Source organism: Citrobacter cronae, from assembly GCF_016893685.1.
Lineage (GTDB): Bacteria > Pseudomonadota > Gammaproteobacteria > Enterobacterales > Enterobacteriaceae > Citrobacter > Citrobacter werkmanii.
On sequence record NZ_CP069763.1, the window covers coordinates 139,541 to 190,325 of the forward strand.

Consider the following 50,785-nt stretch of genomic DNA (forward strand, 5'->3'; position numbering starts at 1 on the left):
TCCCCTCCCCAGAATACATTGTCATCGTCTGAGTCGCCCCGGAGCGGAATCTGGATCGAGAAGTCATCCTTCCCCGCTTTCCCTGAAAAGCATATCTCCGTTATCATGTGCCTCTTATGTGATAACAACGAAAACAAGAATATCGCAATCCATTGAAAATCAGGGAACTGGACACAACTCCATGAGTACAATCGATAATCTCGACGCCCACACCCCAATGATGCAGCAGTATCTCAAGCTGAAAGCTCAGCACCCGGAAATACTGCTGTTTTACCGCATGGGCGACTTTTATGAACTGTTTTATGACGATGCGAAACGCGCGTCTCAGCTGCTTGATATCTCCCTGACTAAGCGCGGCGCATCCGCAGGCGAGCCCATCCCAATGGCGGGTATTCCCCACCATGCGGTAGAAAACTACCTTGCCAAGCTGGTCAATCAAGGGGAATCCGTCGCTATTTGCGAACAGATTGGCGATCCGGCCACCAGCAAAGGACCGGTGGAGCGTAAAGTTGTGCGCATCGTTACGCCCGGCACCATCAGTGATGAAGCGCTGTTACAGGAGCGCCAGGACAACCTGCTGGCCGCCGTCTGGCAGGACAGCAAAGGCTACGGCTATGCCACGCTGGACATCAGCTCCGGGCGTTTTCGCGTTAGCGAGCCTGCCGACCGCGAGACCATGGCCGCCGAACTGCAGCGAACTAACCCGGCTGAACTGCTGTATGCCGAAGATTTTGCAGAAACCTCACTGATTGAAGGACGTCGCGGCCTGCGCCGTCGTCCGCTGTGGGAATTTGAAATTGATACTGCCCGTCAGCAGTTAAATCTGCAGTTTGGCACACGAGACCTGATTGGCTTTGGCGTTGAGAACGCCCCGCGCGGATTATGCGCTGCGGGCTGTCTGCTGCAATATGTGAAAGATACCCAGCGTACCTCACTGCCGCATATTCGTTCCATCACCATGGAGCGTCAGCAGGACAGCATCATTATGGATGCCGCCACCCGCCGCAATCTGGAGATCACCCAGAACCTGGCTGGCGGCGTTGAAAACACATTGGCTTCGGTACTCGACTGCACCGTAACACCGATGGGCAGCCGTATGCTCAAGCGCTGGCTGCATATGCCGGTCCGCGACACCAAAATCCTCACTGAACGCCAACAAACCATCGGCGCGCTACAGGATATCACCAGCGAATTGCAACCCGTGCTGCGTCAGGTGGGCGATCTGGAACGCATTCTGGCGCGTCTCGCTCTGCGTACCGCGCGCCCGCGCGATCTGGCCCGCATGCGCCACGCTTTCCAGCAACTCCCAGAACTACGCGCGCAACTGGAAAACGTAGACAGCGCCCCGGTGCAGATGCTGCGTGAGAAAATGGGGGAGTTTGCGGAGCTGCGTGAACTGCTGGAACGCGCCGTCGTGGAAGCTCCACCGGTGCTGGTACGCGACGGCGGCGTCATCGCGTCTGGCTATAACGAAGAGCTGGACGAGTGGCGAGCGCTGGCCGATGGCGCAACCGACTACCTCGACAGACTGGAGATCCGCGAGCGCGAACGCACGGGTCTTGATACGCTGAAAGTTGGATTCAACGCCGTTCACGGATACTACATTCAGATCAGTCGTGGACAGAGCCATCTGGCGCCAATTAATTACGTGCGTCGCCAGACGTTGAAAAACGCTGAACGCTACATTATTCCAGAACTGAAAGAGTATGAAGACAAAGTTCTGACCTCCAAAGGTAAGGCGCTGGCACTGGAAAAACAGCTATACGACGAGCTGTTCGATATGCTGCTGCCGCATCTGGCTGATTTACAACAGAGCGCCAGCGCGCTGGCGGAGCTGGACGTCCTGGTCAACCTCGCAGAACGTGCTTATACGTTGAATTACACCTGTCCGATCTTCACCGATAAACCCGGCATTCGCATTACCGAGGGCCGTCACCCGGTGGTGGAGCAGGTGCTGACAGAGCCGTTTATCGCCAACCCGCTCAACCTTTCCCCACAGCGCCGGATGCTGATCATCACCGGGCCGAACATGGGGGGGAAAAGTACCTATATGCGCCAGACCGCATTGATTGCGCTGCTGGCGTATATCGGCAGCTATGTCCCGGCACAAAAAGTCGAGATAGGGCCTATCGACCGTATATTTACCCGCGTTGGCGCGGCGGATGATCTGGCATCAGGTCGTTCCACCTTCATGGTTGAGATGACCGAAACCGCCAACATTCTGCATAACGCTACCGAAAACAGCCTGGTGCTGATGGATGAGATTGGACGCGGCACTTCAACCTACGACGGCCTGTCGCTGGCATGGGCGTGCGCAGAAAACCTGGCGAATAAAATCAAAGCATTAACATTGTTCGCCACCCACTACTTCGAACTGACTCAGTTACCGGAGAAGATGGAAGGCGTCGCGAATGTACATCTGGATGCGTTAGAGCATGGCGATACCATCGCCTTTATGCACAGCGTACAGGATGGCGCGGCGAGCAAGAGCTATGGCCTGGCGGTAGCAGCCCTGGCAGGTGTGCCGAAAGAGGTCATAAAACGTGCGCGGCAAAAACTGCGCGAACTGGAAAGCATCGCGCCAAATGTTGCCGCAACCCAGGTCGATGGTACACAGATGTCGCTGCTTTCGGTTGCGGAAGAAACATCTCCCGCCGTTGAAGCGCTGGAAAATCTCGACCCGGATTCACTCACGCCTCGCCAGGCGCTGGAATGGATCTATCGGTTAAAAAGTCTGGTGTAACGCCGTTGTGCCGGGTATGGCTTCGCCGCACCCGGCATTTTTTGATTAACGCTTATCTTCCGCCAGCAGCGGCGGGATACTTGGCACCATTGGCGCATCGTCGATATCTTTCTGCGTCATGCGAAACGCTTGCGGATAATGCTCGCGGCTGGTACGGCGTAGCGGCTCGGTATTACGCCAGGTGTACAGACAATGCTGGCACTGATATACGGTCCAGACACCTTTTACCGGCGAGTTCGCCATCACTTCAATATGTTCATCGGCACAACGTGGACAAATCATCTGCTACTCCTTATTTACGGTTGGCCAGCATGGCGGTCAGCTTTTCAGCCCAGGCTTTTGTTTCCGGTAAATCACATACCGGTTGGCTGTAATGACCTCGGTTATCCGGTGCAACCGGTGTCGTGGCATCGATGATGAGCTTGTCGGTAATCCCCGCCGGACTGGAACCGGGATCAAGTTCCAGCACCGACATATTCGGCAGTTGCACCAGATCGCCCGCCGGATTGACCTTCGAGGAGAGCGCCCACATCACCTGCGGCAGGTTGAACGGGTCAACGTCTTCATCAACCATAATCACCATCTTCACGTAACCCAGGCCGTGCGGCGTGGTCATAGCACGCAGCCCCACCGCGCGGGCAAAGCCGCCGTAGCGTTTTTTGGTGGAAATAATCGCCAGCAGTCCGTGGGTGTACATGGCGTTCACCGCCTGCACTTCCGGGAATTCGGCTTTCAATTGTTGATAAAGCGGTACGCAGGTCGCCGGGCCCATCAGGTAGTCGATTTCGGTCCACGGCATACCGAGATAGAGTGATTCAAAAATCGGTTTGCTGCGATAAGAGACTTTATCGATACGCACCACGGTCATATTGCGTCCACCGGAATAGTGGCCGGTAAACTCGCCAAACGGACCTTCGATTTCGCGTTTACGGCTTTCAATGACCCCTTCGAGGATCACTTCAGAGCCCCACGGCACGTCAAAACCGGTGAGCGGCGCGGTAGCGATAGGATACGGGCTTTCACGCAGCGCTCCCGCCATCTCGTATTCAGACTGATCGTATTTCAGCGGCGTGGCGCCCATCAAAGTGATGATGGGATCATTACCCAGCGTGATGGCAATCGGCAAATCTTCACCGCGCTCTTCCGCTTTATGCAGGTGCAGCGCGATATCATGCATTGGCACCGGTTGCAGACCGAGCTTACGTTTGCCCTTCACTTCCATGCGGTAGATGCCGACGTTCTGTTTGCCGAAGTTGTCCCGATCCAGCGGATCGCGCGACACCACGCAGGCTTTATCCAGGTAGAAACCGCCGTCGCCATCGTTCAGGCGAAACAGCGGCAGAATGTCGAAAAGATTAATGTCTTCGCCGTCGACGGTATTTTCAGCCCATGCCGGGTTCGCACGACGTTCCGGGGCAACCGGAAATTTATCCCAGCGACGGATAAACTCATCAATCTGTTTTTTCACCGGGGTATTTGGTGGAAGACCTAAAGAGATGGCGTGATTCTGCCATGAACCGATGGTGTTCATCGCCACGCGGGCATCGGTAAAACCGCGAATATTGTCAAACCACAGCGCAGGCGCGCCATCACCAATACGCCCGGTCGCATTAGCCGCCGCAGCCAGATCCGGCTCGGCGTTAACTTCCTCACTGATTTTCAGCAGTTGTCCCTGGTCGTCCAGCGCCTGCAAAAAGCTGCGCAAATCATCAAATGCCATTATTCGTTCTCCTGTGCAAAATTCTGCGCCTGTCGTAATCCCTGCCAACGACGGGCGTTAGGGTGTTCAAGCCCAAACTGGTCGAGCACGCGCGCGACAATGTGCTGGGTAATGTCATCGACCGTTTGCGGATGGTTGTAAAACGCGGGCATTGGCGGGACCATCGCCACGCCCATGCGGGAAAGCGCGAGCATGTTTTCCAGATGGATGGTGCTGAGCGGCATTTCACGCGGCACCAGCACCAGTTTGCGCCCTTCTTTCAGCGCCACGTCTGCGGCGCGCCCCACCAGCCCTTCCGCGTAACCTGCGCGAATACCGGCCAGCGTTTTCATGCTGCAGGGGATAATGATCATGCCGTCAGTACGAAACGATCCGGAGGAGATGGTCGCGGCCTGGTCCGCGGGGTTGTGGCAATAGTCTGCCAGTGCGGATACATCGCGGACGCTGTACGGCGTTTCCAGCTCAATGGTCGTTTTTGCCCATTTCGACAGCACCAGATGGGTTTCCACCCCCGGCATTTCCCGCAGCGCCTGTAGTAGCGACACGCCGAGCGGTGCGCCGGTAGCCCCCGTCATTCCTACGATCAGTCTCATTCAACCCCTCAATTTGTTCGTGTACGAACATTTTGATTAAAATACTCCCACAATTCATTGTGGGCAAGGCCACCGCGCACGGATAGCTAAAACAGCGATGGTTAAAAAAGGAGGCGTAACCCGCTATGATAGAGACTGACCGATATCCCGGAGCTCTCATGCCGTTACGCAATAAAGCATTTCATCTTTTACGTCAGCTTTTTCAGCAGCATACGGCTCGCTGGCAACATGAGTTACCAGAGCTAACCAAACCGCAGTACGCGGTGATGCGCGCCATTGCCGAACAGCCCGGCATTGAACAGGTCGCCCTGATGGAGGCAGCGGTCTGCACCAAAGCCACACTTGCGGAAATGCTGAGCCGGATGGAAAAGCGTGGGCTGGTCAGGCGGGATCACGACCCGGCGGATAAGCGTCGGCGGTTTGTTTATTTGACTGCGCAAGGAGAAGCACTATTGGCCAGCGCAACCCCGGTAGGAGATCGCGTGGATGATGAGTTTCTGGGCAGACTGAGCGAGGAAGAGCGCAAACAGTTTACTCAACTGGTGCGTAAGATGATGGGATAATCGTTCGGATGGCGGTTTTGGGTGATGTCTTTGTAGGCCCGATAAGCAAAGCGCCATCGGACAATATGTGCCGACCAATAAGCGGTAGCGCTAAAGAAAAAGGCCAGTCTCGATGAGACTGGCCTTTCTTGATGGAACTTGTGCTTACTCGCGGAACAGCGCTTCGATATTCAGCCCCTGAGTCTGCAGAATTTCGCGCAGACGACGCAGGCCTTCAACCTGAATCTGACGAACACGTTCACGCGTAAGACCGATTTCGCGGCCCACATCTTCCAGTGTCGCAGCTTCATACCCCAGCAGACCGAAACGACGTGCCAGCACTTCACGCTGTTTGGCGTTCAGTTCGAACAGCCATTTGACGATGCTCTGTTTCATATCATCGTCTTGCGTGGTGTCTTCCGGGCCGTTTTCTTTTTCATCGGCCAGGATGTCCAGCAACGCTTTTTCGGAATCGCCACCCAGCGGGGTGTCTACCGAGGTAATGCGCTCGTTGAGTCGGAGCATACGGCTGACGTCATCAACCGGTTTATCCAGTTGTTCAGCAATCTCTTCTGCGCTCGGTTCATGGTCCAGTTTATGCGACAACTCACGCGCGGTACGCAGATAGACGTTCAGCTCTTTTACAATATGAATCGGCAGTCGGATCGTACGGGTTTGGTTCATAATAGCCCGTTCGATCGTCTGACGGATCCACCACGTTGCGTATGTTGAGAAGCGGAACCCGCGTTCCGGGTCAAACTTCTCGACGGCACGGATAAGCCCCAGATTGCCCTCTTCAATCAGGTCCAGCAATGCCAGACCGCGATTGCCATAACGGCGAGCAATTTTCACCACCAGACGCAGGTTACTTTCAATCATGCGGCGGCGAGAGGCGACATCTCCACGCAGTGCGCGACGCGCAAAATAAACTTCTTCTTCGGCTGTTAACAGTGGTGAATAACCAATCTCACCAAGGTAAAGCTGAGTCGCGTCCAACACACGCTGTGTGGCCCCCTGCGATAACAGCTCTTCTTCAGCCAGGTCGTTATCACTGGGTTCCTCTTCACTCAAGGCTTTCTCATCAAAAGCCTCTACTCCGTTCTCATCAAATTCCGCATCTTCATTTAAATCATGAACTTTCAGCGTATTCTGACTCATAAAGGTGGCTCCTACCCGTGATCCCTAACGGAACTAGCAAGTGAAAGCCTGGTTCCGCCGAATTATCGCTGCGGCAAGTAACGCAGCGGGTTTACGGATTTCCCCTTGTAACGAATTTCAAAATGCAAGCGTGTTGAACTGGTTCCGGTACTACCCATGGTAGCTATTTTCTGCCCCGCCTTGATTTCTTGTTGTTCCCGGACCAGCATTGTATCGTTATGGGCGTAGGCGCTCAGGTAATCATCGTTATGTTTGATGATAATAAGATTACCGTAACCACGCAGCGCGTTACCGGCATAAACGACGCGTCCATCTGCGGTCGCGACAATAGCCTGTCCTTTGCTGCCTGCAATGTCGATCCCTTTATTGCCACCTTCGGTAGCCGCAAAGTTTTCGATCACTTTGCCGTCAGTTGGCCAGCGCCAGGTAGAGATTGGCGCGCTGGTCGACGTTGAGCTTGCAGTTGTTTCGGTTGTGCTAACTGCTGGAGCCGTTACTGGCGCTGTGACAACTGTCCCAGCAGGCTTGTTGTTCGGCAACATTTTGTTAGCACTTTGTTCACCTGAATCCTCAGAATACGTAATTGTTGGTTTCGAAGCAACAGCAACGGTGGAATTTTGTGCAGGGTTGGTCACAACTCCTTGCTGTGCTGCATCCGCCTGGGTGATGGCATTCCCACCGGTAATCGGTGTACCCGAGGCGTTGCCCACTTGCAGAGTTTGGCCGACATTCAGGCTATACGGGGCCGGAACGTTATTGCGCTGTGCGAGGTCACGGAAATCGTTCCCGGTAATCCAGGCAATATAGAAAAGTGTGTCGCCTTTCTTGACAGTATAGGTGCTGCCGCCCGTGTAGCTACCTTTCGGAATATTCCCATACTTACGGTTGTACACGATACGACCGTTTTCCATCTGTACAGGCTGTTCTGCAACAGGTTGAATTTGCGTTGGTTGCGTAGTCGGAGTCTGCACCGGTTGGATCTGTGGCGTCTGTTGTACTGTCGACGTCGAGCCCATTTTTGGCGGAGGCGTAATCAGCATGCCGGAACTGGTGTTCGAGGATGCACCGCCGTCAACCGAGCTGACCGGCGCTGGTGGATTCGAGGTGTTTGAACAACCTGCCAGCCATAATGAAACCAGTGACAATGCCGCAATACGGCGAATGGTAAATTTGTGGCTTCCCGCGCTCATTTATCCCCCAGGAAAATTTGGTTAAAACCCGTAACGTAATCACCGTGCAAAAGCATCGACACGATACGCTGACTAATTCCAGAATATCCAGGAAAACTCCAGGTATTCAGAGCCAGTGTCTACGCAAGCTCCCCTTTTACTAAGGGAACAAAACGTACGGCCTCCACGGTATCAATAATAAATTCGCCTCCCCGACGACGCACCCGCTTCAGGAACTGGTGCTCATCGCCCACGGGTAAGACGAGAATACCGCCTTCATCCAGCTGCATCATCAGCGCAGTTGGGATCTCCGGCGGGGCTGCCGTTACAATGATAGCGTCAAACGGGGCTCGCGCTTGCCAGCCCTGCCATCCATCACCGTGACGGGTAGAAACATTGTGTAAATCCAGCTGTTTCAGGCGACGACGCGCCTGCCATTGCAGGCCTTTAATACGCTCAACGGAGCATACATGCTGCACCAGATGCGCCAGAATCGCCGTCTGGTAGCCGGAGCCAGTGCCAATTTCCAGCACCCGCGATTGCGGCGTTAGCTCAAGCAGCTCAGTCATGCGTGCAACCATATAAGGCTGCGAAATCGTCTGCCCCTGACCAATCGGCAAGGCAATATTGTCCCAGGCCTTATGTTCAAACGCCTCATCAATGAATTTCTCACGCGGCACGGCGGCGAGTGCATCCAGGACATGCTCATCTCGGATGCCCTGCGCACGTAATTGTTCAAGAAGAGTATGTACGCGTCTGCTTACCATTGCGTGTCGACTCCCACGCTGTCCAACCAGCTCGAAACCACCTCATGCGCGCCGTAGGCGGTTAAATCGACATGCAGCGGCGTGATGGAAACATAGCCTTCATCGACGGCGGCAAAATCGGTATCCGGCCCGGCGTCGCATTTTTCCCCCGGCGGCCCAATCCAGTACAACGTATTTCCGCGCGGATCCTGCTGTGGAATAACCTGATCCGCCGGATGGCGGCTGCCGCAGCGGGTGACGCGGATGCCTTTAATCTGATCCAGCGGTAGATCCGGAACGTTAATATTTAAAATACGCCCGGTGCGCAGCGGTTCACGACTCAGCGCCCGTAAGATACGACAGGTTACTGCCGCAGCAGTATCGTAGTGCTTATGGCCATCAAGCGAGACAGCCAGCGCAGGGAACCCAAGGTGACGACCTTCCATTGCCGCCGCAACGGTACCGGAATAGATGACATCATCCCCGAGATTAGGACCTGCGTTAATACCAGAAACGACAATGTCCGGACGCGGACGCATTAACGCGTTCACGCCCAGATAGACGCAGTCGGTGGGCGTACCCATTTGTACGGCGATATCGCCGTTATCATAGGTAAACGTGCGAAGTGAAGATTCCAGCGTCAGCGAGTTAGACGCGCCACTGCGGTTACGATCCGGGGCAACCACCTGTACGTCAGCAAACTCACGCAGGGCTTTCGCCAGCGTTTGTATACCGGGTGCATGGACCCCATCATCGTTACTCAGCAATATACGCATAATCACCCATTGTGTTAATAAGTTCCCTTACTACACTGGTGGCGAAGCTACCTGCCGGTAGCCAGAAGCGTAACTCAACGGTTACGTCATCCCACCAGTTCCAGCTTAATTGTTGTGGATACAGCAACATAGCGCGTCGCGATGCCTCGACTTTCTCGCGCAATAGCAGAGACTGCAGCACGGTTTCATCCGCAACAGCGCTTTCTTCAAACACCAGCGCGTCGCGCTGAGTTCCCCACTCACCGCTACCCGGTAATGCCGCTGTAATCATCAATTCTTTGTCATCGACGCGACGCTGTAATTCAGTCTGTTCTTCCTGCGTGGCGACAAACCAGCTTCCGCGTCCCGACAATTGTAGCGCATCGCCGTCAACAACTTGATTAAAGTCTGTTTTTTTCAAGCGTTCACTGACGATCTGATTAAACAACGCGCTACGGGCCGCCGACAACCAAAAACTGCGTTTATTGCGATCGCGCACCGGCGCATCGCTTTGCGCCCAGCGCAGCGCCCCTTGCAGGTTGCTGCCGCCGATCCCAAAACGCTGAGCGCCAAAATAGTTCGGTACGCCGCGCTCGCTAATCGCCTGTAATCGCGCTTCAACATCATTTCGCTCGCTCACTTCACGCAGCACCAGCGTAAATTCGTTGCCTTTCAGCGCCCCTAAACGCAGCTTACGCTTGTGGCGCGCGTACTCCAGCACTTTACAGCCTTCGAGCTCAAATTTGCTTAAATCAGGCATTACATTGCCCGGCACGCGCGCGCACAGCCACTGTTCCGTGACCGCATGCTTATCTTTTTGCCCGGCAAAGCTCACTTCACGGGCGTGAATTTTCAGGAACTTCGCCAGCGCGTCAGCGACAAAACGGGTATTGCAGCCGTTTTTCATGATGCGCACCAAAATGTGCTCGCCTTCGCCATCCGGTTCGAAGCCTAGATCTTCGACGACGACAAAGTCTTCCGGATTGGCTTTCAGGACGCCATGGCCCAGTGGTTTACCATGAAGATATGTCAGATTCTCAAACGCAGTCATTTCGTTGCCTTAATGAGTAACGCCACCGCTTCACAGGCAATCCCTTCCCCACGCCCGGTGAAACCGAGTTTTTCCGTGGTGGTCGCTTTCACGTTAACATCATCCATATGGCAGCCAAGATCTTCGGCAATAAATACGCGCATTTGCGGAATGTGCGGCAGCATCTTCGGCGCCTGAGCAATAATCGTCACATCCACATTACCAAGCGTATAGCCTTTCGCCTGAATACGCCGCCAGGCTTCACGCAATAATTCGCGGCTATCTGCACCTTTAAAGGCCGGGTCGGTATCCGGGAAGAGTTTACCGATGTCACCCAGCGCCGCCGCGCCCAGCAAGGCATCGGTTAGCGCATGTAACGCCACATCACCATCAGAATGCGCCAGCAGTCCTTTTTCATACGGGATGCGCACGCCGCCAATGATAATTGGGCCAACGCCGCCAAAAGCGTGTACGTCAAAACCGTGTCCGATTCGCATTAAGCATTCTCCAAATGGATTGTTCGGGAGAGATAAAACTCCGCCAGCGCCAGGTCTTCCGGGCGGGTGACTTTGATGTTGTCAGCGCGTCCTTCGACCAGTTGCGGATGAAAACCGCAATATTCCAGCGCCGAAGCTTCGTCCGTAATGGTTGCGCCTTCGTTGAGCGCACGGGTCAGGCAGTCGTGCAACAGCTCGCGAGGGAAAAACTGCGGCGTTAACGCATGCCATAAGTCGGTACGATCGACCGTATGGGCAATGTCTGTGCGGCCCGGTTCAGCGCGTTTCATCGTATCGCGTACGGGTGCCGCCAGGATCCCGCCAGTGCGGCTGGTTTCACTGATTGCCAGCAAACGTGCTAAGTCATCCTGATGCAGACACGGACGCGCGGCGTCATGCACCAGCACCCAACGCGCATCTCCTGCGGCTTGCAAACCGGCAAGGACAGAATCGGCACGTTCGTTGCCGCCATCCACTACGGTAATTTGCGGATGCGCGGCAAGTGGAAGTTGGGCAAAGCGGCTGTCGCCTGGGCTGATAGCGATGACGACTCGCGTCACCCGGGGATGGGCCAGTAGCGCATCAACCGAGTGTTCAAGAATGGTTTTATTGCCAATTGAGAGGTACTGCTTAGGACACTCTGTTTGCATTCGGCGGCCAAATCCGGCAGCCGGCACCACGGCGCAAACGTCCAATAAAGTGGCTGCCATGTTAGATCCCTGGACGATTTATCGATTGTTTTGCCCTGCAGTCTGGGCGCGTTTAGACGCGTCAGGCACCAGACGATAAAAAGTTTCGCCCGGCTTAGTCATGCTGAGTTCGTTGCGCGCGCGCTCCTCAATAGCCTCTTGTCCGCCATTGAGATCGTCAATTTCGGCAAAGAGCTGATCGTTACGCGCTTTAAGTTTCGCGTTTGTAGCCTGCTGCGCAGCAACATCATCGTTGACGCGACTATAGTCATGTATGCCGTTCTTACCGAACCACAGCGAATACTGTAGCCAGACTAATAAAGCCAGCAACAGCAGCGTAAGTTTACCCATCCTGCCCCCTGAAAAACGGCATTAACATCCCATAACTTCCGTAGACGACTTTACATCAACGGACGGGAATGCCGCGACAACGCGGGCAAATGTACCACATTTGCCCGTTGTTACGTATACCCCGTGTAAGGAGAACATAATCTCATTGTTGGTTACGGTTTGAATTATGACCAGACAGTGAACGACATCGGCGATCGTTTAAAACGCTCTTAGCCTAGCCCAAAAGCCAAAAGAATAGCGCGCTAAACATTCCACCCACCACCAGTAGGGTGCTGGTAATGCTCAGTAGCAGCTTTCCTTTTAATAGCGAGTGCAGGGCAATACCCGCCACAATCGCCACGGGCAGCAACGCGAGGAAGAAAGGCCAGGTATAAAGGAAGAAAAACAGTGTGTTAGGGCCATACATCAGACATGGGAACCCCAGCGCCAGCAGCCACGCTACAAAACCGACCACGGCCCCTGGTAGGGACCAGGTGGTTTCGTCGTCGGTAGCGAAGGTCTCTGACTCTGTAATAGTAATGTTATGGCTGTTACGCATATCTAATCCTGTGACCGTGACTGACCGGGCATGTAAGCTCGGGTGTCTCAGGATCTGATAATATCTCCCTGCCTCAGCAGGTCTAATAATTGGGGAACCAAATTTGTTACCAATTGTTCACCATCCAGATGAATCTCTGGCGATTCAGGCGCTTCGTATACCGAATCAATTCCGGTGAAATTGCGCAACTCCCCCGACCTGGCTTTTTTATACAGCCCTTTTGGGTCGCGCGCTTCGCACGTTGCTAATGGCGTATCGACAAAAACCTCAATAAAACGCCCTGCGCCAACGCGCTCGCGGACCATTTTTCGCTCGGCGCGATGCGGAGAGATAAAGGCGGTCAGAACTACCAGACCGGCATCCACCATCAGGTTAGCCACCTCGCCAACCCGACGGATATTCTCCTTACGATCGGCATCGCTAAACCCCAGATCGCTGCACAGGCCGTGACGCACGTTATCGCCATCCAGCAGATAAGTGCTGACGCCCAGCTTGTGCAACGCTTCTTCCAGCGCTCCCGCTACGGTAGATTTACCGGAGCCAGACAGTCCGGTAAACCACAGCACAACACCACGGTGACCTTGGCGTTGCTCCCGCTGTTGCGGTGTAACAGGATGGGCATGCCAGACGACGTTTTCGTCATGCAGCGCCATTATTTGCCTCCCAGCAGATCGCGCGCACCCCAGTGTGGGAAGTGGCGACGCACCAGCGCATTCAGCTCCAGTTCAAACGCGCTGAACTGAGAAGCGGCGGCCTGCTCCTGGATGATAGGCTCACGCACCAACCCCGCGCCGACGGTGACGTTAGTCAGGCGGTCAATGATAATCAACCCACCCGTAACCGGGTTCTGCTGATAGGTATCCAACACCAGCGGTTCATCAAACGTCAGATTAACCAGACCAATGCCGTTCAGCGGTAACGCGTCGACCTCACGCTGGGTCAGGTTGTTAATATCGACCTGGTACTGCACGGTGTCCACGCGCGCGCGGGTCTTCTTGCCGGCAACTTTGATGTCGTAGCTCTGCCCCGGCGACAGCGGCTGTTCCGCCATCCACACCACATCAACGGCAGCGCTTTGTACCGCTGGCAACGCTTCACCTGCATCCAGCAGCAGGTCGCCCCGGCTGATATCAATCTCATCTTTCAGCACCAGGGTGATCGCTTCACCGGCATGCGCTTGCTGTAAATCACCATCAAAGGTAACGATCCGCGCCACGCTCGACTCAACGCCGGACGGTAACACCTTGACGCGTTGCCCTACCTGCACGCTACCGGAGGCCAGCGTTCCGGCATAACCACGAAAATCCAGATTTGGTCGGTTCACATACTGCACCGGGAAACGCATCGGCTGGGTATCGACAATGCGCTGGATCTCAACGGTTTCCAGCACTTCGAGCAGCGTCGGACCGCTGTACCATGGCATGCTGACGCTTTGCGAAGCCACGTTATCGCCTTCCAGAGCGGAGAGCGGCACAAAACGGATATCCAGGTTGCCCGGCAGTTGTTCAGCAAACGTGAGATAGTCTTCGCGGATGCGGTTAAATGTCTCTTCGCTAAAGCTCACCAGATCCATTTTGTTGATCGCTACCACCAGGTGCTTGATCCCAAGCAGCGTGGAGATAAAGCTGTGACGACGGGTCTGAGCGAGCACGCCTTTACGCGCATCGATCAACAGGATCGCCAGGTCGCAGGTCGACGCACCGGTCGCCATGTTGCGGGTGTACTGTTCGTGACCGGGGGTATCCGCAATAATAAATTTGCGCTTCTCGGTGGAGAAATAACGATAAGCCACGTCGATGGTGATGCCCTGCTCGCGCTCGGCCTGCAAGCCGTCAACCAATAGCGCCAGATCGAGTTTTTCGCCTTGGGTGCCGTGGCGTTTACTGTCGTTATGCAGCGATGAGAGCTGATCTTCATAGATCTGCCGGGTATCGTGCAGCAGTCGACCAATCAGGGTACTTTTCCCGTCATCCACGCTACCGCAGGTTAAAAAACGCAGCAGGCTTTTGTGTTGCTGAGCAACCATCCAGGCTTCAACGCCGCCTTCATTAGCAATTTGTTGTGCAAGTGTCGTATTCATGGCGGCTCCTTAGAAATACCCCTGACGTTTCTTCAGCTCCATGGAGCCCGCCTGGTCGCGGTCAATCACGCGCCCCTGACGTTCACTGGTGGTTGAGACCAGCATCTCTTCAATAATTTCCGGCAGCGTCTGCGCATTCGACTCCACCGCGCCGGTCAGCGGCCAGCAGCCAAGCGTGCGGAAACGCACCATGCGCTTTTTAATCACTTCGCCGGGTTGCAGATCGATTCTGTCGTCATCAATCATCATCAGCATGCCATCACGCTCCAGCACCGGACGCTCAGCCGCCAGGTACAAAGGTACGATGTCGATATTTTCCAACCAGATGTACTGCCAGATATCCTGTTCGGTCCAGTTAGAGAGCGGGAATACGCGAATGCTTTCGCCTTTGTTAATTTGTCCGTTGTAGTTGTGCCACAGTTCCGGACGCTGATTTTTCGGGTCCCAGCGATGGAAGCGATCGCGGAAGGAGTAAATGCGCTCTTTGGCGCGCGATTTCTCCTCATCACGGCGTGCGCCGCCGAACGCGGCGTCAAAACCGTATTTGTTCAGCGCCTGCTTAAGCCCTTCGGTTTTCATAATATCGGTATGCTTGGCGCTGCCGTGGACAAAGGGGTTGATGCCCATCGCCACCCCTTCCGGGTTTTTATGCACCAGCAGTTCGCAGCCGTAGGCTTTCGCCGTACGGTCACGAAATTCATACATCTCGCTAAATTTCCAACCGGTATCAACGTGCAGCAAGGGGAACGGCAGCGTGCCAGGATAAAACGCTTTGCGCGCCAGATGCAGCATTACGCTGGAATCTTTGCCGATGGAATACATCATCACCGGATTAGAAAACTCGGCGGCCACCTCACGAATGATATGGATGCTTTCCGCTTCCAGTTGCCGCAGGTGGGTAAGTCGTTTTTGATCCATAACCGTTCCTATGTAATGCCGTTATTTTGCTAACGATGCTCAGATAACCTGACTATAGGGAGGGCAAGGAGGCGAATGAAATTACGAATTGGAATGAGTAGTTCCTCAAAGGAATAACGATCTGGAAAAGCAAATATCAAAAAGTGCTTAAGCCACCGGATTTCGGGCATTTAGGAGCAAATGAAATTGTTTTACCGCGATCACGGTTTCATACTAGCGGCTAAAAATTTCTGCTTGGTATTTAAGGACTCACTATGTTTTCCGCATTGCGCCACCTGACTACCGCCCTGGCGCTCGGCGCGTGCTTTATCCTTCCCGCACAGGCAACATCTTCGAAGCCCGGAGATTTCGCAAATACCCAGGCACGCTACATCGCCACATTCTTCCCAGGCCGTGTGACGGGTTCTCCGGCAGAAATGTTATCTGCTGATTATATACGTCAGCAATTTCAGCAGATGGGCTATAGCAGTGATATTCGGACGTTTAACAGCCGCTATATTTATACCGCCAAAGATAATCGTAAAAACTGGCATAACGTAACGGGCAGTACCGTCATTGCAGCCCATGAAGGCAAAGCGCCACAGCAGATTATTATCATGGCGCACCTCGACACCTACGCCGCGCAAAGCGACGCCGATTCCGATGCCAATCTGGGTGGATTAACCCTACAGGGTATCGACGACAACGCCGCAGGGGTGGGCGTGATGCTGGAGCTGGCTGAACGACTCAAAAATGTGCCGACGCAGTACGGTATTCGCTTTATCGCCACCAGCGGTGAAGAGGAAGGCAAACTCGGCGCAGAGAACATCCTTAAGCGAATGAGCGCCGCCGAGAAGAAAAATACGCTGCTGGTTATCAACCTCGATAACCTGATCGTTGGCGATAAGCTCTATTTCAACAGTGGGAAAAGAACCCCGGAAGCCGTACGAAAACTGACGCGCGACCGGGCGCTGGTCATCGCACGCAGCCGCGGTATTGTCGCCAGCACCAACCCCGGACTGAACAAAGACTATCCGAAAGGTACCGGCTGCTGTAACGACGCAGAGGTGTTCGATAACGCGGGAATTGCCGTCCTTTCCGTTGAAGCGACCAACTGGAACCTGGGCAAGAAAGATGGCTATCAACAACGCGCCAAAAGTCCTTCATTCCCGGATGGCAACAGCTGGCACGATGTGCGTCTGGATAACCAACAGCATATCGATAAAGCGTTACCGGGCCGGATAGAGCACCGCAGCCGCGACGTGGTACGCATCATGCTGCCGCTGGTAAAAGAGCTGGCGAAGGCAGGGTAATCCTGAAAAAAAAGAGCCCCGGTAATGCATAACGCTTACCGAGGCTCATATTACCCTTCGTGCAGCCCGCACTCGCGCTTCAAGCCGAAGAAGCGCGTCTCTTCTTCCGCCATGCCCGGCTCCCATTTGCGGGTGGTATGCGTATCGCCCACCGACAGATAGCCCTGGTCCCACAGCGGGTGATATTTCAGCCCGTGCTTTTGCAGATACTGGTAAACGGTACGGTTATCCCAGTCGATGATCGGCAGCACTTTAAACACGCCGCGCTGAATTGCCAGTACCGGCAAATGCGCCCGGCTGCCTGACTGCTCGCGGCGCAGGCCCGCAAACCAGGTCTGTGCTTTCAGCTCTTTTAGCGCCCGGTTCATCGGCTCGACTTTGTTGATGTCATTGTATTTCTCAATGCCCTCAACGCCCTGCTCCCACAGTTTGCCATAGCGTGCTTCCTGCCAGGCAGCACTCTCCTTCGCCCGATAGACTTGCAGATTCAGCCTGAGTTTGTCCGTTAACTCGTCAATAAACTGGTAGGTTTCCGGGAACAGATAGCCGGTATCGGTCAGAATTACCGGGATATCCGGGCGGATCTGATTCACCAGATGCAGGCTTACTGCGGCCTGAATACCAAAGCTGGAAGAAAGCACATATTCTCCCGGCAAATTCTCCAGTGCCCACGCCACGCGGCCTTCGGCGTCCAGCTTTTCCAGTTGGCTGTTAGTTTCCGCCAGCGCCATAACGCGTTCAACTTTCGGCAGGTCGTTCAATGCGTGTAGATCAAGTACGGACATGATTACCTCATCTTATGCCTGATAGCGCTACGCTTATCAGGCCTACAAAACCGTCGTGTCACCAGGCAAAGGGAACTTATTCCCAGAAATCACGTGCTGGATCGAGCACCGGGCGAATGATGCCCGCACGCACCGTAAAATCGCCGAAGCCTTCACCCGCTTCGCGCTCTTTCGCCCAGCGCCCAACCAGTTCGTCAATGGAATCGAGAATTTCCGCTTCCGTAATATTTTCGCGATACATACGCGGAATACGCGTTCCCATGCGGTTGCCGCCCAGATGCACGTTGTAACGCCCCGGGGCTTTGCCCACCAGACCCAGCTCCGCCAGCATCGCGCGGCCACAGCCGTTCGGGCAGCCGGTCACGCGCATCACGATATGCTCGTCAGGAATGCCGTGTTTTTCCAGAATCGCTTCCACTTTGTCCGTAAACGACGGCAGGAAACGCTCGGCCTCCGCCATCGCCAGCGGACAGGTCGGGAACGACACGCAGGCCATCGAGTTTTCACGCTGCGGTTTCACCGCATTCATCAACCCGTGGTCGCGTGCCAGCTTCTCGATCTTCGCTTTCTGGCTTTCCGGCACGCTGGCAATAATCAGGTTCTGGTTAGCGGTGATGCGGAAATCGCCTTTGTGGATCTTCGCGATCTCCAGTAAACCGGTTTTCAGCGGACGTCCAGGATAATCCAGGATACGACCGTTTTCGATAAACAGCGTCAGGTGCCAGTTGTTGTCGATCCCTTTCACCCAACCGATGCGATCGCCACGACCGGTAAATTCATACGGGCGGATCGGCTCAAACTTGATCCCCGCGCGGCGCTCAACCTCTTCCTTAAAGGTGTCGATACCGACGCGCTCCAGGGTATATTTGGTTTTCGCGTTTTTACGGTCGGTACGGTTACCCCAGTCACGCTGGGTCGTCACCACCGCTTCGGCCACGGCCAGGGTATGCTCCAGCGGCAGGAAGCCGAACTCGCTTGCCGTACGCGCGTAGGTTTTCTTATTACCGTGCTCAATAGACAGACCACCGCCGACCAACAGGTTAAAGCCCACCAGCTTGCCGTTTTCGGCAATCGCCACGAAGTTCATGTCGTTGGCGTGCAGATCGATATCATTCTGCGGCGGGATCACCACCGTGGTTTTAAATTTACGCGGCAGATAAGTCGCGCCGAGGATCGGTTCTTCGTCGGTGGTGGCGACCTTCTCCTGATCGAGCCAGATCTCCGCATAGGCGCGGGTGCGCGGCAACAGATGTTCAGAGATCTTTTTCGCCCACTCGTAGGCCTCGGCGTGCAGCTCGGACTCATACGGGTTGGAGGTGCACAGCACGTTACGGTTCATGTCGTTGGCGGTCGCCAGCGCGTCCAGCCCGACGGAGTGCAACATCTGATGCACCGGCTTGACGTTCTTCTTCAGAATGCCGTGGAACTGGAAGGTCTGACGGTTGGTCAGACGGATGCTGCCGTAAATCGTGTTGTCAGCGGCGAATTTATCGATGGCCTTCCACTGGGTGGTGGTGATCACCCCGCCCGGCAGACGACAGCGCAGCAACATCGCATGGCGCGGCTCCAGCTTCTGCTCGGCGCGCTCGGCGCGAATGTCGCGGTCATCCTGCTGGTACATGCCGTGGAAACGAATCAGCAGGAAATTATCGCCGTGAAAACCGCCGGTCAGACCGTCATTCAGGTCTTCCGCGATGGTGCCGCGCAGGAAATTACTTTCACGCTTCATGCGCTCGGCGTCAGTCAGTTTGCCTTCGACCACTAAAGGCCCTGGGTATTTTTCGCTCATTAGTAGACATCTCGCTGATAACGGCGCTCAACGCGCAGCTCACTTAAAAATTCATCCGCCGCTTCGATGTCCATTGCACCGAACTCAGCAATCACTTCCAGCAATGCTTTTTCGACATCTGCGGCCATGCGCCTGGCGTCGCCGCAGACATAAATGTGGGCACCGTCATTAATCCAGCGCCACAGCTCCGCGCCCTGTTCGCGCAGTTTGTCTTGTACGTAGATTTTTTCTTTTTGATCGCGGGACCAAGCCAGATCGATACGGTTCAGCACGCCTTCTTTCACGTAGCGCTGCCATTCGACCTGGTAGAGGAAGTCTTCGGTGAAGTGCGGGTTCCCGAAGAACAGCCAGTTCTTACCTTCCGCACCGTCGGCGGCGCGCTGCTGCATAAAGGCGCGGAACGGCGCGATACCGGTGCCCGGACCAATCATAATCACCGGGGTCTGCGGGTTCGCCGGCAGGCGGAAGTTGTCGTTGTGCTCAATGAACACGCGCACTTCGCCCTCTTCTTCCACGCGGTCGGCGAGGAAGCTGGAAGCACCACCGGCGCGGGCACGACCTTCGATGTCGTAACGCACGACGCCGACGGTCACGTGCACTTCGCTTTCAACTTCCGCCTGTGAAGAGGCGATAGAGTACAGGCGCGGCGTCAGTGGACGCAGCAGGCCGATTAATGCTTCGGCATCAAGCTGTGCCGGGGAGAAACGCACCATATCGACGATTGGCGTGGTAGCCGCATACTGCTGAAGCTGGGCTTTATCGCCCACCAGCGGCAGCAGCGATTCACTGCGCGTCAGCGTGGCGTAGTTTTCCACGATATTCGCGGTGTTGACCGTCAGCTCAAAATGCCACTCCAGCGCTTCGGCCAGCGGCAGGATTTTTCCTTCCACCGTAACCGGCTCATCCCCTTTCAGCCACAGCAGTTCAACCAGCTCTTTCACCAGAGCCGGATCGTTCTGATACCACACGCCCAGCGCGTCGCCCGGCTGATAACGCAGGCCGGAATCACCGAGATCGATTTCGATATGGCGGACATCTTTTTCCGAGTTACGACCGGTAATTTTCTGGTTCACCGACAAGGATGCCGTCAGCGGCGCTTCTTTGGTGTATGGGCTGGTATGTACTTCATTTACCGCACCGCTCGCTGCAACTTGTACAGACGGTGCTGCAGGCGCACGCGCTTTTAGTACATCAACCAACCGGGCGCGCCACTGCGCGGCAGCGGCCTGATATTCGACGTCGGCATCTACGCGATCGAGCAGACGTTCACCGCCAAGCTCAGCCAGCTTGCTGTCGAAATCTTTACCGGCCTGACAGAAAAATTCGTAAGAGGTATCGCCGAGAGCAAACACGGCGAAAGCGGTGTTATCGAGTTTCGGCGCTTTTTTCGAGAACAGGAATTTATGTAACGCCACAGCTTCTTCCGCTGGTTCTCCTTCTCCCTGAGTCGATGCCACCACAACCAGCAACTTTTCATTGGCGATTTGTTTGAATTTGTAGTCGCCGGCATTGATCAGAGTGACATTGAGCTTCGCGGCAATCAGATCATCGCGCAGGGCTTCCGCCACACGACGCGCATTGCCGGTTTGCGAGGCGGAGATAAGCGTAATCCCCGGCATTTCGGCAACAGGCGCAGGAGCCGCTGCATTCGCCCCCGGCTGCTGATTCAGCACGCCCCAAAAATAACCAGAAACCCACGCAAGCTGCGCGGGAGTGAAATCGGTCGTGGCCGCCTGAAGGCGAGCCAGTTGCTCCGGGTTTAGCGGTAGCAGAGCGGAAGGTGGGGCCTGTGTCGTCATGCGTTGTCATGTTCCAGTAAGCAAAGCTGTTTTTCGTGCCCAAATGGCACCAAAAAAAGAAATGAAAATACTCTAAATAATTCGAGTTGCATGAAGGCGGCAAGTGAACGAATCCCAGGAGCTTACTGAAGTAAGTGACTGGGATAAGAGAGTGAAGCCAACACACATGCAGCTCGAAGTATGACGAGTATTAGGTTAACGGCGGGCATAGTAACAACTAAAGAAGGGATAGAAATAACAAATAACCAAATGAACTAACCTGTTTTAGTTATAGTTATTAACAGCAAAATCGATTTAATAAGCCTTTGATATATAAATGGTTATTGAACATTATCTTTATGAATGGATTGTTCTGATACTCTGCGCCCTTTTAACTAATGATAAAATTTGCTCTTTACGGTACCCTACGGCGGTTTTTCGCATTCTTGAGAGTAAAAAATGTCCACCACCTTGTTTAAAGATTTCACCTTCGAAGCCGCTCACCGCCTGCCGCATGTACCGGAAGGGCATAAGTGTGGTCGCCTACATGGTCACTCATTTATGGTGCGTCTTGAAATTACCGGTGAAGTCGATCCGCATACCGGTTGGATCATGGATTTCGCAGAGTTAAAGGCGGCGTTTAAGCCGACTTATGACAGACTTGATCACTACTATCTGAACGATATTCCAGGCTTAGAAAACCCAACCAGCGAAGTGCTGGCAAAATGGATTTGGGATCAGGTAAAACCGGTTGTCCCTCTGCTGAGCGCAGTGATGGTAAAAGAGACCTGCACAGCGGGTTGCGTGTATCGCGGCGAGTGATTGTGACTTTGCCGGATGGCGATGCGAAGCCCACCCGGCAAAATTTATCAGGCAATATTCAGGTATTTATGGGTCTGCATCGACAGACGCCAGTTACGCGCGATACAGGTATCAATGCACAGACGCGTCGCGTCTTCTTTCTGGCTGATTGGCTGTAAGGCAATAATTCGCGGCTTATCATCGCTCAACGTTGCCAGCAGTTCATCCAGCGCTTCAATATCGCGAACGCGGCCGACCGGATGTTTGATTTCATTCGCGCGCTCCAGCGCCTGTGACAGCACATCATAACCACCGCGCATATTCACCTTCGGCGATACGGTCACCCAGGTATTCGGCGTACAGCGTACTTCGTGGGTACCGCTGGTTTCAATCTGGCAGCTAAAGCCGTTCTTTTCCAGCAGGTCAGTCAGCGGCATCAGGTCATGAATGCAGGGCTCACCGCCGGTGATCACCACGTGACGGGCGGTATAGCTCTGACGCTGAATAACAGCCAGCAAATCTTCGCTGCTCGCCGCGCCCCACTTATCGCTCTCTTTCGTTTTAGCCAGGATGCTGTACAGGGAGACTTCCCGATCCTCAAGCTTATCCCAGGTGTGTTTGGTATCGCACCAGGCACAGCCAACCGGGCATCCCTGTAAACGAATAAAAATGGCGGGGACGCCGGTAAAGTAACCCTCACCTTGCAGGGTCTGGAACATCTCGTTAATCGGGTACTGCATAGCGTTCTCAATATGGGGATAAACGCTAATTATCGCAGATCCCCGCCAAAGTATCATGCCCCATCGATGCTTTACGAGGCGATCGCCGCGACAAAGCGTGCCGTTATCTGCTGCGGACGCGTGATAGCGCCTCCAACCACCACAGTATGCGCGCCTAATGCCAGGCAACGTGCGGCGCGTTCCGGGGTATCGACGTTACCTTCCGCCACAACCGGTATGGTGACCGCCGCCAACACCTCACGTAAAAAACCGCAGTCGTTTTCCGCCAGCACATGCCCGGCAGTGTCGGCGGTATAGCCATAGAGCGTGGTGCCCACGCAGTCAAAACCCAGCTGCTCGGCTGTTACCGCCTCATCGACGGTGGCGATATCCGCCATCAGCAGTACGGACGGATAGCGGGCGCGGATTTGCGTGACCAGCTCTTCCAGCGTTTGCCCACCGGGGCGCGGTCGCGCTGTCGCATCCAGAGCAATAATTTCCGGCTCAACGGTCATCAGTTCATCCACTTCCTGCAGGGTGGCCGTGATAAATACATCGCTGCCCGGATAATCGCGCTTGATAATCCCTATTACCGGCAGGGAGACGCTCTCTTTGATCGCGCGAATATCTACCACGCTGTTCGCACGGATACCTGCCGCACCGCCCTGCGCTGCCGCCAGCGCCATACGCGACATAATAAACGGGCTGTGCAGGGGTTCATTTTCCAGCGCCTGGCAGGAGACAATTAATTTACCTTTCAGGGAATCCAGTACAGTTTTCATCACGATAAGATCTCTTCGACTTCATTTTTAATGATGGTGACATGCGGGCCATAAATCACCTGAACACCGTTGCCGCGAATAATTACGCCGCGCGCTCCGGTCGCTTTCAGCGCAGCTTCATCAACCTTGCTGCTCTCTTTCACCGTCACGCGTAAGCGTGTGGCGCAACAGTCCACCTCTTCCAGATTCTCTTTGCCTCCCAGCCCGGCGATGACTGCCGCTGCGCGTTCGCTCTGAGGCAGACCGGACTCCACCTGGGCAGCGCTCTCACGCCCCGGCGTCAGCCAGTTAAAGCGGTTAATCAAATAACGGAAGGTGAAGTAGTAAAGAAAGAACCACGGCACCCCAACCAGGGGGACGTACATCCAGTTGGTTTTCGCTTCCCCCTGTAGCACGCCGAAGAGGAGGAAATCGATCAGTCCCCCCGAAAAGGTTTGCCCAATAGTGATATGTAAAATATGCGCCATCATAAACGCCAGACCATCGAAGAAGGCGTGAATGACATATAACACCGGAGCCACAAACAGGAAGGAGAACTCAATAGGCTCAGTGATGCCGGTCAGGAAAGAGGTCAGGGCCGCTGATAGCAACAGTCCGGCGACAAGCTTTCTGTTCTCCGGTTTTGCCGTGTGGTACATCGCCAGGCATGCGCCAAGCAGGCCAAACATCATGGTGATAAAGCGCCCGGACATAAAGCGCGAGGTACCAGCATAAAACTGCTGCGTATTCGGATCGGCAAGTTGGGCAAAGAAAATACGCTGGGTGCCTTCGACCAGTTGACCGTTGACGATTTCGCTCCCGCCCAGCGCCGTTGTCCAGAACGGCAAATAAAAGATATGGTGTAAACCCAGTGGGCCAAGCATACGCAGAATGAAACCGTACAGTAGCGTCCCCAGATAGCCCGTCGCATCCACCAGACCGCCCAGTCCAAAAATGAGCTTCTGGAAATGCGGCCACACCACCGTCATGATCGCCCCCACCACAATCGCGGCAAGCGAGCTGATAATCGGTACAAAACGCGAACCACTGAAAAAGCCAAGAAACTGAGGGAGTGAGACTTTATTGAAACGGCTATGCAGCGCGCAGGTGACCAGACCAATCACGACCCCACCAAACACGCCCGTTTCCAGCGTCTGAATGCCCAGCGTCATTCCCTGGCCCACAGCACCTGGATTCTCGTGCGCCAGCGTTCCGTTGAGCGTTAACAAAGCATTGATGGTGGCATTCATCACCAGAAAAGCCAGCAATGCCGCAAGGCCCGCCGTGCCTTTATCCGTTTTCGCCAGTCCCACGGCAACACCAACCGCAAAAAGCACCGACAGGTTGGCAAACACGATAGAACCCGCGCTGGTCATGATCGTGAAGATTGCCTGCAGCCAGTCGACATTCAAGAAAGGGTAGGCCGTCAGCGTATTGGGATTCGACAAAGCCCCTCCAATCCCCAACAACAACCCCGCTGCGGGCAATACCGCAATCGGCAGCATGAACGATTTGCCGAACCGCTGCGCTTTTTCAAACCATGCGCCTGACGAAGCGCCGCTAAATATTTGCATCATTTTTTCATCTCCCCGATCATTGATGAAAATTTTTACCATAATTAATTTTAAAAATGAAAATTACCATCAAAAACCAGGACGCCGATCATACTTTTTTAAAATGACTGGCATCTCTCCCCTGCTTTCCGCCACACTATCGGCAGAGAAACGCATTAAGGATTTTGCATGTCAGAAAATGAAAACCTGCTGCTGAGATTGCGCCAGGGCGTTGATGGATATAGTCGAACTCAACAAAAGCTGGGAGAGTTTGTGCTTAGCGATCCGGCAAGAGTGGTCTATCTGACGATTACCGAACTGGCGCGTGAAAGCGACACCAGTGAGGCGAGCGTCACGCGTCTGTGCCGTACGCTGGGGTGTAAGGGCTATAACGAATTTAAGATGGCGCTGGCACTCGACCTCCGGCAAGGAGAGCCGGTAGAGCACAGCGGTGATGAGATTGACAATGTGGTCAATGAATCCGTGCAAGCGCTGCAGGACACGGCAAAATTACTCGACAGAACATTACTGGAAGCAGCCGCTCTGGCGCTGCATCAGGCTCAGTCGGTACAAATTTATGGCGTAGCGGCCAGCGCTATTCTGGGGGAATATTTACATTACAAACTCCTGCGCCTCGGCAAACCCGCGCAATTGTTCAGCGACATGCACCGTGCTGCTATGAACGCTACAACGCTAAGCAAAGATACGCTGGTAGTGGCGATATCCAGTTCGGGATCCACGCGCGATCTGCTGCATGTCGTAAAGCTGGCGCGTAAGCAAGGTGTACGCGTACTGGCGCTAAGTAATACACCGCGTAGTCCACTGGCATCGCTGAGTGATATTCAACTGGTCGCAGCCAAACCAGAAGGTCCGTTGAGCGCCGGCGCGCTAAACGCCAAGGTGGGTGTCATGCTGTTGGTGGAACTGCTCACCACGTCGCTGATTGGACTGGATGAAAAGTACAGCGATGTGAGCCAGCAAACGGCGAGTGCGACCTTACCACTACTACTTTAAAGGCATAAAAAAACCCGCCGCAGCGGGTTTTTACGTTAAGAGTTAAAGAACAGGATTACGCCTGACCTTTGATCTCTTTACGACCGTTGTACGGAGCTTGTTCGCCCAGCGCTTCTTCGATACGAATCAGCTGGTTGTACTTAGCTACGCGGTCAGAACGGCTCATAGAACCGGTTTTGATCTGGCCAGCAGCGGTACCAACAGCCAGGTCAGCGATGGTAGCGTCTTCAGTTTCGCCAGAACGGTGAGAGATGACAGCGGTGTAGCCAGCGTCTTTCGCCATTTTGATCGCAGCCAGAGTTTCGGTCAGAGAACCGATCTGGTTGAATTTGATCAGGATGGAGTTAACGATGCCTTTTTCGATGCCTTCTTTCAGGATTTTGGTGTTGGTTACGAACAGATCGTCACCAACCAGCTGGATTTTGTCGCCCAGAACTTTAGTCTGGTATGCGAAACCGTCCCAGTCAGACTCGTCCAGACCATCTTCGATGGACACGATCGGGTACTGTTTGGTCAGTTCTTCCAGGAAGTGGGTGAATTCTTCGGAGGTGAACGCTTTGTTGCCTTCGCCAGCCAGAACGTATTTACCGTCTTTGTAGAATTCAGAAGCTGCACAGTCCATCGCCAGAGTGATGTCTTTGCCCAGCTCGTAGCCAGCTGCTTTAACCGCTTCAGCGATTACAGCCAGAGCTTCAGCGTTGGAGCCCAGGTTCGGCGCGTAGCCGCCTTCGTCACCAACTGCAGTGTTCATACCTTTAGCTTTCAGAACTTTAGCCAGGTTGTGGAACACTTCAGAACCCATACGTACGGCTTCTTTCAGAGTCTTAGCGCCAACCGGCTGAATCATGAACTCCTGGATGTCGACGTTGTTGTCAGCGTGCTCACCACCGTTGATGATGTTCATCATCGGAACCGGCATGGAGTATTTGCCCGGAGTACCGTTCAGTTCAGCGATGTGCGCATACAGCGGCAGGCCTTTAGCAGCAGCTGCTGCTTTGGCGTTCGCCAGGGACACAGCCAGGATGGCGTTTGCACCGAAGTTGGATTTGTTTTCAGTACCGTCCAGATCGATCATGATCTTGTCGATGCCAGCCTGATCTTTAGCATCTTTACCCAGCAGAGCCTGAGCAATTGGGCCGTTAACAGCTGCAACAGCTTTCAGTACGCCTTTACCCATGAAACGGGATTTGTCGCCATCGCGCAGTTCCAGTGCTTCGCGGGAACCAGTAGAAGCACCTGACGGAGCTGCTGCCATACCAACGAAACCACCTTCCAGGTGTACTTCGGCTTCAACAGTCGGGTTACCACGGGAGTCGATGATTTCACGACCGATGATTTTAACGATTTTGGACATTAGGTTTTCCTCAGTACAAGTTAAACTAAAACTCCAGACAAACAATGCACCCGAATGGGTGCATTGCCGTTCTAACTTTTTACTTCTTACTTCGCCTGACGCTTCTGATGTTCACTGGCGGCTTTCACAAAGCCGGCAAACAGCGGGTGCCCATCACGTGGCGTGGAAGTAAATTCCGGGTGGAACTGACAGGCCACGAACCACGGATGATTCGGTACCTCGATGATCTCGACCAACTGATCATCACCGGAACGGCCTGCAACACGCAGACCAGCAGCTTCAATCTGTTTCAACAGCATATTGTTGACTTCGTAGCGGTGACGGTGGCGTTCAACGATTGTCGGCGTGCCGTACAGTTGACGGACCAGGCTTTCATCGCTCAGCTGACACTGCTGCGCGCCAAGACGCATGGTGCCACCCAGATCGCTCTTCTCGGTACGGACTTCGACGTTGCCGTCTTCGTCACGCCATTCGGTAATCAGAGCCACCACCGGGTACTTACAGTCTGGCACAAATTCCGTGGAGTTGGCGTTGTCCATACCCACTACGTTACGCGCAAACTCAATCAACGCAACCTGCATACCCAGGCAAATGCCCAGATAAGGAATATTGTTCTCACGCGCAAAGCGCGCCGTCGCGATTTTACCTTCAACACCACGGTAGCCGAAGCCGCCTGGGATCAGGATAGCATCAAGACCTTTCAGGATCTCAACGCCGCGCGTTTCGACATCCTGCGAATCGATCAGCTTGATGTTGACGGTGACACGATTCTTCAGACCACCGTGTTTCAGCGCTTCAATCACTGACTTATAGGCGTCCGGTAGTTCAATGTACTTGCCGACCATACCGATAGTCACTTCACCTGCCGGATTCGCTTCTTCGTAGATAACCTGTTCCCATTCTGACAGATTAGCTTCCGGACAGTTCAAGCTGAATCGTTTACAAATATAATCGTCAAGGCCCTGGGATTTCAACAGGCCCGGAATTTTATAGATGGAATCGACATCTTTCAGAGAAATCACCGCTTTTTCCGGAACGTTACAGAACAATGCAATTTTCGCACGTTCATTCGCCGGAACTGCGCGATCGGAGCGGCAGATCAGGATATCTGGCTGAATACCGATAGAAAGCAGCTCTTTTACAGAGTGCTGAGTCGGTTTCGTTTTGACTTCACCTGCCGCCGCCATGTACGGAACCAGCGTCAGATGCATAAACAGCGTGTGCTCACGGCCAATTTCTACGGCCATTTGGCGAATCGCTTCAAGGAACGGCAGAGATTCGATATCCCCAACGGTTCCGCCGATTTCGACCAGAACAACATCATGACCTTCGCCGCCTTCCAGAACGCGCTCTTTAATTGCGTTGGTGATATGCGGGATAACCTGAACAGTAGCGCCCAGATAGTCGCCACGGCGTTCTTTACGCAGAACGTCAGAGTAGATACGCCCCGTGGTGAAGTTGTTGCGGCGGCTCATTTTCGTACGGATGAAACGCTCATAGTGACCCAGGTCCAGGTCGGTTTCAGCGCCGTCTTCGGTAACGAACACTTCCCCGTGTTGGATTGGGCTCATAGTACCCGGATCGACGTTGATGTACGGATCCAGTTTCATCATGGTCACGTTGAGGCCACGGGCTTCAAGAATGGCTGCGAGGGAGGCTGCGGCAATGCCTTTTCCCAGAGAGGATACGACCCCGCCGGTCACAAAAATATAGTTCGTTGTCATGCTGGACCTGAGAAGTTAGGGTGAAACGATGGAATTACCAAGACGGGAAAGTAGTATACCCGAACATGACGAGCGCCACAAACTTTCATTATCCCTCCTCTTCACCAGGCTCACATTAACATCGGGAGTGAGAAAATAGCCCCTTTGGGGTAAATGTTTTTGACGTAAATCAAGCGCTTGTTATTTAAAAAATCACACAAAACGCCCTTGACCGACGAAATCCCTTAGAGATCAATTTCCTGCCGTTTTACCTGTTGCCAGACTTCTTCCATCGTTTCCAGATCAACACCCGTCATTTCCAGACCACGAGCAGCGACAATTCGCTCAACTTCACGAAAACGTCGTTCAAATTTCTCGTTCGCTTTTTGTAACGCAGTCTCGGCTTTTGTCCCCAGATGACGAGCCATGTTGACTGTGGCAAACAGCAGATCGCCCATTTCCTCCTCCAGTTTAGCCTGGTCGACAACAGCCTGCTTTGCCTCAAACATGACTTCGTCGATCTCTTCATAAACCTTGTCGACAACCGGTCCTAATGTTTTCCAATCGAAGCCAACATTAGAGCAGCGTTTCTGGATTTTCTGGGCGCGCATTAACGCCGGTAAACTGCGGGGAATATCGTCGAGTGCGGAATGCTGTGCTTTCCCGGCGCGTTCTTCGCTTTTAATTTGCTCCCAGCGGGTTAGCACTTCAGTACTGTTGCTGGCAGAAACATCAGCGAATACATGCGGATGCCGGCGTTCAAGCTTATCGCTGATGGCGGCGCAGATATCATTGAAATCAAAACGGCCTTCTTCCTGCGCCATCTGGGCATAAAACACCACCTGGAACAGCAGGTCGCCGAGCTCTCCGCGCAGATCGTCGAAGTCTTCACGCGCAATCGCATCCAGTACTTCATAGGTTTCTTCGAGAGTGTAAGGGGCAATAGTGGCGAATGTCTGCTCTTTATCCCACGGACAGCCGTTTTCCGGGTCGCGCAAACGCTGCATAATACCGAGCAGTCGATCGATTTGGTTCATGTGAAAATCCTGAAATTTCAATACGGTAGGCCGGATAAGGCGATAGCCGACATCCGGCAACATGGCAATGCCTGATGGCAACGCTAACGCGTTTTATCAGGCCTACAAGATTATCCGGCCTACAAAATAATTAATTACCGTGCAGACGACGCGCGTCGATCACATCCGGCACCTGGTTCAGCTTGCCAAGCACGCGTCCGAGCACCTGCAGGTTATAGATTTCGATGGTCATATCGATGGTGGCCAACTGTTGTTTGGTATCGCTCCGGCTGGCAACCCCCAGCACGTTCACTTTCTCGTTGGCAAGAATGGTGGTGATATCACGCAATAAACCGCTGCGATCGTTGGCCTGTACGCGAACCACCAGCGAGTATCCCGCCGAGTAGCTTTCGCCCCAAACCGCATCAACAATCCGCTCCGGCGCGTGTGAACGCAGCTCTGCCAACTGTTCGCAATCGGCGCGGTGCACGGAAATACCGCGCCCCTGGGTGATAAACCCAACGATTTCATCGCCAGGAATCGGCTGGCAGCAGCGCGCGATGTGGTGCATCAGGTTACCGACCCCTTCCACCACGACGCGACCATCGTCTTTACGGCGACTCTGCGGCGCCTGGGTTTTCTGCTGAAGCTGTTTCAGCGCGGCTGCATCCTGCTCGGCAGCGCTGGGCTTATTAAACTGCGCCTGCAGGAAGTTCACCATCTGGTTGAGACGGATGTCTCCTCCGCCAATCGCCGCCAGCAGTTCATCCAGTTCATTGAAGCTGTAGCGCGGCAGCAGATGTTTTTCCGCCTCTTTCAGGCTAATGCCCAGGTGCGCAAGCTCATCGTCGAGGATCTGGCGGCCCGCAAGGATGTTTTTGTCACGATCCTGTTTACGGAACCAGGCGTGGATCTTCGAGCGACCACGGCTGGTGGTCACATAGCCAAGGTTAGGGTTCAACCAGTCACGGCTTGGGTTTGGCTGTTTCTGGGTGATAATTTCAATTTGATCACCCATCTGTAACTGGTAGGTAAACGGTACGATACGCCCACCAATTTTCGCGCCAATGCAACGATGCCCTACATCACTGTGAATGTGGTAAGCAAAGTCCAGCGGCGTGGAGCCTGCAGGTAAGTCAACAACGTCACCTTTTGGCGTAAAGACGTAAACCCGGTCATCGAAGACCTGGCTGCGCACTTCATCCAGCATTTCGCCGGAATCCGCCATCTCTTCCTGCCAGGCGATCAGCTTACGCAGCCACGCAATGCGGTCTTCATGCCCAGAACGCATGCCCGTGACGGCACCTTCTTTGTACTTCCAGTGCGCCGCCACTCCCAGTTCGGCATCTTCATGCATCTGTTTAGTGCGGATCTGGATTTCAATGGTTTTTCCACCCGGCCCCAACACAACCGTATGGATCGACTGGTAGCCGTTGGGTTTCGGATTAGCGACGTAATCATCGAACTCATCCGGCAGATGGCGATAGTGAGTATGTACTATCCCGAGCGCGGCATAGCAGTCCTGTAGACGCTCCGCCACGATGCGCACCGCGCGCACATCGAACAGTTCATCGAAGGCTAACTGCTTTTTCTGCATTTTACGCCAGATGCTGTAGATATGCTTCGGACGCCCGTACACTTCGGCTTTGACGCCTTCCGTTTTCATTTCTGAGCGCAGATGACCAACGAACTCTTCAATATAGTGTTCGCGATCGATGCGACGCTCGTGCAGCAGCTTAGCAATGCGTTTGTATTCGGCCGGGTGCAGGTAGCGGAAGCAGTAATCTTCCAGCTCCCATTTTAATTGTCCGATGCCCAAACGGTTGGCCAGCGGCGCATAGATATTGGTGCACTCTTTTGCCGCCAGAACGCGTTCATCTTCCGGTGCGTCTTTCACTTCACGCAGATGCGCGATCCTCTCCGCCAGCTTGATGACCACGCAGCGGAAATCATCCACCATTGCCAGCAGCATACGGCGGACGTTATCGACCTGCTCGGAAGAGACTGAATCGGTATGCGTGGCTTTCAGCTGGCGTATCGCCGCCATATCGCGCACGCCATGGATAAGATGCACAATGGATTTACCCACGCTTTCACGCAGGATGTCCTCACTGACCACGTTGGCATCCGCCAGAGGAAACAGCATTGCCGCACGCAGCGTGTCGATATCCATGCTCAACATAGAGAGTATTTCTACCATCTCCACGCCACGCCATAGCAGCAAATCCGCATCAGGATGTCCCTGTGTTTGCTGCTGGCAGTACGCCCAGGTTTCGGCTAAGCGTTCACACGACTGCTGGCTGGAGATTCCCAGACTCGCGATCCATTTCTTGGGATCAAACTCACCAGCTTTATTTATATGTGCACTTCTTACCGCAACCATTGTCCTCTCCTTTAGGGGCCTGGCCTGTCGAAGTCGACAAGCCATACCCATTGTCTTTCATGCTGCATTACAACCCGAAATCCAATGGGTACAAATTTCATTACAAACGCTCAAACAGGACCATCGATTCCAGGTGTCCAGTGTGCGGGAACATATCGAGCATTGCCAGTCGCCGTATGGCATATCCCGCGTTGAGCAAAGCGTCGCTGTCACGAGCCAGCGTTGCGGGGTTACAGGATACATAAACAACGCGACCAGGGCTTAATTTTATAATATGTTGCATCACACCGGCAGCCCCCGCACGCGCAGGATCGAGCAATACTTTGTCGAATCCGTTTTTCGCCCACGGCTGCTGGGTAACATCCTCCTCAAGGTTTTCATGAAAGAATGTCACGTTGTGTAATCCGTTATTCAGCGCGTTTTCCCGGGCTTTTTCGACCAGCGCCGGTACTCCTTCAACCCCCACCACGCTTGCTGCCCGCACAGCCAGCGGCAGAGTAAAATTCCCCATACCGCAGAACAGATCGAGCACGCGATCTTCAGGTCGCACATCCAGCCATTCCAGAGCACAGGCGACCATTTTTTGGTTTACCCCTGCATTGACCTGAATAAAATCACGCGGGCTGAAGCTTAACCGTAGTCCATTTGAGTCATACCAGGGCGATTCTTCTGATACTGATTCCAGTATCTCGCTTTGCGGGGCCAGAAACAAAGACAGCCCCTGAGAATGCGAAAAGCATTCCAGTTTTTCTTTATCCGCAGCACTTAATGGCGCCGTGTGGCGCAAAATCATCAACGCGCCGCTCCCTGCCTGCACCAGCTCAACATGACCGAGATGACGTAACCCTTGCAAACTCTCCAGACACGCCCTGATGTGGGGCAACAGCGCTTCAAGTTGGGGCACCAGAATAGGGCATTGTTTGACATCAATAATGTCGCTGGAACCGGATTTGCGAAAACCCATCTGCAATTTTTGTTCTTTTGACCGATAGTTCAGGCTCAAACGTGCGCGACGACGATAGCCCCACGGGGTATCAGCGATAACATCCGACACTTCACATTTCATTAAACGCGCTAACGCCGCGCTTTTGCTACGCTGCTGCAACGGGATGCTGGCGTGCTGCTGCTGGCAACCGCCACAGACGCCAAAATGCGGGCAACGTGGCACTTCACGTTGTGGACTGTCGTTTAAACGTCGTTTTACTTGCGCGCGGGCAAACTGTTTTTTATCTTCGGTAATCACCACCTCTGCGCTTTCCTGGGGTAGCAATTCCGGTATAAACAACGCCTTTCCGTTATGGCGAGCGACACCCTGACCAAAAGGATCGAGGTCATTGACGGTAACGGTTATGATCTGACGCGTCGTCACGCGTCGTTTTGCAGAGTAGAATTGCGCCATCGACGAGATATTTCTCTATTTAACAGTGTGACCCTAATTGTCCCATAACGGAACTCCATGACCAACTACAGCCTGCGCGCACGCATGATGATTCTGATCCTGGCCCCGACCGTCCTGATTGGTTTGCTGCTCAGTATCTTTTTTGTTGTGCATCGCTATAACGACTTGCAGCGTCAACTGGAAGATGCCGGCGCCAGTATCATAGAACCACTGGCGGTCTCCAGCGAATATGGCATGAACCTGCAAAACAGGGAATCCATCGGCCAGCTCATCAGCGTGCTGCATCGCCGCCATTCCGATATCGTGCGGGCAATTTCTGTCTATGACGAGAACAACCGGCTGTTTGTCACCTCCAATTTTCATCTCGATCCGTCTGAAATGCAGCTGGCGACCGGTTCACCGTTTCCCCGTAAGCTGAGCGTCACCCGGCTCGGGGATATCATGATCCTGCGAACGCCAATTATATCGGAAAGCTATTCGCCGGATGAATCTGCCATAAGCGACGCCAAAAATACGCAAAATATGCTGGGGTATGTAGCGCTTGAACTGGACCTCAAGTCGGTTCGACTGCAGCAATATAAAGAGATCTTTATCTCCAGCGTAATGATGCTGTTTTGTATTGGTATTGCGTTAATTTTCGGCTGGCGTCTGATGCGCGACGTAACCGGCCCGATTCGCAACATGGTGAATACCGTTGACCGTATACGTAGAGGGCAGCTCGACAGCCGTGTGGAAGGTTTCATGCTGGGCGAGCTGGATATGCTCAAAAACGGTATCAACTCGATGGCGATGTCTCTTGCAGCCTACCATGAAGAGATGCAGCACAATATCGATCAGGCGACTTCCGACCTGCGTGAAACCCTGGAGCAGATGGAAATTCAGAACGTCGAACTGGATCTGGCGAAAAAACGCGCCCAGGAGGCGGCCCGAATTAAGTCTGAGTTTCTGGCTAACATGTCGCACGAGCTACGCACCCCGCTGAATGGCGTGATTGGCTTTACGCGCCTGACGCTGAAAACCGAGCTTAACACCACGCAACGCGATCACCTGAATACGATTGAGCGATCGGCCAACAATCTGCTGGCCATCATCAATGATGTGCTCGATTTCTCCAAACTGGAAGCGGGCAAGCTCATTCTGGAAAGCATTCCGTTCCCGCTACGCAGCACGCTGGATGACGTCGTCACACTGTTAGCGCATTCGTCCCATGATAAAGGGCTTGAGCTGACGCTGAATATTAAGAATGATGTGCCGGACAACGTCATCGGCGACCCGCTGCGCTTACAGCAGGTCATTACCAATCTGGTCGGCAATGCCATCAAATTTACCGAAGGCGGTAATATCGACATTCTGGTCGAGAAACGCGCCCTCAGTAACACGAAAGTGCAAATTGAAGTGCAAATCCGCGATACCGGCATCGGAATCCCTGAGCGCGATCAGTCACGCCTGTTCCAGGCCTTCCGTCAGGCGGACGCCAGTATTTCCCGCCGCCACGGCGGTACCGGACTGGGTCTGGTCATTACGCAAAAACTGGTCAACGAAATGGGCGGGGATATCTCCTTCCATAGCCAGCCGAACCGCGGATCCACCTTCTGGTTTCATATTAGTCTCGATCTCAACCCTAACGTTCTCATCGATCGCTCGACAACCCGGTGCCTTGCTGGTAAACGACTGGCTTATGTCGAACCTAACGCCACTGCCGCGCAATGCACGTTAGATATATTAAGTGAAACGCCGCTGGAGGTGATTTACAGCCCTTCATTCTCCGGGCTGCCGAAGGATCACTACGATATTCTGCTGATTGGCATTCCGGTCACGTTGCGCGAACCGCTCACCATGCAACATGAGCGGCTGGCAAGCGCAGCGGCGATGACCGATTTCCTGTTATTAGCCCTGCCCTGTCACGCACAGATTAACGCCGAGAAATTGAAACAAGGCGGCGCGGCGGCGTGTCTGCTGAAGCCTCTCACCTCAACCCGACTGCTGCCTGCGCTGACAGAGTATTGCCAGTTGAACTACAGCGCGGATCAGCCATTGCCAGATGAAAGCAAAATCGCCATGACCGTTATGGCGGTGGACGACAACCCGGCGAACCTCAAGCTGATCGGCGCACTGCTGGAAGATAAGGTACAGCACGTCGTACTCTGCGACAGCGGGCACCAGGCGGTGGATCGCGCCAAACAGATGCCGTTTGATCTGATCCTGATGGATATTCAGATGCCCGACATGGACGGTATTCGCGCCTGCGAACTGATCCACCAGTTGCCTCATCAACAACAGACGCCAGTTATTGCGGTCACCGCGCATGCGATGGCCGGGCAAAAAGAGAAGCTGCTCAGCGCCGGGATGAATGATTACCTGGCGAAGCCTATCGAAGAAGATAAGCTGCACAATCTCCTGTTACGCTACAAACCCGGCGCGGCCACATCGCTTAGGGCGCTCGCGGTTGAACCTCCGGAGCCGGTCGTCAATCCGAATACCACGCTCGACTGGCAACTGGCATTAAGACAAGCCGCAGGGAAAAACGATCTGGCGCGGGATATGCTGCAAATGCTGCTCGATTTTCTACCCGAGGTGCGCAACAAAATTGAAGAACAACTGGTAGGCGAAAACCCTGAAGGGCTGGTGGATATGATTCATAAGCTGCACGGTAGTTGCGGCTATAGCGGCGTCCCGCGCATGAAAAACCTGTGCCAGCTCATTGAGCAACAATTACGTAGCGGGACCAAAGAAGAAGAGCTGGAGCCTGAGTTTTTAGAGCTGCTGGATGAAATGGACAACGTTGCCCGCGAAGCGAAGAAGTTGTTGGGCTGATATTCGCCGGATGGCGGTGTGACCGCCATCCGGCCTGTAACTCAGCGTAACTGTTGCCCCGCTTTCAGCGTCGCAGCCACGTTGCGCGCGGTCATGCGTACGTTCTCATTCGCATTCTTCAGCGCCTCATCCAGCGAACAAATGGTATAGATGACGCTGAAAACCGCATCCAGCCCATGCTGGTGCACAACACCGACATCCGCCGTCAGGCTACCGGCAATGCCGATCACCGGTTTGTTGTAACGCTTTGCGATCTTCGCCACGCCAACCGGAACCTTACCGTGAATAGTCTGGCTGTCGATACGCCCTTCACCTGTCACCACTAAGTCTGCATCCGCAACGCAGGCATCCAGGCGTAACGCATCCGTCACGATCTCAATACCGCGGCGTAGCTGTGCGCCGCAAAACGCATACAGCGCCGCCCCCATACCGCCAGCAGCGCCACCGCCGGCCAGCTCCAGCACATTGACGTCCAGATCGCGCGCGATCAGTTGCGCATAGTGCGTAAGCGCCCGATCAAGACGCGGAATCATCTCCGCCGTCGCCCCCTTTTGTGGGCCAAAGACCACTGAGGCTCCTTCTTTACCGGTCAACGGGTTAGTGACGTCGCAGGCCACTTCGATACGACATCCGGCAAGACGCGGGTCTAACTGCGAGATATCAATCCGGGTGAGCGATTCCAGGCCCATCGCGCCATGAGCAATATCTTCATCTTGCGCATCCAGCAACCTTGCGCCCAGCGCCTGCACCATACCAGCACCGCCATCATTGGTGGCGCTACCGCCAATCCCAATGATGATATGCTCCACGCCCGCATCCAGCGCATGACGAATTAGCTCCCCGGTTCCCCAGGAGGTCGTTTTCAGCGGATCGCGTAAATTAGCAGGAACCTGCTCCAGCCCGCTGGCGGCTGCCATTTCAATAAACGCCGAGCGCTCATCGCCGGATAAACCATAAAAAGCCTGAATTGTATTGCCCAAAGGGCCGGTAACATCAACATGCACAAGGTGGCCTTGCGTAGCGGCAACCATCGCTTCGACCGTTCCCTCACCGCCATCTGCGACCGGGATTTTCACGTAATCCGCCTCAGGCCAGATCTCACGGAATCCCAGTTCAATCGCCGTTGCGACTTCAAGCGCACTCAAACTTTCCTTATAGGAATCCGGTGCGATCACTATTTTCATAAAGCATCCTTACGCATGTTGACTGTGTTAAGCATACACCAGGAGGAAAACCGCTCCATTTATGGGAGCGGTCCCAGTTCGCTTAGCGTACCATGCACGGGCGCTTATTATCAAATGTCCAGTTCGGGATCAGATACTGCATTCCCATCGCATCATCACGTGCACCCAGTCCATGTTGCTGATACAGCTCATGCGCTTTCATCACCTGATCCATATCCAGCTCCACGCCCAGGCCCGGTTTCGCCGGAACCTGCACCATACCACCCTTGATTGCAAAAGGTTCTTTGGTCAGTCGCTGGTTACCTTCCTGCCAGATCCAATGGGTATCGATAGCGGTAATTTTCCCAGGCGCCGCCGCCGCGACATGAGTAAACATCGCCAGCGAAATATCAAAGTGGTTGTTAGAGTGCGAGCCCCAGGTCAGCCCGAACTCATGGCACATCTGCGCCACGCGAACAGAACCCTGCATCGTCCAGAAGTGCGGATCCGCCAGCGGGATATCCACGGACTGCAACGACAGGGTATGCCCCATCTGACGCCAGTCGGTAGCGATCATATTGGTCGCCGTCGGCAGCCCGGTAGCTCGACGGAATTCCGCCATCACTTCACGACCGGAGAAGCCCTGCTCTGCGCCGCACGGATCTTCCGCATAAGCCAGCGATCCTTTCAGGTACTTACCAATTTTAATCGCTTCATTCAGCGACCATGCGCCGTTGGGATCGAGCGTGACGCGCGCCTGTGGAAAGCGTTTCGCCAGCGCCACAATAGATTCCGCTTCTTCTTCCCCGGCCAGTACGCCGCCTTTCAGTTTGAAGTCGTTGAAACCATATTTCTCATACGCTGCTTCCGCCAGACGCACTACCGCGTCCGGGGTCATCGCCTCTTCATGACGCAGGCGATACCAGTCGCATTTTTCATCCGGTTGGCTTTGATACGGCAGCGGCGTCGCTTTACGGTTACCAACGAAGAACAGATAGCCAAGCATTTCGACTTCGCTACGTTGCTGACCATCGCCCAGCAGAGATGCGACGTTGACGCCCAGATGCTGACCTAACAGATCCAACATCGCCGCTTCGATCCCGGTAACCACATGAATAGTGGTACGTAAATCGAAAGTCTGCAAACCACGGCCACCGGCATCACGATCGGCAAACGTATTACGTACCGCGTTCAGTACGTTTTTGTACTCACCCAGCGTTTTACCCACCACCAGCGGAATGGCATCTTCCAGGGTCTGACGAATTTTTTCGCCGCCAGGAATTTCCCCTACCCCGGTATGGCCAGAGTTATCTTTAATAATCACAATATTACGTGTAAAGAACGGGGCATGAGCACCGCTCAGGTTCATCAGCATGCTGTCATGGCCCGCAACCGGGATCACCTGCATAGAGGTCACGACGGGGGTAGTAAATTGTGCGCTCATATTTAAATCCTTATTCAAAATTAGTGGCGGCCGAAAACGGGACGTTTACGGTCAAAAGTCCATCCGGGAATCAGGTACTGCATCGGGCCTGCGTCATTACGCGCGCCGCCGGGCAGCGCCTTATAGGCCTCATGGGCTTTCTGTATCTGCTCCCAGTCCAGCTCCACGCCCAGACCGGGCGCATCGGGTACCGCAATTTTTCCGTTTTTAATCTCCAGCGGATTTTTGGTCAGACGGCAATCGCCCTCCTGCCAGATCCAGTGGGTGTCGATAGCCGTCGGGTTGCCCGGTGCCGCGGCGCCAACGTGGGTAAACATCGCCAACGAAATATCAAAATGGTTGTTGGAATGGCAGCCCCAGGTCAGGCCCCAGTCATCGCATAACTGTGCCACGCGCACCGCGCCGGAAAGGGTCCAGAAGTGCGGATCGGCCAGCGGAATATCTACTGAATTCAGCATCACCGCATGCCCCATTTCACGCCAGTTGGTGGCGATCATATTGGTCGCCACCGGCAGACCGGTCGCACGGCGGAACTCGGCCATCACTTCGCGGCCTGAAAAACCCTGTTCGGCACCGCACGGATCTTCAGCATAAGTCAGAACATCGTTCAGCCCTTTACACAGGGAAATGGCTTCATCCAGCAGCCAGGCCCCGTTGGGATCAACCGTAATACGCGCCTCCGGGAAGCGTTTTTTCAGCGCACGAGCGGTGTCGATTTCTTGCTCGCCGGGCAGTACGCCCCCCTTGAGTTTGAAATCTTTAAAGCCGTAGCGATCTTGCGAAGCCTCTGCCAGGCGCACCACCGCGTCACTGTTCATCGCTTGCTGGTGACGCAGGTGATACCACTCATGGTGGCCCGGCGTGCTCTCCAGATACGGCAGATCGGTTTTGCTGCGATCGCCGACATAGAACAGATAGCCGAGCACAGTGACCGCATCGCGCTGCTTGCCTGGCCCTAACAGTTCACAAACCGGAACGTTCAGCGCCTTGCCCAGCAGATCGAGCAATGCGGCTTCAAGCGCGGCCACCGCATTAACCCGCAGTTCAAAGGTCCAGGCGCCTTTGCCGAAAGTGTCAAAGTCAGCGGCCTGGTTGCCTTTATGCACCTGCTGAACCACTTTATTCAGACGCGCGACTTCCTGTCCCAACACCTGTGGGATTGCATCCACCAGCGTCTGATAAATCACTTCACCGCCCGGCGCTTCACCAACCCCGGTATTGCCGGCGTTATCGGTGAGCACCACGATATTGCGGGTAAAATATGCGTTATGCGCACCGCCAATATTGAGCAGCATGCTGTCATGCCCGGCCACCGGGATGACCTTCATATCGGTAATAACGGGACTCGATTGTGTTGTCATCGTCATTGTCCTGTGACAGGTTTCAATTCGATACGTTTAATATCCCCCACCAGCACCAGATAACTGACGACAGCAATCAGCGCATGTACCCCTACGTAAATCAACGCGCCGTTAAACGAGCCGGTAGTGCCCACAATGTAGCCAATGGCAATTGGCGTGACGATGCCGGAAATGTTGCCAAACATATTGAACAGGCCGCCGCTCAGACCGCTGATCTCTTTTGGCGCGGTATCGGCCATCACCGCCCATCCCAACGCGCCGATGCCTTTGCCGAAGAAGGCCAGCGCCATAAAGCCGATGATCATCCACTCGACGTTGACGTAGTTACAGAACACCATCACCATCGATAACAGCATCCCCATGACGATTGGCGTTTTACGCGCGATATTCAGCGAACCGGTACGGCGCATCAGCCAGTCGGAAATAATGCCGCCGAGCACGCCGCCCGCAAATCCGCAAATGGCCGGGACCGAGGCAACAAAGCCGGCTTTCAGAATGGACATACCGCGCGCCTGCACCAGATAAACCGGGAACCAGGTGATAAAGAAGTAGGTCAGCGCATTAATGCAGTATTGGCCAATATAAATACCAATCATCATCCGCGAACCCAGCAGTTGTTTGATCTGCCCCCACTTCACGCTGAACGGTACTTTAGCTTTGGCTGCCGCCTGATCCATATTGATCAGCGCCCCGCCTTCGGCAATGTATTCCAGCTCTTTTTGGTTTACGCCCGGATGCTGGTTCGGTTCATGAATCACCTTCAACCAGATAAAGCTGATAACAATTCCGAGACCGCCCATAAAGAAGAACACGTGTGACCAACCCACTTCATGAGTCAGCCAACCCATGATTGGCGCGAAGATAACGGTGGCAAAGTATTGCGCCGAATTAAAGATAGCGACCGCCGTGCCCCTTTCCTGCGCCGGGAACCACGCCGCCACAATACGACTGTTGCCGGGGAAAGAGGGGGCTTCGGCTAACCCTACGAGGAAGCGCAGGGTAAACAGCGCGACGATAATACCGAAGCCGCTAAAGATATCGACGAAGCCCTGCAGCAGGGTAAACATGGACCAGATAAAAATGGACCAGAAATAAACACGTTTGGAGCCGAAGCGATCGAGCAACCAGCCGCCGGGGATCTGGCCGATGACATACGCCCATGAGAAAGCGGAGAATACATACCCCATGCCTACCGCATCCAGGCCAATGTCTTTGGCCATCTCCGAACCGGCAATGGATAAGGTGGCGCGATCGCCGTAGTTGAAGGATGTGACGATAAACAGCATCACCACTATCCAGTAGCGAGCGTTAGTGCGTTTTTCCGCGCTGCTCGCCGCCTGACTTAATGAACTCATTGTTGCACTCCTGAATCCTGGCTTGCGCCAGTTCATTCTGTACAGCACCTGTAGGGTGATCAGAATGAGAGGTTAGTGTGTGGCAGTTTTGGTACAGCTCAGGGCCGTTTTATTCTGACTCGCTGCCATTCCGGGAACTGACGGGAAAAGTATATGAAGGAGTGCCACTTTCCCTCACCGTGCATGAACACAACATTAGGGAGGCAGTGAGAAGTTGTTTGGGGCATAAGCCCAAAGCAATGGAAGTTAGTTCACGTAATTGGGGTTTTATTGCCGGGTGTCGGCTTCGCCTGACCCGGCCTACGGTTTTCTAATGGGGGTTGTATGCCCGTGCGGGCGAGGGATTATTTAAGCAAGGTGCCCCAGTTTTCTACCCAGGGATTAGATTCGCTTTCCGGTTCAGGATGCTCGCTGGCATCAATCAGCAGCATTTCACCTACGCGCTGCGCGCTTTGTTCCTGTAACAGCGCATCGAACTGCTTGCCGCCATTGCAAAAATTAACGTAGCTGCTGTCGCCAAGCGCAATGACGCCATAACGCAGATTCGGCTGGAAACCAAGACTCTCTTTGATTCCCTGAAACAGCGGTACGATACTATCCGGCAGATCGCCCTGCCCGGTCGTTGAGGTTACCACCAATGCATATTTATCCTGATATGCCTGCCAGTCGGTAAGCTCCGGGTCTTCAAATACCGTGGCTTTATGGCCCTGCGCAGTTAAAATCGCCTCGGCCTCTTCGGCAACCAGCAGCGCGTTTCCATACATCGTGCCGACAAAAATTCCAATTTCCGCCATAACCTTTATCTCCAGGGACTTAAGAATCTATCTGTTCATCCTGACCTGACAGCCCGCTGAACTCAACCCTTTCATTCTCAGGGAGAAGTCCGCGCCAGCCAAACTGTGACAGCGCCTGCATCCAGACCTCATCCAGCCCGGCGCGAATAACCAACGGCTCGCCAGTGAAAGGATGAGTCAGCTCAAGCTGGCTGGCATGCAGCATCAAGCGCTGACAGCCGAAATGCTCTGCGGCGCTGCGGTTTTGCCGTAAATCACCATGCTTGCTGTCGCCAATAATCGGATGGCGCAAGTGAGCCAAATGGCGTCTGAGCTGGTGCTTACGACCGGTCTGAGGCTCCAGTTCCACCAGCCCGTAACGGGTGGTGGGATAGCGCCCGGTCGCCACCGGCATTTCAACCGTCGCCAGACCGCGATAATGGGTGACCGCAGGCTGCGGCTCTTTATCCTCGCGGGCAAATTTATCGGCTATCTTATCCAGCTCTTCCACCAGCGGGTAATCCAGCACGGCGTCGTCCATCAGCCAGCCACGCACAATCGCATGATAGCGTTTCTGCATTTGATGATGTTCAAACTGCTGAGACAGCAACCGCCCGGCTTCGCTGGACAGCCCCATCAGCAGCACGCCGGAGGTCGGTCTGTCGAGCCGGTGGGCGGTAAACACGTGCTGACCAATCTGGTCGCGCACCGTTTGCATCACCACCACTTTCTCATCGCGGTCGAGCCAACTGCGGTGAACCAGCCAACCAGAAGGTTTATTGACCGCAACCAGCCATTCGTCCTGATAGAGGATCTCCAGCATCAGGCGTTATCACTTGTAAATAGCGCATCCAGTTCCTGCAATGCCGTCAGGAGAATGTCGCGTTGCGGGTGATCGGCCGTCAGCGCCATTTCGTAATACGGTGCGATGGCAAAAGCCTGCGGTAGCGGCTGCGCATTATCAAGCAGCGTATGCATACGGGGAATCAACACCCACTGCAGCCATTCGACCGGCTCCATGGTATCCATACAAAAAGGCTGCGTGCTGGCAAACAGATGCTCTGCTGGCTCGTCCATCCGCCAGTGATGATGTTCACGCAGTAGCGCTTCAAGCGCGTGTAACTGCTGGCGCACACGGTCATGAGTCGTCATGAAATTAACCTCAATGATGAAAAATCTGGCGCGAAGAATAGCATTAGTGAAAAGGAAATAAAAAAAGGGAGCACTGTAAAAACAGTGCTCCCGGTTCGTTTCGCAGCATTCCAGCTACTTTTGGTGCTCCCTGCTCATCCGTGACAACTTTTCCTGTGGTCTTGCGACCTTGTTCATCCTGAACTTTTGCATCCTGCTCACACCACCCCGATGTGAAAACTTCATCCTGAAGCGTCCTGGCCATCCTGACCCGCCGAACATCCTGACCGGCTCTCATTCTCCATCCTGGAGGTGTCCTTTAACGCATCCCGCGCTTTCCTCTTTGCTTCATCCTGAAGCCTGTCCTTGCAACACCATCCTGGTGTGTCCTGCCGAAGAGCCATCATCCTGATGTTCACTTCGTTGTGCGACTCCTTGTCGACATATATAGAATCGCCTGTTTCGCTTTGTCTTACAAGATACCTACAGACATACCCTTAAGATAATTTTCATATGAAAGTTGACAATAAAATATTAACAAATTGAATTATAAGTAATTATTAGTTTTTCAATTCATTAAGTCTTCACTTATTACCTGGCAATGTCCTACAGGGTTTGTAAGAGATATCTCACACGATTGAGGGCAAACTGGATTACAGAACTGGCTTAAGTTGAGTGAGGAATTCCGCAAGCGAGGCCGCCAGCACCGTTCGTTGACGGGTTCCCAGCGTTTCTTTGCACACTTCACCGGACAGATTGCACACCGAGATGACATCAAGTTCGTTGTCCTGCGTGGCAATAAAAAGCGTAGGCGAGAGCTTGAGTCGCTTTTGCGTAACCAGGTGACCAATCAGGTTTTCCTGGACGCGCCTGAAGTCATCCTCACTCCAGGTTTGCAGCAACGTCAGCTTTTCATTCGCAAACTGCGCGTGCATATCCCCGGCAAACTGGGCGGTGTAAAAAGCATGAACGGCAGGTTGTATCACAATGTCAAAGGCACGTTCAACCGCATTGACGTTTTTTTCACCGACAAAAGGCTGAGGTTGCCAGTAAACCGCATCGTTAGTGGAAGAAATGATGCATGGTGAAGGTACGCCATACAGCTCTTCGCTGAGCGGCCAGCTGTTGTTTTTGTCATGCCACGCGTCGCAATAACGCGTCGTAAAGGCTGTCAACGCCTGCGCTGTCAATTCGTCCACTGATTTCTCTCTTCACAAAAGCCAGGATACACTTGTCGCATAGTGTATCTGGTTTATGACGGTGAAACATGTCTTCTTATGAAAATCATCGGGCGCTTGACGGCCTGACTCTCGGTAAATCAACGGATTACCGGGACAATTACGATGCCAGTTTGTTGCAGGGCGTTCCGCGCAGCCTCAACCGCGACCCGCTGGATTTAAAGGCCGATAATTTGCCTTTCCACGGTGCCGACATCTGGACGCTGTATGAACTGTCATGGCTGAATGCTAACGGCTTACCGCAGGTTGCGGTCGGTCATGTGGAGCTGGATTACACCAGCGTAAATCTGATTGAATCGAAAAGCTTTAAGCTGTACCTGAACAGTTTTAACCAGACGCGTTTTGACTCCTGGGAGGCGGTACGCCAGACGCTGGAAAACGATCTGCGCGCCTGCGCTCAGGGCGATGTCAGCGTGGCGCTATACCGCCTTGACGAACTGGAAGGACAACCGATCGCCCACTTTAACGGCACCTGTATCGATAATCAGGATATCGTCATTGATAACTACCAGTTCAGCACTGAATATCTGGAAAATGCCGTGAGCGGCGAAAAAGCGGTGGAAGAGACGCTGGTCAGCCATCTGCTGAAATCCAACTGTCTGATCACCCACCAGCCCGACTGGGGCTCCATACAAATTCAGTATCGCGGACGCAAAATCGACCGGGAGAAGCTGCTGCGTTATCTGGTCTCCTTCCGCCACCATAATGAATTTCACGAGCAGTGCGTGGAGCGTATTTTCAATGACATTCTGCGCTTCTGCCAGCCGGAGAAACTGAGCGTCTATGCGCGCTACACGCGGCGTGGCGGTCTGGACATTAACCCATGGCGCACCAATACCGATTTCACGCCAGCTACGGGCCGACTGGTACGTCAGTAATCTTTTTTCTCAATTTTGCGTGTCGGATTCCGCGCGCAAGGTTGTGAAAGGCCATCAGCCAGGGCTATTGTAACTACCAGGGAATGACGTTTTGCGTCCCATAAGGAGTCTACTTGATTACACATATTAGCCCACTTGGCTCAATGGACATGTTGTCGCAGTTGGAAGTCGAATTACTTAAACGCACGGCCAGCAGCGACCTGTATCAACTGTTTCGTAACTGTTCACTTGCCGTTCTGAACTCCGGTAGTCTAACCGACAACAGCAAAGAACTGCTGTCCCGCTTTGAAAATTTCGATATTAACGTGCTGCGCCGCGAACGGGGCGTGAAGCTGGAGCTGATTAACCCGCCTGAAGATGCGTTTGTTGATGGGCGCATCATTCGTGCGCTGCAGGCCAACCTGTTTGCCGTGCTGCGCGACATTCTGTTCGTCAATGCTCAGATCCATAACGCGGGTCGTTTTCAGCATCTGGATCTCGAAAGTTCAGTGCATATTACCAACCTGGTGTTCTCGATCCTGCGTAACGCCCGAGCGCTACATGTCGGTGAAGCGCCGAACATGGTCGTCTGCTGGGGCGGTCACTCAATCAACGAAAATGAATACCTGTATGCGCGTCGCGTCGGCACCCAGTTGGGCCTGCGTGAGTTGAACATCTGTACCGGCTGCGGTCCGGGAGCGATGGAAGCGCCAATGAAAGGCGCAGCGGTCGGTCACGCCCAGCAGCGTTACAAAGACAGCCGCTTTATTGGTATGACTGAACCGTCAATCATCGCCGCTGAGCCGCCTAACCCGCTGGTTAACGAACTGATCATCATGCCGGACATTGAAAAACGTCTGGAAGCGTTCGTGCGCATCGCCCACGGTATTATCATCTTCCCGGGTGGCGTCGGGACTGCGGAAGAGCTGTTGTATCTGCTGGGGATCCTGATGAACCCGGCTAATAAAGATCAGGTGCTACCGCTGATTTTGACCGGACCAAAAGAGAGCGCCGATTACTTCCGCGTGCTGGACGAGTTTATCGTACACACGCTGGGGGAAGATGCCCGCCGACACTATCGCATTATCATTGACGATGCGGCGGAAGTTGCGCGCTTGATGAAAAAAGCGATGCCGTTGGTAAAAGAGAACCGTCGCGACACCGGAGACGCCTACAGCTTTAACTGGTCGATTCGTATCGCACCTGATTTACAGATGCCGTTCGAGCCGTCCCATGAAAACATGGCTAACCTGAAACTGTATCCGGATCAACCCGTTGAAGTTCTGGCGGCCGACCTGCGTCGTGCATTCTCGGGTATTGTGGCCGGTAACGTGAAGGAAGTCGGCATTCGCGCCATCGAAGAGTTTGGCCCGTACAAAATCCACGGTGACCGCGAAATGATGCGCCGCATGGACGATCTCCTGCAGGGATTCGTTGCGCAGCATCGTATGAAGTTGCCAGGCTCCGCGTACATCCCTTGCTACGAGATCTGCGCCTGACCTTCAACACCCGATAGCAGACGCTATCGGGGTGACAGTTTTGTCCATATCAAAGCCGGGTTTGGCGCAGTCGCCTCCCGGCTTTTTTTAGTGATACCAGTCACATAGCTCAGACGATTATATAAATACCAATGATATGTCGTTAAAAATCACGCGCCACGCAAACGATTACTTCCAAAAACCAACCGTTATTTATCTTAGGAAATTATTATTAGTCGCCAAAATCCTCTAAAAACAACAGTTTTTACAGCGCAACGCTCGTATCTTCGCGCCTTCGCTTTCATGAGATATGTCGTTAATGTTAGCCTCTGCGCCCGTAAATTCGCTTTGACTATTTTTTAACAGATTAATGGTCCAAATTTATCCACATAAAAGGTGGATTATTGCATTTGGGATCGCGATCACTGATACATTCATTACTAAAATGTATCTTTCCGCCCGCAAATTATTACGGCGAAAAATTATATAAAAAATCGCTCAACGAATTTCGATTTACAGTCGGGTTCTTTCTCATTGGATTGACCCCAAACCCGACTTTTTAAGCTTCCTCCAGGAGAAATAGATGGAAAACACTCAAACCAGCACTATCGTTACGGGCCAGACCCGCAGCGCATGGCGCAAGACGGATACCATGTGGATGCTGGGCCTTTACGGCACGGCGATTGGCGCGGGTGTATTGTTCCTGCCGATTAACGCAGGTGTAGGCGGTATGATCCCGCTGATCATCATGGCAATCCTTGCCTTCCCAATGACCTTCTTTGCACACCGTGGCCTGACCCGCTTCGTGTTGTCCGGTAAAAACCCGGGTGAAGACATTACTGAAGTTGTAGAAGAACACTTTGGCGTTGGCGCAGGTAAACTGATTACCCTGCTCTACTTCTTCGCAATCTACCCGATTCTGTTGGTTTACAGCGTAGCAATCACCAATACCGTTGAAAGCTTCCTGACCCACCAGCTGGCGATTACTCCGCCGCCGCGTGCCATCCTGTCTCTGATCCTGATTGTCGGCATGATGACCATCGTGCGCTTCGGTGAGCAGATGATCGTGAAGGCGATGAGCATCCTGGTATTCCCGTTTGTTGCTGCCCTGATGCTGCTGGCTCTGTACCTGATCCCTCAGTGGAGCGGCGCGGCGCTGGAAACACTCTCTTTTGACTCTGCGGCTTCTACCGGCAACGGTCTGTGGATGACTCTGTGGCTGGCGATTCCGGTAATGGTGTTCTCCTTCAACCACTCTCCGATCATCTCCTCCTTCGCCGTGGCGAAGCGTGAAGAGTACGGTGATGACGCTGAGAAGAAATGCTCCAAAATCCTGGCATTCGCTCACATCATGATGGTACTGACCGTTATGTTCTTCGTTTTCAGCTGCGTACTGAGCCTGACCCCGGCGGATCTGGCTGCAGCGAAAGAGCAGAACATCTCTATCCTGTCTTACCTGGCGAACCACTTCAACGCGCCGATTATCGCCTGGATGGCGCCAATCATCGCGATGATCGCTATCACCAAATCCTTCCTCGGCCACTACCTGGGCGCACGTGAAGGTTTCAACGGTATGGTGATTAAGTCTCTGCGCGGCAAAGGCAAAACCATCGAAATCAACAAACTGAACAAAATCACTGCGCTGTTCATGCTGGTAACCACCTGGATTGTGGCGACGCTGAACCCAAGCATCCTCGGTATGATTGAGACCCTGGGCGGCCCAATCATCGCGATGATTCTGTTCCTGATGCCGATGTATGCCATTCAGAAAGTACCGGCAATGCGTAAATACAGCGGCCATATCAGCAACGTCTTCGTTGTAATTATGGGCCTGATCGCTATCTCCGCAATTTCCTACTCTCTGTTCAGTTAATTCCCCTGCGCCGCTCCCCGGGGCGGCGCACCTCGATACACAATGGACGCCTCATGATTAGCGTATTCGATATTTTCAAAATCGGCATTGGCCCTTCCAGCTCCCATACTGTTGGCCCGATGAAAGCAGGCAAACAATTCACGGATGACCTGATTGCACGCGGAATTCTCACTGATGTAACCCGCGTAGTGGTTGATGTTTATGGTTCTTTGTCCCTGACGGGGAAAGGTCACCATACCGATATCGCAATTATTATGGGTCTGGCGGGTAATCTGCCGGATACCGTAGACATTGATGCCATCCCGGCCTTTATCCAGGATGTGAACACTCATGGGCGTTTGCTGTTGGCGGACGGTCAACATGAGGTCGAATTCCCGGTCGACAAGTGCATGAATTTCCATACGGACAATCTGTCTTTGCACGAAAACGGGATGCGTATTACTGCACTGGCGGGCGAAAAAGCCGTTTACAGCCAGACTTACTATTCCATTGGCGGTGGGTTCATCGTTGATGAAGAACACTTTGGTTTACCGAACAGCGCTCCGGTAAACGTACCGTATCCGTATAAATCTGCGGCGGATTTGCAACGTCATTGCCAGGAAACCGGCCTGTCGCTTTCCGGCCTGATGATGCAAAACGAACTGGCGCTGCACAGCAAAGAAGAGCTGGAACAGCACTTTGCCAACGTCTGGGAAGTGATGCGTAGCGGGATTGAGCGCGGTATCACCACCGAAGGCGTATTGCCGGGTAAACTGCGCGTTCCACGTCGTGCGGCGGCGCTACGGCGTATGCTGGTAAGCCAGGACAAAACCACCACTGACCCGATGGCGGTTGTTGACTGGATCAACATGTTCGCGCTGGCCGTGAATGAAGAAAACGCTGCCGGTGGACGTGTGGTTACCGCGCCAACCAACGGCGCATGCGGGATTGTTCCTGCCGTGCTGGCTTACTACGACAAGTTTATCCGCGAAGTGAACGCTAACTCGCTGGCACGCTACATGCTGGTCGCGAGCGCCATCGGTTCACTGTACAAGATGAACGCCTCTATCTCCGGCGCCGAAGTCGGCTGTCAGGGAGAGGTTGGCGTAGCCTGCTCCATGGCAGCGGCCGGTCTGGCTGAACTGCTGGGCGGTAGCCCAACGCAGGTATGCATCGCGGCGGAAATCGGTATGGAACACAACCTGGGTCTGACCTGCGATCCGGTTGCCGGCCAGGTTCAGGTACCGTGCATTGAGCGTAATGCCATTGCTTCGGTCAAAGCGGTTAACGCCGCGCGTATGGCGCTGCGCCGTACCAGCGAACCGCGCGTGTGCCTCGATAAAGTCATCGAGACCATGTACGAAACCGGGAAAGACATGAATGCCAAATACCGCGAAACCTCTCGCGGCGGTCTGGCGATGAAGATTGTCTCCTGCGATTAAA

Annotated in this window: 44 protein-coding genes; 10 read left to right on the plus strand and 34 right to left on the minus strand. The window is 53.9% G+C overall.

Annotated features, from left to right (window positions below):
* The first annotated feature begins 181 nt into the window (after window positions 1-181).
* Window positions 182-2,743, plus strand: a complete 2,562-nt coding sequence (gene mutS, locus JSN25_RS00650) for a DNA mismatch repair protein MutS (protein WP_038633127.1) — start codon at window positions 182-184, stop codon at window positions 2,741-2,743.
* 45 nt (window positions 2,744-2,788) lie between these two features.
* On the opposite strand, the gene JSN25_RS00655 is transcribed toward mutS, so the two are convergent.
* The 3 genes from JSN25_RS00655 to JSN25_RS00665 are packed head-to-tail and all read right to left on the minus strand — an operon-like array spanning window position 2,789 to window position 5,056.
* Entirely contained in the window at window positions 2,789-3,025 is a 237-nt protein-coding gene (locus tag JSN25_RS00655) for a non-oxidative hydroxyarylic acid decarboxylases subunit D (protein WP_038633131.1), read from the minus strand.
* A gap of 10 nt (window positions 3,026-3,035) precedes the next feature.
* Window positions 3,036-4,463 (minus strand): non-oxidative hydroxyarylic acid decarboxylases subunit C, encoded by a 1,428-nt coding sequence (locus JSN25_RS00660; RefSeq protein WP_038633134.1) that lies wholly within the window; start codon window positions 4,461-4,463, stop codon window positions 3,036-3,038.
* Complete coding sequence (locus JSN25_RS00665) at window positions 4,463-5,056, minus strand: non-oxidative hydroxyarylic acid decarboxylases subunit B (protein WP_204525376.1); 594 nt, start codon at window positions 5,054-5,056, stop codon at window positions 4,463-4,465. Before JSN25_RS00665 ends, JSN25_RS00660 begins: the two co-directional genes overlap by 1 nt.
* A gap of 158 nt (window positions 5,057-5,214) precedes the next feature.
* Here JSN25_RS00665 and JSN25_RS00670 point away from each other — a divergent pair, with 158 nt between their 5' ends.
* Window positions 5,215-5,619, plus strand: coding sequence for a MarR family winged helix-turn-helix transcriptional regulator (locus JSN25_RS00670; protein ID WP_038633140.1), 405 nt, complete (start codon window positions 5,215-5,217; stop codon window positions 5,617-5,619).
* A 144-nt stretch (window positions 5,620-5,763) separates the two neighbouring features.
* Here JSN25_RS00670 and rpoS read toward each other — a convergent pair whose 3' ends face one another.
* The 12 genes from rpoS to cysD form a co-directional block, all read right to left on the minus strand.
* Complete coding sequence (gene rpoS, locus JSN25_RS00675) at window positions 5,764-6,756, minus strand: RNA polymerase sigma factor RpoS (RefSeq protein ID WP_000081498.1); 993 nt, start codon at window positions 6,754-6,756, stop codon at window positions 5,764-5,766.
* Between the two features lie 62 nt (window positions 6,757-6,818).
* Window positions 6,819-7,901, minus strand: a complete 1,083-nt coding sequence (gene nlpD / locus JSN25_RS00680) for a murein hydrolase activator NlpD (protein WP_233623724.1) — start codon at window positions 7,899-7,901, stop codon at window positions 6,819-6,821.
* Between the two features lie 164 nt (window positions 7,902-8,065).
* A complete protein-coding gene (gene pcm, locus JSN25_RS00685) occupies window positions 8,066-8,692 on the minus strand; it encodes a protein-L-isoaspartate O-methyltransferase (RefSeq protein ID WP_038633150.1) in 627 nt (208 codons plus the stop codon).
* Window positions 8,686-9,447, minus strand: coding sequence for a 5'/3'-nucleotidase SurE (gene surE / locus JSN25_RS00690; protein WP_038633152.1), 762 nt, complete (start codon window positions 9,445-9,447; stop codon window positions 8,686-8,688). The genes pcm and surE overlap by 7 nt, the downstream gene beginning before the upstream one ends.
* Window positions 9,428-10,477 (minus strand): tRNA pseudouridine(13) synthase TruD, encoded by a 1,050-nt coding sequence (truD, locus tag JSN25_RS00695; RefSeq protein WP_204525377.1) that lies wholly within the window; start codon window positions 10,475-10,477, stop codon window positions 9,428-9,430. The genes surE and truD overlap by 20 nt, the downstream gene beginning before the upstream one ends.
* Window positions 10,474-10,953: a 2-C-methyl-D-erythritol 2,4-cyclodiphosphate synthase gene (gene ispF / locus JSN25_RS00700; RefSeq protein ID WP_003034167.1), complete on the minus strand. Its 480-nt coding sequence runs from the start codon at window positions 10,951-10,953 to the stop codon at window positions 10,474-10,476. Before ispF ends, truD begins: the two co-directional genes overlap by 4 nt.
* On the minus strand, window positions 10,953-11,663 hold the full coding sequence (ispD, locus tag JSN25_RS00705; protein WP_038633159.1) for a 2-C-methyl-D-erythritol 4-phosphate cytidylyltransferase: 711 nt from the start codon (window positions 11,661-11,663) through the stop codon (window positions 10,953-10,955). Before ispD ends, ispF begins: the two co-directional genes overlap by 1 nt.
* An 18-nt stretch (window positions 11,664-11,681) precedes the next feature.
* Window positions 11,682-11,993, minus strand: a complete 312-nt coding sequence (gene ftsB / locus JSN25_RS00710; RefSeq protein ID WP_003034163.1) for a cell division protein FtsB — start codon at window positions 11,991-11,993, stop codon at window positions 11,682-11,684.
* 214 nt (window positions 11,994-12,207) lie between these two features.
* Window positions 12,208-12,531, minus strand: a complete 324-nt coding sequence (locus JSN25_RS00715) for a DUF3561 family protein (protein ID WP_038633162.1) — start codon at window positions 12,529-12,531, stop codon at window positions 12,208-12,210.
* A 47-nt stretch (window positions 12,532-12,578) separates the two neighbouring features.
* Window positions 12,579-13,184 carry an adenylyl-sulfate kinase gene (cysC, locus tag JSN25_RS00720; RefSeq protein WP_204525378.1) on the minus strand — a complete coding sequence of 202 codons (606 nt, stop codon included), beginning with the start codon at window positions 13,182-13,184 and terminating at the stop codon, window positions 12,579-12,581.
* Window positions 13,184-14,611: a sulfate adenylyltransferase subunit CysN gene (cysN, locus tag JSN25_RS00725; protein WP_204525379.1), complete on the minus strand. Its 1,428-nt coding sequence runs from the start codon at window positions 14,609-14,611 to the stop codon at window positions 13,184-13,186. Before cysN ends, cysC begins: the two co-directional genes overlap by 1 nt.
* A 9-nt stretch (window positions 14,612-14,620) precedes the next feature.
* Complete coding sequence (gene cysD / locus JSN25_RS00730; protein ID WP_003034152.1) at window positions 14,621-15,529, minus strand: sulfate adenylyltransferase subunit CysD; 909 nt, start codon at window positions 15,527-15,529, stop codon at window positions 14,621-14,623.
* 254 nt (window positions 15,530-15,783) lie between these two features.
* On the opposite strand from cysD, the gene JSN25_RS00735 reads away from it, so the two are divergent.
* On the plus strand, window positions 15,784-16,821 hold the full coding sequence (locus JSN25_RS00735; protein WP_085048823.1) for an aminopeptidase: 1,038 nt from the start codon (window positions 15,784-15,786) through the stop codon (window positions 16,819-16,821).
* Between the two features lie 50 nt (window positions 16,822-16,871).
* Here JSN25_RS00735 and cysH read toward each other — a convergent pair whose 3' ends face one another.
* The 3 genes from cysH to cysJ all read right to left on the minus strand — a co-directional run bounded on the left by cysH (window position 16,872) and on the right by cysJ (window position 21,194).
* Entirely contained in the window at window positions 16,872-17,606 is a 735-nt protein-coding gene (cysH, locus tag JSN25_RS00740; RefSeq protein WP_085048822.1) for a phosphoadenosine phosphosulfate reductase, read from the minus strand.
* A 76-nt stretch (window positions 17,607-17,682) separates the two neighbouring features.
* Window positions 17,683-19,395 (minus strand): assimilatory sulfite reductase (NADPH) hemoprotein subunit, encoded by a 1,713-nt coding sequence (gene cysI / locus JSN25_RS00745; RefSeq protein ID WP_069324551.1) that lies wholly within the window; start codon window positions 19,393-19,395, stop codon window positions 17,683-17,685.
* The gene (gene cysJ / locus JSN25_RS00750; protein ID WP_085048821.1) at window positions 19,395-21,194 is read right to left on the minus strand and encodes an NADPH-dependent assimilatory sulfite reductase flavoprotein subunit; all 1,800 of its coding nucleotides are present in this window, start codon (window positions 21,192-21,194) and stop codon (window positions 19,395-19,397) included. Before cysJ ends, cysI begins: the two co-directional genes overlap by 1 nt.
* Window positions 21,195-21,632: 438 nt before the next feature.
* Between cysJ and queD the strand changes: the two genes are divergently transcribed.
* Window positions 21,633-21,995, plus strand: a complete 363-nt coding sequence (gene queD, locus JSN25_RS00755) for a 6-carboxytetrahydropterin synthase QueD (RefSeq protein WP_006687049.1) — start codon at window positions 21,633-21,635, stop codon at window positions 21,993-21,995.
* A gap of 47 nt (window positions 21,996-22,042) precedes the next feature.
* Here queD and queE read toward each other — a convergent pair whose 3' ends face one another.
* From queE to JSN25_RS00770, 3 genes are all read right to left on the minus strand, one after another.
* Window positions 22,043-22,714, minus strand: coding sequence for a 7-carboxy-7-deazaguanine synthase QueE (gene queE / locus JSN25_RS00760; RefSeq protein ID WP_038633185.1), 672 nt, complete (start codon window positions 22,712-22,714; stop codon window positions 22,043-22,045).
* A gap of 71 nt (window positions 22,715-22,785) precedes the next feature.
* Entirely contained in the window at window positions 22,786-23,475 is a 690-nt protein-coding gene (locus JSN25_RS00765; RefSeq protein WP_121529492.1) for an N-acetylmannosamine-6-phosphate 2-epimerase, read from the minus strand.
* Window positions 23,475-25,031 (minus strand): maltose/glucose-specific PTS transporter subunit IIC, encoded by a 1,557-nt coding sequence (locus JSN25_RS00770; RefSeq protein ID WP_085048931.1) that lies wholly within the window; start codon window positions 25,029-25,031, stop codon window positions 23,475-23,477. The genes JSN25_RS00765 and JSN25_RS00770 overlap by 1 nt, the downstream gene beginning before the upstream one ends.
* 165 nt (window positions 25,032-25,196) lie before the next feature.
* Between JSN25_RS00770 and JSN25_RS00775 the strand changes: the two genes are divergently transcribed.
* Entirely contained in the window at window positions 25,197-26,021 is an 825-nt protein-coding gene (locus tag JSN25_RS00775) for a MurR/RpiR family transcriptional regulator (RefSeq protein ID WP_087856940.1), read from the plus strand.
* Between the two features lie 55 nt (window positions 26,022-26,076).
* Here JSN25_RS00775 and eno read toward each other — a convergent pair whose 3' ends face one another.
* The 5 genes from eno to rlmD form a co-directional block, all read right to left on the minus strand.
* Window positions 26,077-27,375, minus strand: a complete 1,299-nt coding sequence (eno, locus tag JSN25_RS00780) for a phosphopyruvate hydratase (protein WP_003034129.1) — start codon at window positions 27,373-27,375, stop codon at window positions 26,077-26,079.
* An 86-nt stretch (window positions 27,376-27,461) separates the two neighbouring features.
* On the minus strand, window positions 27,462-29,099 hold the full coding sequence (gene pyrG, locus JSN25_RS00785) for a glutamine hydrolyzing CTP synthase (RefSeq protein WP_005130912.1): 1,638 nt from the start codon (window positions 29,097-29,099) through the stop codon (window positions 27,462-27,464).
* A 224-nt stretch (window positions 29,100-29,323) separates the two neighbouring features.
* Window positions 29,324-30,115 carry a nucleoside triphosphate pyrophosphohydrolase gene (gene mazG / locus JSN25_RS00790; RefSeq protein WP_085048930.1) on the minus strand — a complete coding sequence of 264 codons (792 nt, stop codon included), beginning with the start codon at window positions 30,113-30,115 and terminating at the stop codon, window positions 29,324-29,326.
* Between the two features lie 130 nt (window positions 30,116-30,245).
* The gene (relA, locus tag JSN25_RS00795; RefSeq protein WP_204525380.1) at window positions 30,246-32,477 is read right to left on the minus strand and encodes a GTP diphosphokinase; all 2,232 of its coding nucleotides are present in this window, start codon (window positions 32,475-32,477) and stop codon (window positions 30,246-30,248) included.
* A 100-nt stretch (window positions 32,478-32,577) separates the two neighbouring features.
* Window positions 32,578-33,876, minus strand: coding sequence for a 23S rRNA (uracil(1939)-C(5))-methyltransferase RlmD (rlmD, locus tag JSN25_RS00800; RefSeq protein WP_038633202.1), 1,299 nt, complete (start codon window positions 33,874-33,876; stop codon window positions 32,578-32,580).
* Between the two features lie 57 nt (window positions 33,877-33,933).
* Here rlmD and barA point away from each other — a divergent pair, with 57 nt between their 5' ends.
* The gene (gene barA, locus JSN25_RS00805) at window positions 33,934-36,690 is read left to right on the plus strand and encodes a two-component sensor histidine kinase BarA (protein WP_038633206.1); all 2,757 of its coding nucleotides are present in this window, start codon (window positions 33,934-33,936) and stop codon (window positions 36,688-36,690) included.
* Between the two features lie 41 nt (window positions 36,691-36,731).
* Here barA and JSN25_RS00810 read toward each other — a convergent pair whose 3' ends face one another.
* The 8 genes from JSN25_RS00810 to syd form a co-directional block, all read right to left on the minus strand.
* Window positions 36,732-37,874, minus strand: coding sequence for a glycerate kinase (locus JSN25_RS00810; protein WP_160955744.1), 1,143 nt, complete (start codon window positions 37,872-37,874; stop codon window positions 36,732-36,734).
* Window positions 37,875-37,956: 82 nt separating this feature from the next.
* Entirely contained in the window at window positions 37,957-39,297 is a 1,341-nt protein-coding gene (gene gudD, locus JSN25_RS00815; RefSeq protein ID WP_042310713.1) for a glucarate dehydratase, read from the minus strand.
* Window positions 39,298-39,317: 20 nt separating this feature from the next.
* On the minus strand, window positions 39,318-40,658 hold the full coding sequence (locus JSN25_RS00820) for an enolase C-terminal domain-like protein (RefSeq protein ID WP_110496985.1): 1,341 nt from the start codon (window positions 40,656-40,658) through the stop codon (window positions 39,318-39,320).
* Window positions 40,659-40,660: 2 nt separating this feature from the next.
* The gene (gene gudP, locus JSN25_RS00825) at window positions 40,661-42,013 is read right to left on the minus strand and encodes a galactarate/glucarate/glycerate transporter GudP (RefSeq protein ID WP_038633216.1); all 1,353 of its coding nucleotides are present in this window, start codon (window positions 42,011-42,013) and stop codon (window positions 40,661-40,663) included.
* 344 nt (window positions 42,014-42,357) lie between these two features.
* Entirely contained in the window at window positions 42,358-42,807 is a 450-nt protein-coding gene (locus JSN25_RS00830) for a flavodoxin (RefSeq protein WP_137351633.1), read from the minus strand.
* Window positions 42,808-42,826: 19 nt separating this feature from the next.
* The gene (gene truC / locus JSN25_RS00835; protein ID WP_042310721.1) at window positions 42,827-43,609 is read right to left on the minus strand and encodes a tRNA pseudouridine(65) synthase TruC; all 783 of its coding nucleotides are present in this window, start codon (window positions 43,607-43,609) and stop codon (window positions 42,827-42,829) included.
* Entirely contained in the window at window positions 43,609-43,938 is a 330-nt protein-coding gene (locus JSN25_RS00840; protein ID WP_038633225.1) for a YqcC family protein, read from the minus strand. The genes truC and JSN25_RS00840 overlap by 1 nt, the downstream gene beginning before the upstream one ends.
* A 632-nt stretch (window positions 43,939-44,570) precedes the next feature.
* A complete protein-coding gene (syd, locus tag JSN25_RS00845; RefSeq protein ID WP_085048812.1) occupies window positions 44,571-45,116 on the minus strand; it encodes a SecY-interacting protein in 546 nt (181 codons plus the stop codon).
* Between the two features lie 68 nt (window positions 45,117-45,184).
* On the opposite strand from syd, the gene queF reads away from it, so the two are divergent.
* The 4 genes from queF to JSN25_RS00865 all read left to right on the plus strand — a co-directional run bounded on the left by queF (window position 45,185) and on the right by JSN25_RS00865 (window position 50,784).
* Complete coding sequence (gene queF / locus JSN25_RS00850) at window positions 45,185-46,033, plus strand: NADPH-dependent 7-cyano-7-deazaguanine reductase QueF (protein ID WP_038633229.1); 849 nt, start codon at window positions 45,185-45,187, stop codon at window positions 46,031-46,033.
* Between the two features lie 113 nt (window positions 46,034-46,146).
* Window positions 46,147-47,511 carry a nucleotide 5'-monophosphate nucleosidase PpnN gene (gene ppnN, locus JSN25_RS00855; RefSeq protein WP_038633231.1) on the plus strand — a complete coding sequence of 455 codons (1,365 nt, stop codon included), beginning with the start codon at window positions 46,147-46,149 and terminating at the stop codon, window positions 47,509-47,511.
* Window positions 47,512-48,073: 562 nt separating this feature from the next.
* Window positions 48,074-49,363: an HAAAP family serine/threonine permease gene (locus tag JSN25_RS00860; protein WP_006687002.1), complete on the plus strand. Its 1,290-nt coding sequence runs from the start codon at window positions 48,074-48,076 to the stop codon at window positions 49,361-49,363.
* 53 nt (window positions 49,364-49,416) lie between these two features.
* A complete protein-coding gene (locus JSN25_RS00865) occupies window positions 49,417-50,784 on the plus strand; it encodes an L-serine ammonia-lyase (protein ID WP_085048811.1) in 1,368 nt (455 codons plus the stop codon).
* The last annotated feature ends 1 nt before the right edge of the window (window position 50,785 follow it).

Excerpts from the sequence above, each read along its gene's own strand:
- JSN25_RS00865 (WP_085048811.1), top strand. The coding sequence starts at position 49,417 with ATGATTAGCGTATTCGATATTTTCAAAATCGGCATTGGCCCTTCCAGC.
- JSN25_RS00860 (WP_006687002.1), top strand. The coding sequence starts at position 48,074 with ATGGAAAACACTCAAACCAGCACTATCGTTACGGGCCAGACCCGCAGC.
- surE (WP_038633152.1), bottom strand. The coding sequence starts at position 9,447 with ATGCGTATATTGCTGAGTAACGATGATGGGGTCCATGCACCCGGTATA.
- pcm (WP_038633150.1), bottom strand. The coding sequence starts at position 8,692 with ATGGTAAGCAGACGCGTACATACTCTTCTTGAACAATTACGTGCGCAG.
- JSN25_RS00765 (WP_121529492.1), bottom strand. The coding sequence starts at position 23,475 with ATGAAAACTGTACTGGATTCCCTGAAAGGTAAATTAATTGTCTCCTGC.
- cysN (WP_204525379.1), bottom strand. The coding sequence starts at position 14,611 with ATGAATACGACACTTGCACAACAAATTGCTAATGAAGGCGGCGTTGAA.
- JSN25_RS00810 (WP_160955744.1), bottom strand. The coding sequence starts at position 37,874 with ATGAAAATAGTGATCGCACCGGATTCCTATAAGGAAAGTTTGAGTGCG.
- JSN25_RS00840 (WP_038633225.1), bottom strand. The coding sequence starts at position 43,938 with ATGACGACTCATGACCGTGTGCGCCAGCAGTTACACGCGCTTGAAGCG.
- eno (WP_003034129.1), bottom strand. The coding sequence starts at position 27,375 with ATGTCCAAAATCGTTAAAATCATCGGTCGTGAAATCATCGACTCCCGT.
- barA (WP_038633206.1), top strand. The coding sequence starts at position 33,934 with ATGACCAACTACAGCCTGCGCGCACGCATGATGATTCTGATCCTGGCC.
- mutS (WP_038633127.1), top strand. The coding sequence starts at position 182 with ATGAGTACAATCGATAATCTCGACGCCCACACCCCAATGATGCAGCAG.
- cysI (WP_069324551.1), bottom strand. The coding sequence starts at position 19,395 with ATGAGCGAAAAATACCCAGGGCCTTTAGTGGTCGAAGGCAAACTGACT.
- JSN25_RS00655 (WP_038633131.1), bottom strand. The coding sequence starts at position 3,025 with ATGATTTGTCCACGTTGTGCCGATGAACATATTGAAGTGATGGCGAAC.
- JSN25_RS00715 (WP_038633162.1), bottom strand. The coding sequence starts at position 12,531 with ATGCGTAACAGCCATAACATTACTATTACAGAGTCAGAGACCTTCGCT.
- rlmD (WP_038633202.1), bottom strand. The coding sequence starts at position 33,876 with ATGGCGCAATTCTACTCTGCAAAACGACGCGTGACGACGCGTCAGATC.
- JSN25_RS00830 (WP_137351633.1), bottom strand. The coding sequence starts at position 42,807 with ATGGCGGAAATTGGAATTTTTGTCGGCACGATGTATGGAAACGCGCTG.
- JSN25_RS00665 (WP_204525376.1), bottom strand. The coding sequence starts at position 5,056 with ATGAGACTGATCGTAGGAATGACGGGGGCTACCGGCGCACCGCTCGGC.
- JSN25_RS00775 (WP_087856940.1), top strand. The coding sequence starts at position 25,197 with ATGTCAGAAAATGAAAACCTGCTGCTGAGATTGCGCCAGGGCGTTGAT.
- JSN25_RS00660 (WP_038633134.1), bottom strand. The coding sequence starts at position 4,463 with ATGGCATTTGATGATTTGCGCAGCTTTTTGCAGGCGCTGGACGACCAG.
- rpoS (WP_000081498.1), bottom strand. The coding sequence starts at position 6,756 with ATGAGTCAGAATACGCTGAAAGTTCATGATTTAAATGAAGATGCGGAA.
- gudP (WP_038633216.1), bottom strand. The coding sequence starts at position 42,013 with ATGAGTTCATTAAGTCAGGCGGCGAGCAGCGCGGAAAAACGCACTAAC.
- queE (WP_038633185.1), bottom strand. The coding sequence starts at position 22,714 with ATGCAGTACCCGATTAACGAGATGTTCCAGACCCTGCAAGGTGAGGGT.
- cysH (WP_085048822.1), bottom strand. The coding sequence starts at position 17,606 with ATGTCCGTACTTGATCTACACGCATTGAACGACCTGCCGAAAGTTGAA.
- queD (WP_006687049.1), top strand. The coding sequence starts at position 21,633 with ATGTCCACCACCTTGTTTAAAGATTTCACCTTCGAAGCCGCTCACCGC.
- gudD (WP_042310713.1), bottom strand. The coding sequence starts at position 39,297 with ATGAGCGCACAATTTACTACCCCCGTCGTGACCTCTATGCAGGTGATC.
- queF (WP_038633229.1), top strand. The coding sequence starts at position 45,185 with ATGTCTTCTTATGAAAATCATCGGGCGCTTGACGGCCTGACTCTCGGT.
- cysD (WP_003034152.1), bottom strand. The coding sequence starts at position 15,529 with ATGGATCAAAAACGACTTACCCACCTGCGGCAACTGGAAGCGGAAAGC.
- cysC (WP_204525378.1), bottom strand. The coding sequence starts at position 13,184 with ATGGCGCTGCATGACGAAAACGTCGTCTGGCATGCCCATCCTGTTACA.
- ispF (WP_003034167.1), bottom strand. The coding sequence starts at position 10,953 with ATGCGAATCGGACACGGTTTTGACGTACACGCTTTTGGCGGCGTTGGC.
- pyrG (WP_005130912.1), bottom strand. The coding sequence starts at position 29,099 with ATGACAACGAACTATATTTTTGTGACCGGCGGGGTCGTATCCTCTCTG.
- JSN25_RS00820 (WP_110496985.1), bottom strand. The coding sequence starts at position 40,658 with ATGACAACACAATCGAGTCCCGTTATTACCGATATGAAGGTCATCCCG.
- ispD (WP_038633159.1), bottom strand. The coding sequence starts at position 11,663 with ATGGCAGCCACTTTATTGGACGTTTGCGCCGTGGTGCCGGCTGCCGGA.
- relA (WP_204525380.1), bottom strand. The coding sequence starts at position 32,477 with ATGGTTGCGGTAAGAAGTGCACATATAAATAAAGCTGGTGAGTTTGAT.
- truC (WP_042310721.1), bottom strand. The coding sequence starts at position 43,609 with ATGCTGGAGATCCTCTATCAGGACGAATGGCTGGTTGCGGTCAATAAA.
- truD (WP_204525377.1), bottom strand. The coding sequence starts at position 10,477 with ATGACTGCGTTTGAGAATCTGACATATCTTCATGGTAAACCACTGGGC.
- mazG (WP_085048930.1), bottom strand. The coding sequence starts at position 30,115 with ATGAACCAAATCGATCGACTGCTCGGTATTATGCAGCGTTTGCGCGAC.
- JSN25_RS00770 (WP_085048931.1), bottom strand. The coding sequence starts at position 25,031 with ATGATGCAAATATTTAGCGGCGCTTCGTCAGGCGCATGGTTTGAAAAA.
- JSN25_RS00735 (WP_085048823.1), top strand. The coding sequence starts at position 15,784 with ATGTTTTCCGCATTGCGCCACCTGACTACCGCCCTGGCGCTCGGCGCG.
- JSN25_RS00670 (WP_038633140.1), top strand. The coding sequence starts at position 5,215 with ATGCCGTTACGCAATAAAGCATTTCATCTTTTACGTCAGCTTTTTCAG.
- cysJ (WP_085048821.1), bottom strand. The coding sequence starts at position 21,194 with ATGACGACACAGGCCCCACCTTCCGCTCTGCTACCGCTAAACCCGGAG.
- ftsB (WP_003034163.1), bottom strand. The coding sequence starts at position 11,993 with ATGGGTAAACTTACGCTGCTGTTGCTGGCTTTATTAGTCTGGCTACAG.